The following is a 51,924-nucleotide window of genomic DNA, read 5'->3' as shown; positions in this document are numbered from 1 at the left end:
ATCCGTCCGCGCCCAGACCCGGACGACTCCCGGACCCTGGCCGTGCCGGCCTGATCCCCCCCCCGGATCCTCCCCATCTGCTCGGGCGGCCCCGTGCCGTCCGGGTCGGCTGCGGGCGTCGCACCCGAGCAGCCCTGAACCCCTCACGTCCCGAAAGGACACCATGACCCTCACCGATGCCCCCTCCACCCGCTGGCTGCTGTCCCTGGCCGCCATCGGATCCCTGGCGCTGACCGCCTGCGGCACCACTGACGTCGACACCGACGAGGACACCGGCACCGACGCGGAGACCGGCCCGGTCACCGTCACCGACCACTCCGGCGAAGAGATCACCCTCGACGCTCCCGCGCAGCGCGTCGTCACCCTGGAATGGGCCCAGACCGAGAACGTCGCCCTGCTCGGCGGCAACCTCGTGGGCGTGGCCGACCTGGAAGGCTACGAGGCGTGGGCCTCCGCCGCGGAGATCGACGACGAGGACGTCGTCGACGTCGGCCTGCGCACCGAGCCCAGCATCGAAGCGATCGGCCAGGCGAACCCGGACCTCATCATCGGCGCCGAGGAGTCCGTGCCGGACGGCATGCTGGAGGACCTGGAGGAGATCGCCCCGGTGGTGCTGCAGGAGTCCGCCGACGCCTCCGACCCGCTGGGTCACATGGAGCGCACGTTCTTCCAGATCGGGGAGCTGATCGGAGCGCAGGACGACGCCGAGCAGGTCTGGGACGACTACGAGCAGACCCTCACCGACGCCCGGGAGACCCTCAACGAGGCCGACGCCGAGGACACGCCCTTCGTGGTCGTCTACCCCTCGGTGGAGGGCAACACCGCCACCTTCCGGCTCCACGGACCCGGCGCCATGGTCAGCGCCGTGGGCGAAGAGATCGGCCTCACCCCGGCCTGGGAGGAGGAGGGCGACGCCGGCTGGGCGATCAGCTCCTCCGACGTCGAAGGCCTCACCGCGCTGCCGGACGACACCGAGTTCTTCTGGTGGACCGCCTCCACCGAGCCGGAGGACCCCTTCGCTCCGCTGGAGGACAACTCCACCTGGAACTCGCTGGGCTTCGTGGAGAACGACCGCATGCACGTCATCGAGCGCACCTGGCTCTACGGCGGTCCCGGCTCGGCCATGCAGTGGACCGAGCAGCTCGCTGAGACCGTCGCCGACGACGCCTGAGCGCCGCTTCGGCTTCGACTGACACGAGACGACGGCGGACACCCGTGACCCAGCAGAAGGACGCTCTGGCGGTGCGCACCAGCGCCGCCGCGGCGCGCACCACCCCGGCGAAGGCCCGCTCCCTGGTGCTGCTCACCCTGATGGTGGGGCTGGGGCTTCTGGTGCTGCTCTCCGCGGTGCACCTGACTCAGGGCACCTCCGGGGTCAGCGCCCGGGACCTGCTGTCCGCCGTCGTCACCGGTCAGGACGCCCAGCTGACCGCCATCGCCCTGGACTCCCGCCTGCCACGGCTGGTGGGCGGTCTCGTGGTGGGCGTGGTGCTGGGCATCGCCGGCTGCGCGCTGCAGGCCATGACCCGCAACCCGCTGGCCTCCCCGGACACGCTGGCCGTCAACGCCGGGGCGCACCTGGCGCTGACCACGGCGGCGGCCTTCGGGCTGTCGCTGCCGCTGCTGAGCTCCGCCGCCCTGGCCTTCGTCGGGGGCTTCGCCGCCGCGGGACTGGTGCTGGCGCTGACCGGCTTCTCCGAGTCCGCGCCCATCCGCCTGGTGCTGGCCGGCACCGTGGTGGCCATGGGGCTGGCCTCGGTGACCTCGGCGCTGCTGATGATCCACGCCCAGTCCACCCAGGGGCTGTTCCTGTGGGGATCCGGCACCCTGAACCTCTCCGGAATCGGCGCGGTGCTGCGCCTGCTGCCGGTGGTGCTCGTGGCCCTGGCCGTGCTGGTGGTGCTGTCCCGGGCCACTGATGTGCTCTCCCTGGGCAGCGACACCGCCCAGTCGATGGGCGTGCGAGTCGGCCTGGTCCGCGGTGGGCTGCTGGTCTGCTCGGTGCTGCTGGCCTCCTCCGCGGTGACCATGGTGGGGCCGCTGGGCTTCGTGGGGCTGTGCGCCCCGGCCATCGTGCGGCTGCTGTCCACCCGGGTGATCCGCTTCGGCCGCTTCGGCTGGGCCATGGCGGGCTCCGGACTGCTCGGGGCGCTGATCGTCCTCGGAGCCGACGTCGGGGTGCGGGCCATCTTCCTGGGCGGCATCTTCGGCTTCACAGACCTCAACCTGGCGGTCGGCATCCCCACCGGAGTGGTGACCTCTCTGATCGGCGCCGTGTTCCTGGTGGTGCTCGCCCTGCGCATGCGCAGCGGCGGCAGCAGCCAGGAGATCGCCGCCATGGGGCTTCCCTCGGGGGTGCGGCTCTCGCGGAGGTTCGCCGTCGTCGTCACTGTGGGCGTCCTGCTGCTGGGACTGGTGGCCGCCGGCATGCTGCTGGGTGACTGGTGGCTGCGCGTGGGGGATCTGGCCCTGTGGCTGCAGGGGCAGGCGCCGCGGGCCATCGAGATCTCCCTGGACTTCCGCGCCCCCCGCGTGGCGGCCGCTCTGCTGGCCGGCGCCGTGCTGGCCGTGGCCGGAGGGTTGGTGCAGACCGTGACGCGGAATCCGCTGGCCGAACCCGGCATCCTCGGAGTGGCGGCCTCCGGGGGAGCGGGCGCGGTGATCGCGCTGATCGTGCTGCCGGCCTCCTCGGCGTGGACCATGTCAGCAGGAGCCGCGGCCGGTGCCGTCCTGGCCGGCCTGATCGTGTTCTCCCTGGCCAGCTCGCGCACCAGCTCCCCGGAGACGGTGGTGTTGGTGGGCATCGGCGTGATGACCGCCGCGCAGGCGATCACCCAGCTGCTCATCGCCACCACGCACCCGCACAATCAGGCCATGGCGATCTCCTGGCTCGGAGGGTCCACCTTCGGCACCGCCTGGCGGGATCTGGGGCCGATGCTGCTGCTCCTGGTGGTCGCCGTGCCGGTGCTGCTGGCGCTGCGGCGGGAGCTGGACCTGGTGGGCATCGACGACGTCACCCCGAGGATCCTCGGGGTCTCCCTCCCGGTGGTGCGCGGGGTGGCGCTGAGCATCGCCGTGCTGCTGGCCGCCGTCGCGGTGATCGCCGTCGGGGTGATCAGCTTCGTCGGTCTGGCCGCCCCGCACCTGGCGCGCATGCTGGTGGGCCGGGAGCACCGGTGGTTCCTGCCGGTCTCCGCCATGCTGGGCGCCGCACTGGTCTCCCTGTCGGACACCTTCGGCCGGACGGTGATCGCCCCGGACCAGCTGCCCGCGGGCCTGGTGGTCGCGGTCATCGGCCCCCCGTACCTGCTGTGGCTGCTCAAGCGGTCCACCTCCCGCACCACCCGGGCGACGACGCCGGCGCGGGCCTGAGCGCGGGGCCGGCCGGACGGCTCCTGTCCTCGCGGAGGGTGAAGCCCGTCACGTCAGGTCGGCTAGAGTCTGAAGGGAGAAGAGGACCAGCGGCGAGGATGCGAGGCGACGACATGCCGGAGACGATGCCAGACCAGACGCCGGAGCAGAACCCGGAGCCCAGCTACGAGGACCTGGCCCGGCATTTCGCCCAGGCGTTCACCATCACCGAGCCCACGCTGCTGGGTGCCACCGGGCCGGAGGTCCCGCTGCGCCCTGCCGACGGTGTCCCGGACCGTGAGCAGGCGCTGCGCCGCAATGACGGCGGATACCGCCTGCGCAACGTCACCCGGCCCACGCTGATCCCCTATCTGCCGGATCCCGGCACGGCCACGGGTGCAGCGGTGCTGATCGCCCCCGGCGGGGCCTTCCTGAAGCTGTCGATGGACAGCGAGGGAGCCGACGTCGCCCATCTCCTGCGGGAGCGTGGGGTGGCGGCCTTCGTCCTGAAGTACCGGCTGGGACATACCGGTGAGACGCTGGAGGACTTCGGAGCCCACCTGGCCAGCGCCTTCTCGCCGAGCGAAGACTCCGATGTGGTGGACACCCGGGGCGGACATCAGCGATTGGCGGTCGACGACGTCGAGGACGCGTTGGCGCTGATCCGGAGTCGGTCCGGGGAGTGGGGCGTGGACGCCGACCGGGTGAGCGCGATCGGCTTCTCCGCGGGGGCGTACGCCATCTCAGCCGCCGTCGCCGCCGAGGATCCGCAGAGGCGGCCGGGCTCCTTGGCCTGCATCTACGGGGGACGGTTGCCGGAGGCCGGATTCGAGGTGGAGCCGGGCCTTCCGGATCTGTTCACTCTGGTCGACGTCCACGACCCGCTGTGCGCCGGGGATGTGCTGGAGCTCATCGACACCTGGCGCCTCAGCGGCGCAGCGGTGGAGGGGCACATCTACCCCGGGGCGCTGCACGGCTTCGGAGCCCGGGTCACCGGCACCCCCGTGGACGCGTGGATCGACCTCTGGTTCGACTGGCTGGACCGTCAGGGGCTGCTCAGCCGAGTGTGATCGCGCGGGGCAGGGGGATGCGTCCTCTGCCGTCCGGCGCACCGGGCTGTGCTCTGAATTACGATCGAGGAGTGGACACCGGTACGGGAAAGCCCGAGCTTCGAGACGGCGAACGTTTCACAGCCGCGCACTTCCGCGACCCGATCCTCGGTGATCTGGTCGAGCTGATCGGGACGAAGTCTCCTGGTGACCGTCTGCCCGGCGAGCGGGAACTCGCCGAGCGCCTCGGTGTCAGCCGTACGGCGCTGCGCGACCGCATCGGGAGGTTGGAGGCGCTCGGGGTCGTGGAACGCAAAGAGCGGGCCGGTGCGGTGTACACGGGTCTGCAGCCTGAGCGGATGGGTGAGGCCCTCATCCTCGGGCTGATCTCCTCGGAGATCCATGTGGAGTCTCTGGTGACGGTGCGGCACGCCTTGGAACGGGAGGCGGCGATCCTGGCCACCACCGACCCCGTGCCGGAGGGACTGGCCACGATGCGCGGTGCCTTGGACCGGATGCGCGCGTCCGATGACGGCGCCGACATCCTGGCCGCAGACATCGACTTCCACGAGGGCCTCTTCGTGGCCTCCAACTCATCTGGTCTGATCTTCCTGTCACGCGTTCTGAGGGCGGTCCTGCGGGGCACCCTGCGGCTTGTGACCCTCGCCGACGAGCGAGACATGGTCAGGCAGGTCCACGCCCACATCCTGGAGGCGGTGGAGGCGCAGGATCCTGAGCGCGCACGATGTGCGGTGGACCGCCACTTCGCGCTGCTCGATGAGCTCTTCGCCACGCAGTCTCGTCAGCGGATGGCCGATGATCAGGACGTTCCCGGGACCCCCTGATGGAGGAATCCTCCATCCACGGGCAGGCAGACGCCGTTCACATACCGAGCCGCGTCGGAGGCCAGGAACAGCGCCGCCGCCCCCACATCCTCGGGCGAACCCATGGCGCCGGTGGGGGACAGAGCATCCCGCGCGGCGATCATCTCCTCCGCGGTGCTGTGGCTGCCGGTGATCTGCTGGTGCATCATCGGAGTGGCGATGAACCCGGGAGACAGAGCATTGGCCCGAATCCCGTCCCGGCCGTGCTGGACCGCAAGATGTGCCGTGAACTGGATGAGTCCGGCCTTCGCGGCGGCATAGGCCGGGTAGTCATACCCGACATGGCGCATCCCGCCGATCGACGCGATGTTGATGATGCTCCCTGAGCCCTGCCGGAGCATCACCGGCAGGACGTGTTTGACCGTCACGAACGCGCTGGTCAGATTGAGCCGGAGCGCTCTGTCCCAGTCGGCGACCTCCAGGTCCAGGGGCCCGCCCATCACCGCCACACCGACATTGTTGTGGAGGATGTCGATACGCCCTGAAGTCCGCAGCACCTCCGCGACGCATGTCCGCACGGAATCGGTGTCTGTGACATCACCCTGAAGGGCCGTGACCCGGGCGTCAGGCAGGGCGCGAAGGATGGCCTCCCTCGAGTCCTGGGCTGCCTGGCCTTGGAGATCGACGATGACGACCTCAGCGCCGGCCCCGGCATAGGCCTGGGCCGCAGCCAGTCCATTGGTGAGCTTCCCGTCGAGGGACCCGCCCCCGAAGATGAGTGCTGTCCTGCCTGTCAGTGTCATGGAGTCTCCGTCTCTGTGGAGGGCTGCGGGGTCGGACGACGGTGTGGAGTGCGTGGGCGGACGAGCGGCGAGAGGTGGAGGGGGACACCAGTCACGGGCTGAAGCCTTCGAGGAGGAGCTTCTCCCGCACGGTCCGCCGGGCGATCTTCCCGTAGCCGGAGCGTGGCAGGTCCTCCCAGAAGACCACGTGACGCGGCACCTTGTAGCGTGCCGTCCTCTCCCGCAGCCAGTCGCGGAGCTCGGCCCCTGTCAGGTGGGTGTCGGCTCGGCGGACGCAGACGGCGACGCCGACCTCGCCCCACTCCGGATCAGGCATGCCCAGGACCACCGTCTCCCGGATGTCCTTGTGCTGCAGGATGTGCTCTTCGATCTCCCGCGGATGGATGTTCGAGCCACCCGAGATGTACATGTCGGAGACCCGACCGGTGAGGAACAGGAAACCGGATTCGTCGAGCAGTCCCACATCGCCGGTGCGGAACCATCCGTTCCTGAAGGCGTCGCGGGTGGCGGTCGGGTTGTTCAGGTATCCGGCGAAGACGGCGGGGCCCGCCACACAGATCTCTCCCGGTTCCAGAGCAGGCAGGGCGCGGCCGTCGTCGTCCTGCACGCTGATCTCCATCCCGGTGCGTGGCAGCCCGCACGTCGAGAAGGGGACCCCTGGAGGAGAAGGGTGATCGTGGAGATCAGCGGGAAGGACCGTGATGTTCCCCGTGACCTCGCCGAGTCCGTAGTACTGCACGAGGACGTCACCGAGAGTCTCCCTAGCTGTGGCGAGATCCGGAGAGGGCATGGGAGCGCCGGCGTAGATGACATGTCGCAGACTCGAGTGGTCCCGCGAGCGGGCTTCAGGCGCCTCCACCAGACGCTTCAGAATCGTGGGGACGGTGAAGGTGTTGGTGACCTTCTCCCGCTCCACCAGCTTCCAGATCTCAGCGGCGTCCAGGCGCGGGGACGTCGGCAGCACCGTGGCGGCGCCTCGACTCACCTGGGAGAGCAGGTGGATCCCGGCGCCGTGGGACAGCGGCGCGACGACGATCGAGCGGTCCTGTGCGCTGAGGCCCGGCATCAGATCTGCCAGATGGTTGGTGACGACGAATCCGAGCTGGTCGTGGGAGAGCACCGCCGCCTTTGACCTGCCGCTGGTGCCGGAGGTGAAGAAGTACCAGGCATGGTCTCCGCGCTCCCGAGGGCTGTCGACGACGCGTCCTCGGGCTCGGGTCATCCGCTGCAGCGTGCCGTCCTGCGGCGCCTCGCTCTCTGGGCGCCCGTCCGGCTCCTCCGTCGGACCGTCGTCGAGCCAGAGATGCTGGAGCCCGGGGACGGCGGCGCGGACCGCGGCGACATGCGTGGCCGTCGAGGAATGCGCGATCATCAGGGTCGGCTGGCAGACCTCGGCCAGCCCGGCGAGTTCCGCGGGATGCAGCCGCGAGTTCACCGGCGCCACGGTGGCTCCCGCGCGCCAGACGCCATACATGGCCTGGATGTATTCCGGCGAGTTGGGCCCGTCGAGCATCACACAGTCGCCTGCGCCTACGCCGCGGCGGGCCAGCTCCTCGGCGACGGCGGAGCACCGCGCGTCGAGCTCCTGCCAGCTCCAACGATCGTCCCCCTGGATGATCGCGTCGTGGGCCGGAAGTCGACGGGCGATCTGAGTCAAGGCGTGGGAGAGATTGACCGCGCGGGCCTCCGGGGCCACTCCGCTCATACTGCCTCCAAGACGGAGGCATAGTTCGTGACCGCCGAACCTCCCATGGTGAAGACCGCGGCGACCCCGGCGTCCGCGATCTGCATGGCTCCGGCCTCTCCTGTCAGCTGCAGCGACGCCATGACGTGCTGCGAGACCCCTGTGGCGCCGATCGGGTGGCCCTTCGCCTTGAGGCCGCCCGAAGGGTTGACCGGCAGCGGCCCGTCGCGGTCCGTCAGCCCGTCGGCCAGGGCCGTGCCGGCCCGTCCTCGCGGAGCGATGCCGAAGGCCTCGTACTGCAGGAGCTCGGCGATGGTGAAGCAGTCATGCGTCTCGATCAGATCCAGCCCGCCTACGGACACTCCGGCCTCCGCGAGGGCTCCATGGAAGGCAGCCCCTGCGCCGGCGAACTCGAGAGGATCGGATCGGCGGGCCAGCGCCAGATGGTCGTAGGCCTGCGCGCGGCCGCGGAAGCGCACGGCTCGGCGAGCCCGGCGGGCGACGTCCGCCGAGGCGACCACCACCGCGGCTGCTCCGTCGGAGACGAGTGAACAGTCTGTCCGCAGCAGGCGTCCGACCACGCTGGGGTTGGCGTGAGACTCAGTAGCGCAGAATTCACGGTCGAGGGGGCGTCGGAGGTGAGCCCACGGGTTGTCGACGGCGTTGCGGTGGTTCTTCGCCGCGATCCGCGCCATCGCCTCACGGGGGTCGGAGAACGTCTCAGCGTAGAGATCCGCCAGCTGCGCGAAGATTCCCGCGAAGCTTCCCGCCGATTCTTCGGTCCGGCGGTGAGCGGATGAGAGGAGGATGTCATGGATCTCGGGACCCGGCGTCGCCGTCATCCGCTCCGCACCGACGACGAGCACAGCACGTGCCCGCCCCGCCTCGATCTTCTCGATGGCCGCGACCAGGGCCGCCGCTCCTGTGGCGCAGGCGTTCTCGGAGCGTGTGGCGGGGATGCTGGCGAGCTGCGGTTCGCCTGCGCCGACGAGCGCGGCTTCGAAGCCCTGGCGAGAGAACCCGTTGTTGTAGACGCCGACGCTGACGGCGTCGATGTCGGTGGTCTCCAGCCCGGCATCGGTGATCGCTTGGGTGCTGACCTCAGCCATCAGTGATTCCAGGTGGACATCGGCATGTTTGCCGAATGCTGTGTGCGCCCAGCCGATGAGATGTGGTGGTGAGGCCATCGGACGGTCCCTTCTCCATGATGCGCGGTGCCGGTGTGCGGGCGGACGGTCAGCCGATCGCGGATCCTCCACAGACCTTCAGAGTCTCACCGGTGACGAAACCGGCGCGGGGCGATGCGAGGTATGCGACGGCGGCTGCGATGTCATCCGGCGTGCCCATGCGTGGGACAGCCTGGTGGTCGAGCGGATAGTCGACGTCCTGGGTCAGGGCGGTGGCGATCGGACCGGGGGCCACCGAGTTCACGGTGATTCCGAGCGAGCCCACTTCTTTGGCCACCCACTTCGAGAACGCGATGATGCCGCCCTTGGAGGCGGCGTAGGCGGGACCGGAGCGGCCTCCTCCTGCGCCCGAGGAGAACGGGCCGCCCATGATCCCCGAGATGGAGCTGATGTTGACGATCCGCCCGTATCGTCGGTCCCGCATATGGGGGTATATCGCCGCCTGCGTCATCAGGTACGTGCCGGTGAGGTTGGTGTCGAGGTCGCGGGCCCAGGTCGCGTCGTCCATCGCTTCGAGGTCGATGCGGGCGGCAGTGCCCGCATTGTTGACGACGACGTCGATCCGTCCGTGCTCGCGGGCGACGGCGTCGACGCATTCGTGGACCTGACGGCGGTCGCTGACATCGACTGACCAGCCGGTGGCTCGGGGTCCGAGCGACTCAGCGGCGTCCTCCGCGCCCGCGATGTCCAGCACGTTCACCTGGGCCCCTCGGGAGAGCAGCTCATCGACGACAGCCCGGCCGATGCCTCGCGCGCCGCCGGTGACCAGGCAGACCTGGTCCTCGAACTCGCGCATCCGCACGGGGCTGGGCTGTGGCGTGTTCATGGTCAGACTCCCAGAAGGTCGGGCAGCCAGTTGCTCAGCTGAGGGATGAAGGTCACCAGCATCAGGACGACCAGTCCGGCGCCGAGGAAGGGCCAGACTCCGCGTGTGGCCTCCGCGTAGCTGATCTTGGCGATGCTTCCTGCGACCAGCAGATTGACTCCCACCGGAGGCGTGACGAGCCCCAGGGCGAGATTGATCGTCATCATGACACCGATGGTCGTGATGTCCATTCCCAGTTCCAGCAGGACGGGGACCAGCAGGGGGACCAGCAGGTAGAAGGCGGAGACTGCATCGAGGAACATCCCCGCGATGAGCAGGATGACGTTGATCAGGAGGATCAGCAGGATGACGTTGGTGGTCAGGGACAGCAGCGACTCGGAGACGCGGGCCGCGATGCGGTTGCTGGTGATGACGTAGGCGTAGAGGGAGGCGGCGGCCACGATGATCATGATGCGAGAGGACTGTACGCCTGCGGTGGTGAAGACCTTCAGCACGTCGGCCAGTCTCAGATCCCGGGTGACCACCAGGCCCACCAGCAGGGCGTAGACGCAGGCCACCGCAGCGGATTCGGTCGGCGTGAAGATTCCCCCGTAGATGCCGCCGAGGATGATGACGGGCACGAGCAGGCCGGGTATCGCCCGTAGGAAGGCCTGGAGGATCTCACGCAGGGAAGCACGGTCGGTCCGCCGGCCGACGTCGGCATCAGGATCCACCGTGTCCTCGAGGGTGATGATGCCTTCGGTGGCGTGGTCGCCTTGGGGAGAGCCAGATGCTGACTGTCGGTCGTGACCAGTGGTCGACGCAGGGACCGCGCCGAGACGCGCTGCACCGCGGCTCAGGTTCTCACCGGCTGTGTCGCGCAGACTCTCGAACTGCCGGGGGAGGAATCGGGCCACGAGATAGAACGCCAGCCCCATCAGAATTCCAGGGACGACGCCGGCCATGAACAGCCTGCTGATGGAGACCCGCTCGTGGTCGCTCGCCACGACGGCGAACACGATGAACGCGATGCTCGGGGGGATCACGATGCCCATGCCGCCGGCGCTGGCGAGGAGCGAGGCGGCGTGTCGCTTCGAGTAGCCGTGCTTCACCAGCGCAGGGATCAGCACGGCCCCCAGCGCCGCGACGGTCGCGGGGCCCGAGCCGGAGATCGCCGCGAACAGCAGAGCAGCGATGATCGCCGTGAGTGCGAGGCCGCTTTTGCGATGGCCCACACAGCGATCCGCGAGCTCGACGAGACGAGTCGAGATGCCGGTGAGCTCCATGATGACACCGGCGAGGATGAAGAACGGGATCGCCAGCAGGGTCTCCGAGGACAGAGAGGCGTACATGACGCCGGCTGCCGGATTCAGCGCGTGGGCGCCGGAAGCATAGAGGATCGCGATGACGGCGGACAGGCCCATGGAGAATGCGATGGGCATCCCGAGGAAGACCAGCACCAGGAAGCTGCCGACCAGGATCAGCTCGATCACGGCAGCACCTCCCTGCCCTCGGCCTGAGACGACGCGGCCGCGCGGCGCAGTTGGATGACTCCTGCCTGGACCGACCGGACGGCACCGAGTGCGGCGCCCACGGGCAGCGCCATGGAGAAGACCCACTGGGGAACCCCGAGCGCGGGGGTGACCCGCCCCTGAGCCATCTGGCGGGACGTCATCTCCCAACCCAGCCACAGGAAGACCAGGAAGAAGACCAACGTGCCGACCGCGATCAGGGCGATCAGAGACGTGCGGAGCACTCCCGTGGCCATGGCGGGGAGCAGATCGAAGCCGGGATGGGTGCCCAGCCTCACACCGGCGGCCGCCCCGACCATCGTCAGCAGGACCGCGAGATTCACGACGATCTCGGTGGTGAAGGCCAGGGAGCCGTGGAGGAAGTAGCGACTGACGACATTGGCGAAGTACACCCCGGTCATCGTGATGAAGGCCAGGACGATGACCGTGTTCTCCACCCTCGTGAGGACGGCGTCGACCATGGTCATTCCGGCTGGACGGCGTCGAGCAGCTCCTCGGTCCAGCTGTCCGCGTGGGCGTCGTAGACGGGCTCCATCGCGTCGCGGAAGACTTGGATCTGGGCCTCGCTGAGCTCGGTGATCTCCATGTCCTCGCTCAGCTCCTCGAGCTGCTCGGCCTCCCGTTCACGGTTCTGGCTGATCTGCAGCTCGTTGGCCTCGGTGGCGGCCTCCTGGACGATCTGCTGATCCTCGGCGCTGAGGGAGTCGAAGAGCTCAGCGTTCATGCCCAGGATCAGAGGATCGTAGACGTAGTTCCAGATGCTCAGGTGCCCCTGCACCTCCTGGAGCCCGCTGGAGTAGATGACGTCGAAGGGATTCTCCTGGCCGTCGATGGTGCCGGTCTGCAGGGAGGTATAGACCTCGGCGAAGTTCATGGTGGTGGGGTCCGCCCCGAGCTCGTTGAAGATGTCGAGGAAGAGGCCGGAGCCAGGGACGCGCACGACGAGGTTCGTCAGGTCATCCGGGCTGGTGACCTCGGTGTCCGTGGTGGTGAGCTGGCGGAAGCCGGACTCGCCGAAGCCCAGCATCTCCACTCCGAGCTCCCTACTGATCTCCTCGTAGGCTGCTCCGGCGCTGGCTTCGATGGTGGCTTCCGCCTGCTCGTAGTCGTCGTAGAGGAAGGGCGCGTTGATGGCGCTGAACCTGGAGTCGAGTCCGTCATAGATGATGGTCGAGTTGTACGAGAAGGCCTTGTCCCCGTTCATCAGCTGCTCGACGCCGGCTGCAGGGTCGCCGCCGGAGAGCTGCTCATTGGCGTGGACCGTCACCTGCATCCGTCCGTCAGAGCGCTCGTCGAGGACGTCCGCGAAATGTTCGGCGGCCTCATACCAGGTGGAGGTCTCGCTCGTGGTGATGGTGAAGTCCCAGCTGTAGGAGTCCTCTCCGTCTGCGGTGCCGTCGCCGCAGGCGGTGAGGGCCAGGCAGCCGGCTGCCGTCACGGCGGTGAGTCGAGCAATCGTCTTCATGGGTCCCCCTGAGGCGCAGATGTGAACTGGGACACGTCCCTGACTGTGAAGGCTGTCACATCTGGTAATACCAGTCAAGACGATCTCTGGGTGGTCCACGAGGGGCATCGGACTGGGCCCGTCCCGGCGGCGCGAACCGCCCCGTCCAGATTCCTGAGCCCCTCGAATCGTGTGGGGGCGGGAGAATCTTGTGGGGGCGTGGGAGCCTGCGTGGGGTGAGCTCGCTTCCGCTCAGGCGAACAGCCCCAGCGCGTTGATCGCCGTCTGCAGCACCCCGTAGGCCAGGGGGATCGCGACGACGGCCCAGGGCAGCCACAGTGGCACCCGCGGGGCTCCGGCCGGCTCGATGATCGGTGTCGCTGAGTCGTGGGCCGTCGTCGTCGGGTCCCCGGAAGACGTGCTGACGTGGTGCTTCTCGTCGACGGCACGGACCAGGACGTTCGCGATCAGCCCGATCACCAGCAGTCCCACCATGGTGAGCAGGGCGGGCCGGTAGTCCGCGGCGGTGAGGCTCCCGGGCTCACCTCGGGCGTCCAGGAAGCCGTTGATGATCAGCGGGCCCATCACGCCGGCGCAGGACCAGGCGGTGAGCAGCCGCCCGTGGATGGCCCCGACCTCCAGGGTGCCGAACAGGTCGCGCAGATACGCGGGGATCGTGGCGAAGCCGCCGCCGTAGAAGCTGAGGATGATGCCGGCCAGCAGGATGAACAGGATGACCGAGCCCGATCCCTGGAGTGCCAGCAGGGTGTAGAGCACCACGCCGCCGCCCAGGTAGAGCATGTAGATGTTCTTCCGGCCCACGAGGTCGGAAGTGGAGGACCACACGAAGCGGCCGGCCATGTTCGTCAGGCTGAGGAAGCCGACGAATCCGGCGGCCGCCGCACCGGCGAGCACCGTGGTCCCGTTCGAGCGGAAGAAGTCCTGGATCATGGGGGCTGCCTGCTCCAGGATGCCGATGCCGGCGGTGACGTTGCAGAACAGGATGATCCACAGCAGCCAGAACTGCGGAGTCCGCAGTGCCCGGTTTGCTGTGACGTGCCCGCTGGTGACCAGGGCCTTCTTCTTCTCCTGGGAGGGGTCGTAGCCCTCGGGCGTCCAGTCGGGGGCGGGGACGCGCTCCAGCCAGGCGCCGAACAGCATCACCGCCAGGTAGACGGCGCCGAGGGTCAGGAACAGCCCTGCGACGGCGGTCCCTGAATACACGCCGGTGGCGGGGTCATAGGCGGGGTCGTAGAGGCTCAGCAAGGAGGAGGACACGGGGCTGGCGATCATCGCTCCGCCGCCGAAGCCCATGATCGCCATCCCGGTGGCCAGTCCCGGGCGGTCCGGGAACCACTTCATCAGGGTGGAGACCGGAGAGATGTAGCCGATGCCCAGCCCGATGCCGCCGATCACCCCGTAGCCGAGATAGACCAGCCACAGCTGCGAGGTGAGGATCCCGGCCGCTCCGACCAAGAACCCGGTGGCCCAGCACACTGCCGAGGCGATCATGGCCCGCCGGGGCCCGTTACGGTCCACCCAGGTGCCGAAGATCGCGGCGGAGAGGCCCAGCATGACGATCGCCAGCGAGAAGATCACCCCGACGGCGGTCAGGCTGGTCTCGAAATGCGCCACCAACGAGGTCTTGTACACGCTGGTGGCATAGGCCTGGCCGATGCACAGATGGATGGACAGCGCCGCCGGTGGGATGAGCCACCGGTTGAACCCTGGGCCGGCGGTGATCCGCTGCAGGGACGCGGACCGCTCAGCGACGGCGACGGACATGGGACCTCCCGGGACGTGTGCTGCAGATCATGAAACCTGAGCGATGGTACGCCCCGATCCGTTGATTCTGTCAACAGGTGTGACCCGGAGATGGCCCTGACAGTCGGTTCAGCCCCGGACGATCCCCAGGACCTCGTCACGCACGGCCTCCATGACCTCGGTACTGTGCGCCTCGCCGTTGTAGCGCAGGAACGGCTCCGTGTTGGACGGGCGCAGGTTGAACCACCAGGTGCCGTCCTCGGCGCGGACCGTCAGGCCGTCCATGTGGGAGACGACGGCGTCTCGGTCGGCGAATGCCGCCAGCACCCGCTCGGCGGCGGCCTGCTTGTCCTCGACCTCGGAGTTGATCTCGCCGGAGGCCGCATAGGGGTTGTACTCGGCCGCCAGCTCGGACAGTGGGAGCTCCTGCTGCCCCAGGGCGGCCAGCACGTGCATGGCCGCGAGCATGCCGGTGTCTGCGTTGAAGAAGTCCCGGAAGTAGTAGTGGGCCGAGTGTTCCCCGCCGAACACGGCCTGCTCCTCGGCCATGACCGCCTTGATGAAGGAGTGTCCCACGCGGGTCTCGACCGCACGGCCTCCTGCGGACTCCACCAGCTCCGGCACCGCCCGGGAGGTGATGAGGTTGTGGATGATCACCGGGGTCTGCTCACCTTCGGTGCGGGCCCGGGCGATCTCCCGGCGCGCCACCAGTGCCGTCACGGCCGAGGGGGAGACCGGCTCGCCGCGCTCGTCGATGACGAAGCACCGGTCGGCGTCGCCGTCGAAGGCCAGTCCGATGTCCGCCCCGTGCTCCCGCACCGCGGCCTGCAGATCCCGCAGGTTCTCCGACTCCAGCGGGTTCGCCGGATGGTTCGGGAAGGTCCCGTCGAGCTCGAAGTACAGCGGCACGATCTCCAAGGGCAGTGTCGGCAGGATCTGGTCGCCCAGCACGGCGGGCGTGGTCAGCCCGGCCATGCCGTTGGCGGCGTCCACCACCACCTTCAGGGGCCGGGCCCCCGAGAGGTCCACCAGGGAGCGCAGATACTCCGCATAGCCGGTCAGCTGGTCGGCCGACTCCACGGAGCCGATCCGCCCGGCGGTCGGGATCGTCACCCCCGCGCAGCCGGGGGCGTCCAGGTACGCCTGGGCGGCGTCACGGATCTCCAGCAGCCCGGTGTCCGCGGACAGCGGCACCGCACCGGCGCGGGACATCTTCATCCCGTTGTAGGCCGCCGGGTTGTGGGAGGCGGTGAACACCACCCCCGGGGCCTGCAGGGTGCCGGAGGCGAAGTACAGCATGTCCGTGGAGATCAGGCCCAGCTGCACGACGTCGGCGCCACGGGTCCGGGCGCCTTCGGTGAAGGCGGCTGCGAAGGCCTCGGAGGAGGGGCGCATGTCCCCTCCCACCAGCACTTGGCGGCCGGCGAGGTCCAGCACGTCCACGAACGCGGCGCCCACCGCCCGCACGGAGTCTTCGGTGATGGTCTCGCCGACGAGACCGCGGACGTCATAGGCCTTGAAGGAGGCGGAAAGATCGATGCTCACCAGATCATCGTAAGCCAGTGCCGTCACAGATCGGCTCCTCCCACCGGGGTCAGGTCGCCCGGCGTACAGTGAGATGAGTGACAGCCGACGACGCCCGTGCCCCCGGCCCGGACCGTTCCGGTGCGGAGCCCGGGACACCCGCCTACCGCCGCCTGCTGGCCGCCCTGTTCGTCATCGGCGTCGCGACCTTCGCCCAGCTGTACTCCCCGCAGGGACTGCTGCCCGTCATCGCCGCCGATCAGGGCGTCTCCGCCGACCAGGCCGCCCTGATGATCTCCACCGCCACGCTCGGGCTGGCTCTGGGCGTGATCCCCTGGTCCTACATCGGGGACGCGAAGGGGAGGAAGCCCGCCATGGGCTGGGCCGTCGGACTGGCCTGTCTGTTCGCGCTCGCCGCCGTCGTCGTGCCCGAGTTCTGGATGGCGCTGGGTGTGCGCTTCCTGGAAGGGCTCATGCTGGGCGGAGTCCCGGCGCTGGCGGTGGCCTATCTCAGCGAGGAGGTCCACCCGCGGGCCGCGGCGGTGGCCGCGGGCACCTACATCTCCGGCACCACAGTGGGCGGACTCACTGGGCGGCTGGTGGCGGCTCCGGTGGGGGAGCAGCTGGGATGGCGCCTCGGCATGCTCGCCGTCACGGCGTTGGCGGTGGTGTGCGTGGTGGCGTTCCTGCGGCTGGCGCCTCCGGCGGTGCGCTTCACCCCGCGCCGGAGCCGCATCCGGGAGGCGCTGGCCTCGCTGACCGGCAACCTCCGCTCGGCGGCCCTGTGGGTCATCTACCTCCAAGGCTTCCTCACCATGGGCGGCTTCGTGGCGATGTACAACTACCTGGGCTTCCAACTGGCGGGGCCGCCGTTCCAGCTGCCGGTGTGGCTGGCCTCCTTCGTGTTCCTGGCCTACCTGGCCGGCACCTGGTCATCGCCGCGGGCCGGTCGGCTGGCGGCCCGGCGTTCGCGTCGGTCGGTGCTGCTGCTGGGCAACGCGGTGATGGCCTCCGGGGTGCTGCTGACGCTGGTGCCGAGCCTGCCGGTGGTGATCCTCGGCATGGTGGTGCTGACCGCCGGGTTCTTCGGCGCCCACGCGGTGGCAGCCGGATGGGCCGGCGCGTCCGCTGTGGCGGGGCGGGCCCAGTCGGCGTCGCTGTACAACCTGGGTTACTACGCCGGGTCCTCGGTGTTCGGATTCCTGGGCGGCACCTTCCTCCACCTGGCCGGATGGCCGGGGACGGTGGGCATGGTGTTGGCGCTGGTCGCCGTGGCGACGGCGGCGGCGGCCCTGGTGCTTCCGCGGGACTGAGCGCAGCCACGGCACCGGATGTGACCCCGCAGACACCGTCCAGGTGCCTGTCCTAGACTGGCCGTGTGGAGTTTCTCGCAGTTATCGCACTGGCCGTCCTGCTGTTCCTCGGGATCCGCCTGCTCCTTCAGCGCCAGGGGCAGCGCCTGAACAAGCGGATCAATGAGGCCGTCACCCCGGAGAACGCCCGGATGGCGGCGAAGGTGCTCACCGATGAGCAGCATCGCGAGGTTTATCAGGCCATCGCCGCCGACGATGGGCAACGGGCCCTGGCGCTGTTCAAGCACGCCACCGGGGCACCGGTGAAGGACTGCATCATCGCGGTGCAGGCCCTGCATCGTTACCCGCAGGCCTCCCCGTCGGAGCTGCGTCTCCAGGAGGAGCTGGACGGCGGGGCACCGGCCCCGGGCTCGGACACGGCCTCCTCGGCCGCCTCGCCTGCCGGATCTGCCGCCAGCGCAGACGACGGCGAGTACGTCGAGGACGTCATCGACGGGGTCCGCGACGAGGCCGGCCGGGAGGAGGGGCCCATCGCCGAGGCCGACCCGGAGACCGGAGAGATCCTGGGCGACAACAGCCAGGACGTGCCGGACATCCCCGGCGGCCGCCCCCGGATGACGGATCCGCACGGCTCAGCGGTCTCCGGAGGGTCCGCGGACTCGGCCACGTCGGCCGCCTCCGCCGAGTCTGCCGGCGAGGATGAGGTGGACGCGAAGGCACGCCGCCTGATGGAGGAGTCCGGCTTCTCCCTGGACGAGGAGCTCACCATCCCGGAGGACTGGGCCCAGGAGGATCAGGAGCTGGCGGGGTTCCACCTGGAGGTCCAGCGCGGAGATGAGAAGATCACGCTGTCCCACGAGGACCTCGAGCCGTGGGTCCATGACCAGCTCTATGCTCTGCTGCGCGACGACCACGTGGACGAGGCCGCCACGCTGCTGGCGGACCACTCGCCGCTCACCCAGGAAGAGGCACATAAGTTCCTGGTGGTGTTCAAGGATCAGAGCTGACCTGCCGGAGCTGATCCGCCGGCGCTGACAGGTCTGGGCCGGCGGCGAGCTCAGTCGCCGGAGAGCTGCTGCTCGAGCTCTCGCTGCAGGCGCTCCAGCTCCTCCTCGTCGATCTCGCCGCCCCACTGCTCCAGCAGCTGCCGGACGTCGTCGGCATCGGCGTCCTCGATCTGCTGTTCGATGTCGTCGAGCACATCCTGGGGCAGGAGGTCGGCGGGGCCGCCGCCGTCGTCCTCAGCGGGCTCCAGCGGGCCCTCCTCGTGCTGGTCGGCGTCCTCGACCAGGTTCTCCTGGAGCAGATCGACCTCCTCGAAGATGGCGGTGATGAATATGCCGCTGATGATGTGCACCGCGAGGGAGATGGCGGTCCCCAGTGCACCGGTGATGAGCCCGGCGATGCCGAACCCGCGCCCGTTGCGGCGCATGATCGCGATGATGCCCAGGATGACCGCCAGGGGGCCGAGAAGCAGGCTGAGCAGTCCGATGAGCGGGAGGACGCTCAGCAGCAGGGCGATGATGCCGAAGACCATGGAGGTGACGCCCAGGCCGGTGGGCGGAGTCGGGGCGGGGACGTAGCCGCCCCAGGTGGGCTGACCGGGGGCATAGCCGTACCCGTATCCCGCGGGCTGCCCCGCGCTGTCCCCAGGTCCGCCTCCCGACGGAACGGCGGAGTGGCCCTGAGGCTTCGGAGAGGGGTGCCGGGACCAGTCAGCGTGCGGGTCATGGGGCGTCGGATAGCGGGGTTCCTGGCCGGGATCCTGGCCGGGGTGGCGGCTGTGGTCATGACCCACGGGCCCGGGAGGGGCGGCCTCGTAGGGGGACGGGTCGTACGGCGCGTGGCTGTGCGGGGACGGGTCGTGCGGGGACGGATAGTGCGGCCCGGAGCCGAACTCCTCGGGCTCACCCGATCGGCGCGGATCGTGCGGTGCGTCTGGCATCGTCCCCTCCGTAGGTCCTGGACCGGTGTGGTCGGCCGCTGGACACCAGTGTGCCAGCATCCCCCGGACGTGCCTGACGGACGCCGCCCGGTGGTCAGGGCCGGTGTTCACCGCCCGGGTTCGGAGCCCGTGGGCGGTGACGGGAGGAGCCGATTCGCGGCGTCGTATGAGGAGGATTACACTCCTTGCGGGTCTGTCGCCGCCGCCACCCGGGAGCCGTCAGCCCTGCCCGCCCGACCCCGGCGGATCCGACTCGGGACGGACCGTCCCGGATGTGCGAAGGAGCATGCCTGTGTCGACACCCACCCACGCCGTGCCGCCGGAGAAGGCCATCCCCGAGGCGTCGGACGTCCCGCGATGGAACCAGTTCGACACCAGCTGGACGATCGCCCTCTTCGGCACCGCGGTGGGGGCCGGTGTCCTGTTCCTGCCCATCAATGCGGGCCTGGGCGGCCTGTGGCCCCTGCTGGTGGCCACGCTGCTGATCGGGCCGATGACGTACTTCTCCCACCGAGCGCTCTCCCGGATCATCTGCGCCTCCCCGCGGCCGGACCAGGACATCACCGGTGTGGTCCGGGCCTACTTCGGCGAGAACGCCGGCCGGGTGATGACGGTGCTGTACTTCCTGGCCATCTATCCCATCGTCCTCATCTACGGGGTCGGCATCACCAACACGGTGGAGAGCCTCATGGTCAACCAGCTGGGGCTGGAGCCGTGGCCCCGCTGGCTGCTCGCCGCGGTGCTGGTGCTGGCGATGTCGGCGGTCATGGTGGCCGGTCGTCGGGTCATGCTGGTGGTCACCCAGGCGCTGGTGTACCCGCTGATCGCCGTGCTGTTCGCCGTGACGCTGATGCTGATCCCGTCCTGGTCCCTGGACGGCTTCGGCGCCGCCCCGGCGTTGGGGGACTTCTCCCTGGCCGTGTGGATGATGATCCCGGTGCTGGTCTTCGCGTTCAACCACTCCCCGGCGATCTCCCAGTTCTCCGTCTCACTGCGTCAGCGCTACGGAACGGGCTCGGTGCGTAAGGCGTCGTCTGTGCTGCGCGTCACCACCCTGCTGCTGGTGGTGTTCACCATGGGATTCGTCTGGTCCTGCGTGCTGGCCCTCGGGCCCGAGGGGCTGCAGGAGGCCCGCGATGCCAACCTGCCGGTGCTGGCGCACCTGGCCAATGTCATGGACATGCCGATCATCGCCTGGCTGGGCCCTGCGGTGGCCATCGCCGCCATCGGCTCCTCCTTCTTCGGGCACTGGCTGGGTGCCGCCGAAGGGGCCAAGGGCATCGTCCGCGGGATGGCCGACCGCACGGGCGACCGGATCGGCGACCGTGCGCTGACCATCGGGGTGAGCGTGTTCCTCATCCTCACCACATGGTTGGCGGGCGTGCTGAACCCCAGCATCCTCTCCCTGATCGAATCTCTCGCCGGCCCGGTCATCGCCGCGGTCCTGTACCTGATGCCCATGTATGCGATCCACCGGGTGCCAGCCCTGGCCCGGTTCCGTGGCCGGGCCTCGAACGTGTTCGTCGTGGTGGCCGGCGTCGTCGCCGTCAGCGGGATCCTGCTGGGCCTGCTGCGCTGAACGGCCGCGGCGGTGAACAGCAAGAAACCGGGTGAGGCGCCGGCGCCGACGGAGTTGACGCCCCAACGGGCCAAGCGTTGACTGAAGACATGGCCACTGTGACGCTGCTCAATGGAGCTCCTGCCAGCGGCAAATCGACGTTGGCCGGCCTGCTCGCCCGTGACCGGGCCATGACGCTCGTCCTGGATGTCGATTCCGTCCGTGGGGCATTGGCGCGCTGGGAGGAGGACCCGACGGAGGCGGGCTGGTCCGCTCGTCGGCTCGCCCTGGCGATGTGCGAATGCCACCTCGCCGCTGGCCATGACGTGATCGTTCCCCAGTTCCTTCAGCGCGAGGAGTTCATCGACCAACTCGAAGACGTGGCTGCCCAGGCAGGTGCCCGATTCCTGGAGCTGTGCCTGGTGAGTTCGCGCGACCAGGCGGCGGCACAGTTCGACGCACGAGCCGGTTCCTTGCAGGCGAATCACCGTGCAGCCACGATGCTCCAGTCCGCGACAGACGCGCGGCCGGTTGAGGAGCTCTACGACGCGATGATCGCCATGATCGAGAACCGCCCCCAGACGCTTCGGGTGAACATCGTTCCGGGGGACGTGCACGAGTCCCTCATCCGGCTGCGGGACGCCACGGCACAGGGAGCACGCTGATGCGGCACCTTCACGCTGGTCGGCTCCGGAGCTCTTCTCGTGCTCGCACAGGACAGGCCCCTGACCAGAAATCCCTGGTCAGGGGCCTGCTCATGAGCGGAGCGCGTGGGATTCGAACCCACGGTACGGGGTTGCCGCACACCGGTTTTCAAGACCGGCTCCTTCGGCCGCTCGGACAGCGCTCCCGGTCATCAGGGTCCTCGACACGCTGGCGCGCTCGGAGATTCCTCCGCGGACGCACCTGCCGATGTGAAAACCTAGGCTCAGACTATACGTGAGACCCCGCCCCGGCATCGAGTCGGACGGCGTGGGCCGACGTCGGCCGGTCAGCGCCGGAGCGGCCCACTCCCGCAGCGGTGGGGCCGCACGTCCAGGAGGACCACCGATGATCGACTTCACCGCGGCACACAACGCACGCACCTACTCCGGGCGGCGCGCCCACCCCAGCTGGTCTGCGCACGTCACCGGGCTCGTGGACCCGCGCGCCGCCGTCGTCGTGGACCTGGGCTGCGGGGGCGGCATCTACAGCCGAGCCTGGCGGGAGCTCGGTGCGGAACGCGTCATCGGCGTGGACTCCAGCGCCCCCATCCTGGCCAGTGCGACGGCGGAGCACGGTGCCGATCCGCAGATCACCTTCCACCGGGGTGACGCCACCGCCACCGGCCTTCCGGAGGCCTGCGCCGACGTCGTGTTCTCCCGGGCCCTGGTCCATCACCTCCCGGACCTGCGGGCCTTCGCCGAGGAAGCCCGGCGCCTGCTGCGGCCGGGCGGGACGCTCATCGTCCAGGACCGCACCGTCGAGGACGTCTCCCAGCCCGCCGACGTCGACCTCGCCGCCGCAGAGCTCGCTGCGCCGGACCTCACCGCCGCGCACCTCACTGCGGCCGCCCTCCCGGGCGATGCCCGGCACGTGCGAGGCTGGTTCTTCGAGGCCTTTCCCCGCCTGCTGCAGGTGGAGGCCGCCCGTCGGCCCGGTGCTCAGGAGCTGACCGAGGCGCTGGAGGAGGCCGGGGTCCACGTGGAGGTGAGCACGCTCTGGGAGGTCCGCGCCGAGCATCCGGATCGCGAGAGCCTGCTGGCCGACGTCGCCGCCCGCACCGGACGCAGCATCCTGCATGAACTGGATGACGCCGAGCTGGCCCGCTTGGTGGACGTCCTGCGGGCCCAGCTGCCGGAGGGCGGAGTCACCGAGGTCGACCGCTGGACGCTGTGGACGGCCCGGACCCCGCAGTCGTCGTCCAGTGGCCAGCAATGACGCCGTCTGGCCTGTCGGACCGGCGTGTCAGAGCGCAGATGCCGTCTTCCGAGGCCACTCGTTCCAGAGGAAGGGAGCACCATGAGAGCAGTCGAATACACCGACGCCGGCGGCCCGGAGGTCGTCGCGCTCACGGAAGTGTCGGATCCGGTCCCTGCCGCCGGGGAGGTTCTCATCGACGTCGCCGCGGCCGGACTCAACAGAGCTGACGTCATGCAGCGCCGCGGCGTCTACCCGCCCCCGGCAGGGGCTTCCCCGATCCCCGGGCTGGAGGTCTCGGGTCGCGTGGCGGCCGCCGGACTGGGCAGCCCCGCGGCCGTGCAGGAGCTCGTCGGCGTCGACGTCGTCGCCCTGCTGGCCGGCGGAGGCTACGCGGAGAAGGTGGTCGTCGATGCCCGGCACGTGCTCCCCGTGCCGGCGGGTGTGGACGTGGTGGACGCCGCCGGGCTCATCGAGGTGGCCGCCACCGTGCACTCCAACCTGCGCGGAGAGGCCCGGGTGCAGCCGGGGGAGACCGTCCTGGTGCACGGCGGCACCGGCGGCATCGGCAGCTTCGCGCTGCAGTATCTGCACGCCCTCGGGGCCAGGACCCTCACCACCGTGGGCAGTCCGGAGAAGGCGCGGCTGGCCCGCAGCCTGGGGGCCGATCACGTCATCGACTACCGCGAGGAGGACATCGGTGACCGGGTCTCCGAGATCACCGACGGCCGTGGCGCCGACGTGATCCTGGACGTCATCGGAGCCAAGTACCTGCAGACCAACCTGCGCAGCCTGGCGGTGGACGGACGGCTGGTGATCATCGGGCTGCAGGGCGGGCGGAAGGCCGAGGCTGACCTGGGACTCATGCTCGCCCGCCGACTGCGGATCATCGCCACCACGCTGCGCTCCCGGGACGCGGCGACCAAGGCCGGCATCGTCTCCGGAGTGGGGGAGGAGCTCTGGCCGCTGATCGAGCAGGGACGGATCCGCGTGCAGACCGACCGCGTCTTCGCCGCTGACGACGCAGCGGCTGCCCACGACTACTTCGACAGCGGTGCCCACAGCGGCAAGATCCTACTGAGGTTCTGACGGGCTCCTGTCCTCTCCCCACGGCCCTGTGCTGACGTGGGTAGACTGTCTGATCGACGACGTCCGTCGCAGGTCCGACCGTCCGGCGCCGCCGGCCCAGCACGCAGGTGGAGGGAAGCATGAAGCTCTTCGCAGGCCGCCGTCGTGCCCGCCGACTGGAGAAGGAGCTGGGCGACGGACTCTGGCGGCAGGCCCACGACCGGTTCGTCCGGGGCCTGGATCGCTATCACCAGGTGGTCGAGGGTGTGGACGACGACGTCGTGCACAATCACCTGGTCGCCATCGGGGACGAGCTGGCCGACCAGCTCCCCGCGGTGCGAGACCTCTGCCGCCACGCCCACCGGCTCTTCCCCGCTGAGGGGATGAACATCCCGGGCCGGGCCTCGGAGCTGCACTCATGCCTGTCCAAGGCCGCCAACCACGTAGCCACCACGCCGAGGCCGCCGCGATGGTGCGCGTGGGCAGTGCGGAGGTGCTCTCCGTGCGCCGCCGCGCGGACCGGGTGCTGGCCAGCCTCCAGGACGCGGAGTCCGCTCTGGAGCGGGCGCACTGAGCGGCGCCCGCGACTGCGGGGTCTTCTGGTGATATCCCCGGCGCTGGCCTATAGTGGCCGGGCTGGAGCCCACGGGCACCGGCCCGCCCCCACATCAGGACCCAAGGAGCATGAGACCGCATGAGCACCCAGGATCCCCGTGCTCTTGCCGAGGACATCCTCGACGGCGTGGGCGGCGCCGCGAACGTCACCTCCTCCGCGCACTGCGCCACCCGGGTCAGGGTGGTGCTGCGCGACGAATCCGCCGTCCGTGCTGAGACGCTGAGGGCGCTGCCCGGTGTCATCACCGTGATCCGAGCCCACGGGGAGCTTCACGTGGTCACCGGGGAAGGCGCTGAGCTCGTCCACCAGGAGCTGGAGCTGCTGACCCGCCGTCCCGCCGGACCCATGCCGGAGCTGGAGCTCTCCACCGCGGTGCTGTCGGTCCGCGGGCTGGGCAGCCGCATCGTCACCATGCTCGCCGCGGTGTTCACCCCGGTGATCTGGCCGTTGGCCGCCGCAGGGCTGCTCAAGACCGTCGTCGTGGTGCTCGGCGAGCTCGGATGGCTGAACCCTGAGGCCGGGACGTTCACCGTGCTCAGCGCCGTCTCGGAGGGCATCTTCCTGTTCCTTCCTCTCTTCTTGGCGGTGACCGCGGCACGACGGTTCGGTGCCCAGCCGTTCACGGCCATGGCGGTGGCCGCCGCCTTGGTGTACCCCTCGATCCTGGACCTGGGGGAGGCCCAGTCACATACCGCCGCCCCCACGGGATCGTTGCTGGGGGTGCCGTTCCCGATCATGGTCTTCGCCGCCTCGGTGATCCCGATCCTGCTGGTGGTGTTCGTCCAGGCCTGGGTGGAGCGCACGCTGGACCGCATGCTGCCGGCCGCCGTGCGCAGCGTGGGCACCCCGCTGGTGACCCTGCTGCTGGTGGTCACCGGGGCGCTGGTGCTGCTGGGCCCCATGGTGGTGATCACTGGGGAGGCCTTGGTGGCGCTCGTGGTGGGCGTGCTGGAGTCCACCCCGTGGCTGGCCGGAGCAGTGCTCGGCGGCCTGTGGCACGTGCTGACCATCCTGGGGCTGCAGTGGGGCATGCTCGGGACCATCGCCGAGTCCGTGGGCACCGGCATCGCGGGAGTCCCGACGGCGGCGACGCTGCCCGCGGTCATCGCCGCCGCGGTGGTGGCCCAGGCCGGGGCCGCCGGTGCGGTGCTGCTGCGCACCCGTTCTGCCGCGCGTCGGAAGATCGCCGGGCCTCCTCGGTGGCGGGCCTGGTGGGCGGGTCTCCGAGCCGATGATCTACGGGGTCACCCTTCCGCTGAAGAAGCCGTTCCTGTTCGGCATGCTCGGCGGAGAGGTCGGCGGTGCGCTCACGGCGGCCTCCGGGGCGGCCGCCGTGAGCGCAGTCCCGCCCGCGCTGGCCGGTGTGCCCGCAATGACGGCCCACGGGTCAGCAGCGCTGCTGCTGGGCGGGCTGGCGCTGGCTCTGGCGGTCGGATTCGTGCCCACCCTGCTGCTGGTGGACCGGGAGGGACCCGACGAGGACCCCGACGCCGAACCCGACCCCGAACCGCCGACCACCACCTCGATGTCGCCGGTGGTGACGCCGACGCCCTCCGCGGCGGAGCAGCGGGGAGGGCGGGCCGACACGCCGTCGATGGTGGAGGTCATGGCCCCGTTGCCCGGGCGGCTGCTCCCACTGGACGCGATGGACGATGAGCTCTTCGCAGACGGCACCATGGGCCCCGGCGTGGCGATCCGCCCGGTCAGTGGCCACCTGGTGGCTCCGGTGGCAGGAGTGGTGATCGCCGCACCGTCCGGCGGGTACGCCTACGGGATCCGGACGGACGACGGCGTCGACATCCTGGTCCACTGCGGAAGCCGCACCCCGACGTTGAAGGGCGAGGGCTTCACCCCGGCGGTGCGTCCCGGGGACCGGGTGGAGGTCAGCCAGCCGTTGGTGGATGTGGATCTGGAGCTCGTGCACGGGGTCGGCTTCGACGCGATCACCGCAGTGGTGGTGACCAACGCGCAGGACTTCGCCTCGGTGACGCCCGTCGCTGTCGACGAGGTCGAGCCCGGTGACCTGGTGATGACTGTGATCACCGGGGAGAAGGAGCAGCCCGCGGACCAGGCCGACGAGGAGCGCGACGCCGGCGCTCAGGGCTGAGGCCGGTGCATCCTCAGTCGGTCCTCGCCACGGATCCTGAAGTAGTCGGCCGGCCCGCCGCCGCGCAGCAGCGGGTCCGCGGCCGCCGTCTGGTAGACCCCGTCGTCGAGCAGCGACTCGTCGAGGTGGACGCCGACGACCTCCCCGAAGACCATCCTCGCCGGGGTGTCCTCACCGGAGGCGTCCGTCAGGCGCAGGATCTGGGTGCGGCGGCACTCGAAGACCACGCGGGCCTGGCCCACATGCGGCACGCTCACCACCCGGGAGGGCGCGGCGGTGAGCCCGGCCAGCTCGAACTCGTCGATCTCGGTGTCGACGGCCGCCGAGGTGGCGTTCATCTGCTCGCCCAGCTCCGTGGTCACCAGGTTCCAGCAGAACTCGCCGGTGGCTTCGATGTTGGCGACGGTGTCCTTGTGCCCGATGCTGGAGAACGCGATGAGCGGCGGCGTGTAGTTGACCGCGTTGAAGAAGCTGTAGGGTGCCAGGTTCAGCCCTCCCTGCACCGTGCTGGTGGACACCCAGCCGATCGGGCGCGGGGCGACGATGGCGTTGAACGGGTCGTGGGGCAGCCCGTGCCCGGCGGAGGGCTCGTAGAAGTATGAGGTGCGCACGTGCGTGAGCCTAGCAGCGGCCTCGGCCGCGGACTCAGGCGGAGGTGAGCAGGCCGGCCCGGCGACGGGCCAGGTCCACCAGGTCCACTCGGTCCAGCATGTCGATCTCCTCGGGAGCGAACCATGCGACGTCGTCGGTGGTGCCGTCCTGCTCCACGCGCAGGGAGCCGCCGGTGATGCGGGCGCGGTAGATGATCCGCAGCGCCTGCAGCGGGGTGCCGCCGTGCTCGGCCCGACGCCGGTCGCCGGGGATGATGAGGCTGCCGACGTCGAGGAGCTCGCCGGGCTCGATCTCGTAGCCCGTCTCCTCCATGACCTCCCGCACCACGGTGTCGTGCGGGTGCTCCCCGGGGTCCATGCCTCCTCCGGGCAGGGTCCAGCCCGAGCCCAGGGTCTCGTCGCGCCAGTGGGGCAGCAGCATGCGGCCCTCGTCGTCGATGATCACGGCGTATGCGCCCACTCTCAGGTCCACGATCCCGCACTCTAGCATCGTGGACCGCGCGGAGCCGGTCCAGGTCGGAGCCTCACGACCGGTCGCTCGGGAGCGTCCACGCTCCATGGTCGTCAGTGGGTGGCGATAGTCTCGGCCGATGACGTCCTCCCGCCGACACACCGGCCGCCCCGCCAGCCGCCCAGCGGCCCGCTCCAACTCCCGTCGCACCTCCTCCGGCGAGATCCCGAGACCGCACCCACCGCGACTGGACCTCGCCGCGCCGACGGGCCTGGTCGACGGTGACGCCTCCGAGCTGCTGTTCAGCCAGCATGCCGAAGGCCTGCGCCTCATCGGTGAGACGCTCCACGGGGAGGACCTCACCGGGGCCCGGATCGTCGACAGCGAGCTCATCGACATCGTGCTGCAGGAGGTGACGCTGACGGGGGCGACGGTGGCGGAGACCCGTCTGCAGCGGCTGGCGAGTCCTCATCTGGCTGCGCCTCGCTCCACCTGGCGCGCGGTGGAGGTCCTCGGCTCCCGGGTGGGAGTGGCGGAGCTCTACGAGTCCGGCCTGTCCGAGGTCCGGGTGGCCGAGTCCAAGATGGATCTGGTGAACCTGCGCGGCGCGTCCCTGACAGACGTCGAACTCAGCGGGTGCACGCTGACCGAGCTGGACCTGGGTGGGGCCAGCGTGCGTCGGCTGCGCGTGACGGACACCGGCATCGGCACCCTGGACCTCAGCGGAGCGTCTCTGGATCATGTGGACCTCCGGGGCGCCCGGCTGGAGCGCATCATCGGGCTCACCGGACTGCGTGGGGCGACCATCAGTCCGGAGCAGCTCGTGGAGCTGGCCCCTGCGCTTGCCGAGCATCTGGGGCTGGATGTGCGGGTCTGACGGGCGTCGTCGCGCGTCCCGGATTCGGGGCCGGTCAGTCCTCCGCGGTGCGCCACCGGGCGAAACCGCCCTCGGTGTGCAGCACCTGCCCGGTGATCCATTCGGCCTCTGGGGTCATCAGCCACGCGATGAGGCGGGCCGGATCGTCGGGCTCTCCGAACCGGCCGCGGGGGAACATCGAAGCCACCTGGCTCCAGAGCTGGGGTGTCATGTAGCCGGTGTCCACCGGCCCGGGGTTGACGGTGTTCACGCGGATTCCTGTGGGGGCGACCTGTGCGGCGATCGTGGTGGTGATGCCGGCCAGTGCGGCTTTGGCCGCGCCGTAGGCGATCTCTCCGGTCAGCGGGCCCTGGCCCTGCCCCGAGGTCATGAAGACGATCGAGGCGTCCCTGCCGTCCCGGTGGTGGTGCAGGAATCGCTGGGCCAGCAGGATCGAGGCGCGAGCGTCCACGGCCCAGTGGCGGTCCAGCAGCTGCTCGGTCAGCTCACCGAGGCCGCCGTCCGAGCCGTTGAGCGCCTGGTTGCACACCAACCCGTCCAGGCCGCCGAAGGTCTCGACGGCGGCGTCGACCACGCGGTCTGGGGCGCCGGTCTCCGTGAGGTCGGCTCCGAGCTCCTCGATCCGCGCTCCCGGGATCGCATGGGAGGCCACGCTGGCCAGCACCGCCTCGAGATCGTCGGCGCCGTAGGGCTGGTCGGCGTCGTGGGGGCTGTGATGGTGGCAGAAGACGTCGGCGCCGTAGGCGGCGAGCCGGCAGGCGACGGCATGACCGATGCCGTCCCGGCGACTCACGCCGGTGACCAGCATCCGTCGACCCCGCAGGGGGAGAGGATCTCGGCGCAGGGGGCTGGGACTGTCGGTCATGCGCCCATCGTAGATGCGGTTCGTCGGGGAGCGGCATGAGTCGGCGAGTGGTGAGCTGGTCACGCGCCGGCGGAGCCGCCGCCGGCGTCGGGGTCGGCGTCCGTGTCGGCGTCGGTGTCCTTCCCCGCGTCCGCATCGGCGACCGTGTCGGGGCGGCGGTAGACGGGGATCAGGCGCCCCTCGGGGTCGAGACGGCCCAGCATGGCTTCGGCGATCTCCCGCAGCTGGTCGACCTGCTCGGCGGTGAGTGCATCGATGACGTGGTGACGCACCGTGGCCACGTGGCCCGGGGCGGACGCCTTCACCTTCTCCCAGCCGATCTCGGTGAGTTCCACATGGGTGGCGCGCGCGTCGTCGGACGACGGCGGCGCCGGACGAGGCCGCGGTCCTCCATGCGTCGGATGACATGGGACAGGCGGGGAAGTGTGGCGTTGGTGCGCACGGCGAGCGTGCTCATCTGCAGGGACTGGCCTTCGGTCTCGGAGAGCACCGCGAGCACGTAGTACTCGAAGTGGGTCAGGCCGGCGTCGTGGCGGAGCTGGGAGTCCAGCACGCCGGGGAGCAGTTCGAGCACGGCGGTCAGCCGCACCCAGGCGGCCAGCTGTCGGGAGTCCAACCATTGCGCGTCCACAGGTCGATTCTTGCGCACCGGGGTTGATGGGACAACTGTTGTACCCTACATTGATTGTCGCAACAACCTGCGAGTCGCGGGTCGGCCCGGTGTGTTCCGGGGCCCGCGGACGATTCTGTGTCTGCTGCGGCAGGTGCTGACGAAAGGACGTTCTGAGATGAAGACGCTGCTCAACCCGTCGGCCGGTGTCCCGGCGCTGACGGATCTGGCCCTGCTGGTCGCGCGAGTGGCGCTGGGGGTGATCCTGGTGGCCCATGGCTGGCAGAAGTTCGACGAGTGGACCGTGGCCGGCACGGCCGCCTCCTTCGAGGGGATGGGTGTGCCGGCCGCATCGGTGAGTGCTGCGGTGGTCACGGGCGCGGAACTGATCGGCGGTGTGCTGCTGATCGTGGGGCTGTTCACCCCGATCGCCGCGGCGGTCAACGCGGTCTCCATGGTGGTGGCCCTGTTCCTGGTCCATGCGCCGGCGGGCCTGTTCGTCTCTGAGGGCGGCTACGAGCTGGTCCTGGCGATCTTCGCCGGTCTGGTCATCCTGGTCGCCACAGGGGCCGGCCGCTTCAGTGTGGACCGGCTCATCGCCCCGGCACCGCGGCGTCGTGCGAAGGTGCGCAGTTGAGCTGTGCGAAGGTGCGCAGTTGAGCTGTGCGAAGGCGCGGAGTTGACCTGTGTGAGCCGGTGGACCGGAGGCTCGTCTCGGGCGTCCTGTCGGTGCGCGGTGGTAGCCTCCGTGGCATGAGGACGACGTGGGTCACGGTGGCGTGGGTCGCTGCGGCGCTCGTGGCGGTCGGATGTTCGAAGGACCTCGACCCCAGCGAGCTGGAGGTGACGGATGCCCGGCATGGCGCGGACCCCGGCGGGGACCTCGGGGAGCTGGAGGTGACCCTGGGTGGGGAGACTCATCGGGTCGCCCCGTCGGAGGTCCTGTGCTCAGGACCCCCGGGGGAGGTCCATCACCTGATCGCGACCACCGGTGACGACTCCTCGCGTGTCGAGGTCGCGGGCGAGGATTTCGCCCAGGTGCGCCTGGAGGGCGCCGAGCGTCCACAGGAGACGACGTCTCCCGACGGCATCGAGCTGGGGGAGGCGCAGGTGGAGTTCGCCACCGCGGCAGTGGGCGATGCCGAGGTGGAGGGCACGTTGCACTGCTCGGAGTGGGAGGACTGAGGATGACCACGGAGCTGGGACGGGAGCCCCTGCGCGGGCCGGCCCTGGTGCGTGCGGCAGCGCAGATCGCCGCCGAGGCGCACCGCGGCAGGTGGACAAGCTGGGGGCGCACTACATCGGGCATCCGGAGCGGGTGGCCGGGCATGCCGAGGTGGCCGGTGCGGCGCCGGAGGTGGTGGCGGCGGCCTGGCTGCACGACGTCATCGAGGACACGTCGGTCACGGCCGTCGATCTGCTGGCCAGTCGGATGCCCGAGGAGGTCGTCGCCGCGGTGGAGGCGGTCTCCCGAGGCGAGGGAGAGTCGTCCGAGGACTACTACCGCCGTGTGCGGTCTGATGAACTGGCGCTGCAGGTCAAGGCGGCGGACCTCGCGGACAACACCGATCCTGCACGGACCTCTCAGCTGGACCCGGAGACCCGCGACCGTCTGGCCGCGAAGTACGCGAAGGCCCGGGAGCTGCTGGGCCTCTGAGCACGCCCGACAGATGACAGAACCCCCGGCCAGCGTGCCTGACCGGGGGTTCTGCTGCATCCACGGAGCCACCTGCCGGAATCGAACCGGCGACCTATTCATTACGAGTGAATCGCTCTACCGACTGAGCTAAGGTGGCCTGCTCGCGTGGGCCGCGTGCCCTCGCGCGCGATGCACAACATTACTCGGCTCAGGGCGGACTGGTCAAAACGGCTGCGCGATCTCTGCTGTCCAGGCCTTTCAGCTCGGACGCGCCGGCTCAGGTCGCGACATCTTCCCGTGTCTCAGAGCACGGGTTCGTGCTCTCCGTGGTCGTTGAGACGGCGATCGGTCAGCAGCGGGACGATCTCCACGGGCCCGTGGGCCTCCATCAGCACGCTGCGGGACACCGAGCCCAGCAGTGCGCTGGTGATGCTTCCCCGGCCGCGGGTCCCGAGCACCGTGAGCTGGGCGCGTTCGGTGGCGTGGGCCATCACCTGGGTCGGCGAGCCCTGTTCGATGATTCCCTCGATGCTCAGGTCCGGGAAATGTCCGGTGAGCCAGCGGACGTCCCCGTCCAGCCGTTCCTGCAGGCCCTGCATCTCCAGTTCGGTGATGCCGGACTCCTTCGCGGTGCGGCCCGCGTACCAGAGCAGGGAGGAGTCGATCGTCGGCAGCGCGAGCAGCAGCTGCAGGGAGGTGCCTCGCAGCCCGGCGGCCTCGGCGGCGTGCAGTGCGGCCACTCGTCCGTGGGCGGAGCCGTCGACGCCTACGATCACCGGTCGTGCGTCCCGACGCGCGGTGAATCGGGTGTCGCCGCCCACCAGGTCGGGATCGTAGCGGCGGTTGACCACGGTGGTGGGGCAGTGGGCGTGGGCGGCAGCGCCGAGGACACCGAACCCAGCAGGCGTCCGACGAAACCACCGCGTCCGCGGCCGCCGACGACGGCGTGGGTGGCGTTCTCGGACCTCGCGATCATCACCCCGGCGGCATCCCCGTGCTCCACCCGGTATTCGACGTGGCCGGGATAGCCGTGGAGCTGATCGCGTGCCTCGTCGAGGACCTCCTCGGCGCCCCGCCGGGCCAGAGAGTCTCCGGTGATCTCCGCGGCGGAGTCCACATAGCCGGCGACGGCGCGCGGCACCGTGAAGGCGCTGATGACTGTCAGCTGGAGATCGCGCCGATGAGCCTCGACGGCGGCGTAGTGCAGCGCACGGGACCCCTGGTCCGAGCCGTCGAATCCGACGATCACGCCCAGTGCCCGGGATGCGGGGGTGTAGGGGACAGCTTTTCGATGCCGGGAATCCTCGTTCATGGCGACCTCCTGGACACGACGACGGTCAGAGCTGTCGACGACGGTGCGGCCACCGAGGCGACGTCACCGTCACCCAGCTGCCGCCATTCTAGCGGCGGCATGCCGCTCACCAGGAGGGATGCTGGCCGGGGTCAGCAGTCCTGGCGGCCCTCGAAGAGCGCCCCGTCGAGGAGGTAGGAGTCGACGATCTCGGTCACGCAGGTGTTGCCGGGCCGGTAGGCCAGGTGGCCCTCGCCGTCGTAGACCAACAGGGAGGAGGTGGGCGCCATGGCGTGCATGTCTTCGGCCCAGGACACCGGGGTGGCCGGATCCCCGGTGGTGCCGATGAACAGGATCTCCTCCACCTCGTCCAGCTGCGGCTCCCGCGGCTCGCCCACCGGCTCGAAGGGCCACTCGGAGCACGCGATGCCGGCGTGCCCCAGGTACGGGCCGAACGTGGGGGCGGCCTCCACGGTCTCCTCATACTCCGCCTCGATGGTCTCGGAGTCTTCCGAGACCGGGTGGTCCAGGCACATGATCGCGCGGAAGGCGAGCTGACTCTTCCACCCGTAGCTGCCGTCGGGCTCGCGGCCTGCGGCCAGGTCAGCCCACTGCTGGAAGGAGGAGAAGTCCTCCTCGTCGAGGGCGGCGCCCAGCGCCTGGTTCAGCATCGGCCAGCCCCCGGAGAAGTACATGGGCTGGATGAACCCGCTCACCAGCACGCTCACGGAGATGGTCCGCCCGTCGGGGCCTTCTGAGGGCTCCTCGGCGACATCCTCGAACAGGCCCGCCACGGCGTCGACGACGTCCTCAGCCTCACCGTCCACCGGACAGTCGGACTGCTCGACGCACCATGCTGCGTAGCCCTGCAGCGCCTCCTCGAACCCGACCGCCTGGTCCAGGGAGAGCTCGTGGTCGCTCAGAGCGGTGTTCATCATCCCGTCGAGCACGAACCGTCCCACCGAAGCCGGATGCTGTTCCGCGTAGGTCACCCCCAGGTGGGTCCCGTAGGAGAAGCCGAGGTAGTTGAGTCGCTCCTCGCCCAGGGCGGCACGGATGATGTCCATGTCTCGGGCGGCGGAGGCGGTGTCCACGTGTCCGAGCACCTCGCCGGTCTGCTCGAGGCACTGTTCACCCAGCCAGCGGGCGTCCTCGCGGGCCTGTTCGACGGCGGCCTCGTCGTCGAGCTCCTCGTCCCCTTCAGCGACCTGCTCCCGGTTCTCGTCCATCTGCTCGTCCGTGAGGCACTCTACGGGCGCCGACCGGTGGACTCCTCGCGGGTCGAAGCCGACGATGTCATAGTCGTCCAACAGGGCCGGGGTGAAGAAGTACTGCAGGTCTTCGGCCACCGAGTCATATCCGGAGGACCCGGGGCCGCCAGGGTTGATGAGCAGATGCGGGGCGTCGGGCCCGCCGGTGCCGGAGCTGATGATGCGGATCTGGAGAGTCTCGCCGTCGGGCTCGGCGTGGTCCAGGGGGACCTCCACATCGGCGCATCGCGCCCCGCGCTCGCAGTCCTCCCAGTCCAGCTCCTGATCGTAGAACCTGGCGTAGGCGGGGTCTGTGGCGTTCCCGCGCCCCACGTCCTCGGCGGTGTCGCCGGGGGAGGGCTGCTGCGTCTCGGGCGGTTCGCCCAGCGGCACGCAGCCGCTGAGCAGCATCGCGGCGACGCCGAGGGTCGCCGCATGGCGGAGCACAGGGCCTGCGGTGGTCTCCATGGGAAGGGCTCCCTTCAGCGTCGGTGGGCCTCCACGGGCAGGAAGGACATCATGAGAGCTTCCATGGCCAACAGCGGCGGGACGTTCTGACCGATCCTGGTGCGTGCGGCGCCGATCGCATCCAGACAGCCCAGGGCATGCTCCGGCTGAGGCTCTCGGCGTAGTCGGCCAGCTGCTCGCGCAGGTGGTCGTTGATGAGCTCGACGTCGGCGTCGAGCTTCAGGCTCAGCACGTCCCGGTACACCGCGGTCAGGTCGATCAGAGCCCGGTCGAGCGAGTCGGCCACGGCGCGTTTGGCGCGCCGGGTGTTCTCCTCTTCGAGCCTCTTGAACTGGCTGCGCAGCTTCGGCGGGATCTTCTCCTCCGGCTCCAGCCCCAACGAGCGCCGCAGCGCGGCCTGCTCCTCGGCGAGGCGGGCGTCGGCCGTCGCCTCGGCGTCGGCCTGGGTCATCGCCACCAGTGTGCCGGCGGCCCGGACGGCGTCGGTGGAGCTGCGCACCCGCAGCGGCAGCGTCACCACATCTTCCCGCCGCTGGCGCGCCTCGGGGTCGCGGGCCAGGCGCCGGGCCACCCCCACGTGGTTCTGCGACACCCGGGCAGCGAAGTGCGCCTGCTGGGCGTTGAGTCCGTCCCGCTCCACCAGCAGCCGGGCGACGGCGTCGGCCGGGGGGATCCGCAGGCTCACCAGTCGACAGCGTGAGCGGATGGTGACCAGGACGTCGGCGGGGCTCGGGGCGCACAGCACCCAGAGCGTGTGCGGCGGCGGTTCCTCGATGGCCTTGAGGAGCACGTTGGTGGCGCGCTCGGTCATCCGGTCTGCGTCCTCGACGACGATGACTCGCCAGCGTGCCCCCTGCGGGCTGTCCTGGGCGGTGGTGACGAGCTCGCGGACGTCATCGATCCGGTAGGTGACGTTCTCGGTGGAGACCAGCTTCACCGAGGGGTGGGCGCCGGAGGCGACCAGTCGGCAGGAGCGACAGGTCCCGCAGCCGCGCTCCGTCGGCTCTGCCACCTCACAGTTCAGTGCGGCGGCGAAGGCCCGGGCGGCGTTGGACCGACCCGATCCGGGCGGCCCCGTGACCAGCCAGGCATGGGCCGGAGCGCTCGCGGCCACGGCCCGGCGCAGCTGGTCCACCACGGGCTCCTGGCCCACCAGTTCGGCGAAGACCGCTGGCAGTTCGGCGAAGACGGCGGGCTCAGCCAAGACCGGCCTCCCCGGAGCTCTCGCTCAGCTCGGGTTCGTTCAGCTCGGGATCTGCGGCCTCGGACCCGGCGGGCCGGGCGGCGCGCAGAGGCTCGCCGATCAGCGCGGCGACTCGGCGCCGGATCTGCCGTTGCACGGCATCGACGTCGTCGTCGGCGTCGATGACGAGATAGCGGTCCGGCTCGGCCTCGGCCCGGCTGCGGAAGGCCTCTCGGATGCGGGCTCGGAAAGCGTCGTCGGCGGACTCCATACGGTCCCCGGGGCCGCCGTCGCGTCCGGCCCGCCGCCGCTGGGAGATCGTCGGGTCCACATCCAGCAGGATCGTCAGGTCCGCCTGCAGTCCGGAGGTGGCCCAGCCGTTGATCTCCGCCACCTTCTCCGGGCCCAGGCCGCGTCCCACGCCCTGGTAGGCCACCGAGGAGTCGATGTACCGGTCGCAGAGCACCGTGGCCCCGGACTCCAGAGCCGGAAGGATCCGCTGCACCACGTGGGCCGCGCGTGAGGCCGCGAAGAGCAGCGCTTCGGTGCGGGGGTCCACCTCACCGTGGCCGTGCTCCAGGACCAGCGCCCGGATCCGCTCGCCGATGGGGGTGCCGCCGGGCTCCCGGGTCCGCTCACAGGCGACGTCGTGGGCGCTCAGCCAGGATTCCAACAGGTCCAGCTGCGTGGTCTTCCCGGCCCCGTCGCCGCCTTCGACGACGATGAAGGCTCCGCGCGTGCTCGCTGGCTTCGTCTGTGTCACGCGGACAGCCTATCGGCTTCCGGTGACGCTTCCGGTGACGCGATCATCGAACGTCACCGGAGGCCTGTGTGAGCACCTCCGCCGGCGCCCCGCGAGCCCTGCCGGCGTCTCAGAGCCTGGACGCGGCCCGGCGGGCGGCCCTCGTGACGGGGGAGTCGACTACCGTGGCTGATGTGACTGACGAACGCACCTACCTCGTGTCCGGAGGCCGCGGCATCCATGAGGCCGGCTCCCCGGTGAATCCCCCGGTGGACTTCACCTCCACCTACAGCTATCGGCCCGGCGGCGACAACCGCTGGGAGTACGCCCGAGAAGGCGTGCCCTCCTGGCAGCCGCTCGAGGAGCTGCTGGCCCACCTGGAGGCCGGCACGCGCCGGGGCCACAGCGGTCAGGGCTTCGTCACCACCGCCGAGGAACACCCGGTGCCGGTGCTGCCGGGTCTGCTGTTCTCCTCCGGGATGGCCGCGATCTCCGCGGTGGTGCATCTGCTGCCCCCGGGCGGCCACCTGATCCTGCCCCGGCACAGCTATATGGGCTTCTCCACGTTGGCCCAGGAGATGGCGGACCGGGGCCTGCTGACCCTGCACCGGGTGGACATCGCCGAGACCGAGGCGGTGAGGACCACCATCGCCGACGTCGCCACCCTCGCCCAGGCGCAGGACGCGCCGGTGATGCTCTGGATCGAGTCCCCCACCAACCCGATGCTCGAGGTCGCCGACCTGCCGGCGCTGCTCGCCGAGGCGAAGCGGCGCGGCATCCTCACCGTGGTGGACAACACCTTCGCCACCCCGCTGCGGCAGCAGCCGCTGAAGCACGGAGCCGACGTCGTGGTCCACTCCGTGACCAAGTTCCTGGCCGGACACTCGGACCTGATCATGGGGGCGGCGATCACGGCCGATGAGCAGCTGCATCAGAGGCTGCACCAGCACCGCACCCTCCATGGCGCGGTACCCGGGCCCATGGAGGTCTTCCTGGCCCTGCGCGGGGTGCGGACGTTGGCGGTGCGCCTCGACGCCGCGGAGTCCAACGCCGCCGAGCTCGCCCGGCGGTTCGCCGCGCTGCTCCCCACCGGGGAGACGCCCCTGCGCGGCGTCCGGTACCCGGGGCTGGAGAGCCACCCGCAGCATGCGCGGCCGCGGCCCAGCTGGGCGGCTTCGGAGCGATCCTCACCATCGAGCTGCCCGACGCCGCCACCGCCGACGCCGTCCTCCAGCACCTGACCCTGTGGACCCCGGCCACGAGCCTCGGAGGAGTGGAGTCCCTGGCGGAGCGCCGCCGTCGGCATTCCACCGAACCGGAGACGGTGCCGGACGGGCTGATCCGGCTCTCGGTGGGCATCGAGCACGTGGACGACCTGTATGCCGACCTGCTGCAGGCGCTGCGGCTGGTCGCCTCGGAAAACCGCGACGAGAAGCGATAGCATCGACACATGTCCGGAATCTGGTACGCCGTCCTCGTCTCTGAGATCTACCTCTTCCTCGCCTTCGCCGTCGTCTGCCTGATCGTGGCGGGCGTGGCGCTGCTGAAATGCCTGCCGAAGAACGCGCAGCGCTTCGACATCGCATTCAAGCGCACCAAGGGGTTCTGGCTCGGCATGACCGGCGGCGCGGCGCTGCTGTGCCTGTTCGGCGTCTACTCCCAGCTGTTCGGAGGCCCCTTCGGCTTCCTGTTCCCGGTCATCGGCGCGACCATGGCCGCCGTCTACCTGGCCGACGTCGAGCCCGCCGTCTCCGAGTGAGCCGGATGAGCTGACGCGATCGCCATTCCACTCCGCGCCCGCCGACGTGCGCCCTGACCACCGACGTTCCACCCACATCACGCATCGGAAGGGATCACCGCCAGATGAGCTATGACCTCATTCTGCTCCGTCATGGACAGAGCGACTGGAACCAGAAGAACCTGTTCACCGGCTGGGTCGACGTGCCGCTGACCGACCAGGGCAGGGCCGAGGCCGCCCGCGGCGGCGAGCTGCTGGCCGAGAACGACCTGCTGCCCGACGTCGTCCACACCTCGCTGCTGCAGCGGGCCATCACCACCGCGCACCTGTCCCTGGAGGCGGCGGACCGGCTCTGGATCCCGGTCAAGCGGGACTGGCGGCTCAACGAGCGCCACTACGGCGCGCTGCAGGGCAAGGACAAGACCCAGGTGCGTGAGCAGTACGGCGACGACCAGTTCATGACCTGGCGCCGCTCCTACGACACTCCGCCGCCGGAGCTCGACGCCGACGACGAGTACTCGCAGATCGGCGACCCCCGCTATGCGGACCTCGGTGACGCCGCCCCGCGCACCGAATGCCTCAAGGACGTCGTCGAGCGCATGCTGCCGTACTGGGAGTCCGCGGTGATCCCGGACCTGAAGGCCGGCAGGACGGTGCTGCTCGCCGCGCACGGCAACTCGCTGCGCGCCCTGGTGAAGTACCTGGACGGCATCAGCGACGAGGACATCGCCGGGCTGAACATCCCCACCGGCATCCCGCTGCACTACCAGCTGGACGAGGACTTCCGGCCTGTGAAGCCCGGGGGCACCTACCTGGACCCTGAGGCCGCGAAGGAGGCCATCGAGGCGGTGGCCAACCAGGGCAAGAAGTGAGGCTGTCCGGGCCGCCCTGCTGAGCGGGACGGCCGCGCGACGCGCGAGCACCGTCCCAGCGACATCATCGAGCGGGAGACCCGACCACGGGTCTCCCGCTCGATGACGTCGGGGCCGTCTTCCTCACCTGCTCGGGCGGTCACATCCGGGCCGGAGAGCCGACTCAGCTCATTCGGCGTGGGCCTTCACGTCCCACTCTCCGGTGACCAGGTAGGCGACCTTCTTGGCCACGGAGACGCCGTGGTCCCCGAAGCGCTCGAAGTATCGGCTGGCCAGCGTGCAGTCCGCCGTGGTGGCCGGGCTAGCATCCCATTCGTCCTCGGCGATCAGGCGGAACACGGAGGCGTGGAGCGCATTGATGGCCTCGTTCTCCGCGGTGATCTCGTCCACGAGGGCGAGGTCCCGGGTCTGCAGGAGCCTCACGACCTTCTCAGCGAGGTCCTGCGCGTGCTGGGCCATCCGCGCGTACACCGGCTTCAGGTGCTCCGGAGAGACGTGGTCCGGGTAGCGCAGGCGGACCAGCTGCCCGATGTGGCGCGCCAGATCCCCCATGCGTTCCAGCGAGGTGCTCATCCGCAGGGCGCCGACGATGGTGCGCAGATCGGAGGCCACGGGCCCCTGCAGCGCCAGCAGGTCGATGGCACGCTCGTCCAGGTCGTTCTGCAGCGCGTCGATCCGCTGATCCGCGGCGATGACCTCCTCCGCCAGCTGCACGTCGGCCGTCTCGAAGGATCGGTAAGCCTTCTGCATCGCCTGGGAGACCAGGGTGGCGATGTCGATCAGCTGCTCGCCGAGGTTCTGGAGGTCTTCCTGAAAGAGCTTGCGCACGGGTGACGGTCCTTTCGTCGTGAGGGGGCCGCGGCCTGCCGTGGGCGCGCCGGGTCGTCCCGGAGCATCCCGACGCTCCAGGCTCACCGACGGACGTGAACGCGGGGCCGCGCCCCAGTCAACCACCAGGTGAACGCTCGTTGAACCCCTTGACGCATCGGGGCCCTGCGGCGACGAGCGCATGAACACATGCCTAAGCTGTAGGCGTGGACTCCCTGCTCATCGCCATCGTCTCCGGCCTGGTCGGCCTGCTCCTGGGCGTCGCCGGGATGCACGCGTTCCGGGTCAGCGAGCTGCAGCGCGCCGCCGGGATCGACGTGGACGAGCCGACCATGCCCGCCGGCGCCACCGAGGTGCTCGCCTCGCTGGGCCTGGCCTACATCGTCGTCGACACCGTCGACGGCGTGGTGCGCGCCAATCCGGCCGCCTACGCCTTCGGCCTGGTGCGCGGCCACACCGTGGTGCACCAGGAGCTGCTCGCCCTCACCGCGCGGGTCCGGGCCGACGGCGTCATCATCGATCAGGACCATGAGCTGCCGCGCGGGCTGCAGGGGGAGTCCTCCATCGTGGTGCATCTGCGTGTGGCTCCGCTGGGGGACGAGTACATCCTGGTCCTGGCCGACGACCGCACCGAGTTCTCCCGCACCCAGGCGGTGCGGCATGACTTCGTCGCCAACGTCTCGCACGAGCTGAAGACCCCGGTGGGCGCCATCTCGCTGCTGACCGAGACCATCGAGGACGCCGCCGACGACGAGGAGGCGGTGCGGCACTTCGCCCAGCGCCTGCAGCGCGAGTCGGCCCGCCTGGCGGCACTGGTCCAGGACATCATCGAGCTCTCCCGCGTGCAGGGCAAGAACGTGGTCCACTCGGGGCGCCCCGTGGACCTGGGAGAGGTCATCTCGGAGGCGGTGGACCGCTCCACGCTGCCCGCGGAGGCCAAAGACATCACCATCAAGGTCGGGGGCAGCCTGACCCGCTCGGTCCACGGGGACCATGATCAGCTGACCATGGCTTTCCGGAACCTCATCGACAACGCCGTGCGCTACTCCCCGGAGGGAACCCGCATCGGGATCGGGCTGTCCTCCCGCGACGGGATCGCGCAGGTGACCATCACGGACCAGGGCATCGGCATCGCCCCGGAGGACCAGGAGCGGATCTTCGAGCGCTTCTACCGTGTCGACGCCGCCCGTTCGCGTCAGACCGGGGGCACCGGTCTGGGGCTGAGCATCGTCAAGCACGTCATCACCAACCACGGGGGAGAGGTCTCCCTCTGGTCCCAGCAGGGCAAGGGGTCCACGTTCACCGTGCGGATCCCGGAGCTCGAGGAGGGCCAGGGACCCGGGGAGCCCGAGGAGGGCGCCCCGGAGGCCGACGCCGACGGCGCCCCCCGCACCGACCATCAACAGTCCGACCGCGCTCGCGCCGGTGAAGGAGGAACAGCGTGACCAGGATTCTCATCGTCGAAGACGAGACCTCGTTCTCCGAGGCCCTGTCGTACACCCTGCAGAAGGAGGGGTATGACGTCTCGGTCGCCGACGACGGCCTGCAGGCCGTGGAGCTCTTCGACAAGGAGAGCCCCGACCTGGTCCTGCTGGACCTGATGCTGCCGGGCCAGCCCGGCACGGAGGTGTGCCGGCAGATCCGCCAGCGCTCCAATGTGCCGGTCATCATGCTCACCGCCAAGGACTCGGAGATCGACAAGGTGGTGGGCCTGGAGCTCGGCGCCGACGACTACGTGACCAAGCCGTACTCCTCCCGGGAGCTGCTGGCCCGGGTGCGTGCGGTGCTGCGCCGGCACGTGGACACCGAGGTGGATGACACCTCCTCCGTCGCGGCCGGGCCCGTCCGCATGGACGTGGAGCGGCACACGGTGGAGGTCCGCGGAGACGGCGTGAGCCTGCCGCTGAAGGAGTTCGAGCTGCTGGAGATGCTGCTGCGCAACGCCGGACGTGTGCTGACCCGGGGTCAGCTGATCGACAGAGTGTGGGGCTCCGACTACGTCGGGGACACCAAGACCCTCGACGTGCATGTGAAGCGGCTGCGCGCCAAGATCGAGCCGGACCCCTCCCGGCCTCAGCACCTGATCACGGTGCGCGGCCTGGGCTACAAGTTCGAGGAGTGAGGCGCAGGCCAGTGCCGGGGCGCTAGACTGATCGAGGTCCGCCGCGCCCTCGTCCAGGGCGCCCGGGCCGCCGTGCCCCGCAGCGGCGGGACCCGCAGCGGTCCTGCCCTCCAGCCGTGTCGGAGAGTAAGGAGCGTGCGTGTCGAACGTGCAGAACACCAGTCCCAGCCCTGAGGAGAACTCCTCCGCCACGGATCGGCAGCCCATCCGCCGCGCCCTGGTCTCCGTCTTCGACAAGACGGGGCTGACGGAGCTCGCCCAGGGGCTGCACGCGGCCGGCGTCGAGCTGGTCTCCACCGGCTCCACCGCCCAGCGCATCGCCGACGCCGGCGTGCCGGTCACCGAGGTCTCCGAGGTCACCGGCTTCGCCGAGTGTCTGGACGGCCGGGTCAAGACGCTGCACCCCCGCGTCCATGCAGGCATCCTGGCCGACCGGCGGCGCGAGGACCACCGGGCGCAGCTCGACGAGCTGGAGATCCGGCCCTTCGACCTGGTGGTGGTCAACCTCTATCCGTTCGCGGAGACCGTGGCCTCCGGCGCGTCGGAGGATGAGATCGTCGAGAAGATCGACATCGGCGGGCCCTCCATGGTGCGCGCCGCGGCGAAGAACCACGCCTCGGTCGCCGTCGTCGTGGATCCGCTGCGCTACGGGGAGGTCATCACCGCCGCCGAGCAGGGCGGCTTCACCCTGGCCACCCGCCAGCGGCTGGCGGCCCTGGCCTTCGCCCACACCGCCGCCTACGACACCGCGGTGGCCCGCTGGACCTCCCAGCAGTACGACGACGACTTCGACGCCGCCTCGGTGCCGGCGCCCCCTCTGCCCCGGAAGGACAAGGCGCTGCAGTTCCCGCCCTACGCCGGGCTGGCCCTCCAGCGGATCACCGGGCTGCGCTATGGGGAGAACTCGCACCAGCCGGCGGCCCTGTACACGGAGACGCACGCCGCCCCTGGCCTGGCCCAGGCGGAGACGCTCCACGGCAAGGCCATGAGCTACAACAACTACGTCGACGCGGACGCGGCCGTCCGCACCGCCTACGACTTCGCGGGCCCGGCGGTGGCCATCATCAAGCACGCCAACCCTTGCGGCGTCGCGGTGGGGGAGACGGTCGCCGAGGCGCATCGTCGGGCCCACGCCTGCGACCCGCTCTCGGCCTTCGGCGGGGTCATCGCCGCCAACCGCACGATCACCGCCGAGATGGCCGGCACGGTCGCCGAGATCTTCACCGAGGTCGTCGTCGCCCCGGACTTCGAGCCGGAGGCTCTGGAGATCCTCACCCGGAAGAAGAACATCCGGCTGCTGCGGCTGCCGGAGGGCCACCGGCGGGACCGGGTGGAGTACAAGCAGATCTCCGGGGGGATGCTCCTGCAGGCCTCGGATGCCCTGGACGCCGAGGGCGACGTCGTCGACTCCTGGAAGCTGGTCTCCGGGGAGGCCGCCGACGAGGCCACGCTGGCAGACCTCGAGTTCGCCTGGCGCGCGGTGCGCTCGGTGAAGTCCAATGCGATCCTGCTGGCCCGTGAGGGCGCGACGGTCGGCATCGGGATGGGCCAGGTCAACCGCCTGGACTCGTGCCGTCTGGCGGTGCAGCGGGCCAACACGCTCGCAGGTGACGGCGTGGACCGCGCCCGCGGCTCGGTGGCCGCCTCGGATGCGTTCTTCCCGTTCGCGGACGGGCTGCAGAGCCTGATCGCCGCCGGGGTGCGCGCCGTCGTGCAGCCGGGCGGCTCGCAGCGGGACCAGGAGGTCGTCGACGCCGCCGAAGAGGCGGGCCTGACGATGTACCTCACCGGCGCGCGACATTTCTTCCACTGACCTGAGGGGCCGCGAGCCCCTCAGCGTGCGGGCCCGCTCGGCACCGGCCGGCGGATCCCGCCGGCGATGACCACTCATCGGTGCCAACACCCTCGGAAGGGGTGATGTCAGTGTCAGAGAGACTGGATGAGCTCGCAGACCTGGTCCGCCATGAGCGGCTGCGAGATCTGCGCGAGGCGCTGGACGACCTTCCGGTCGGCGAGATCGTCGACTTCCTGGAGCGCCTCGGCGTGCAGGACCGGGCCGTGGCCTTCCGCCTGCTCCCCAAGGACCGGGCGGTGGAGGTCTTCGACCTGCTCGACCAGGCGCTGCAGCACGAGATCATCGAGGGCCTGAAGGACGTCGACGTCGCGCTGTACTTCGACTCACTCGACCCCGACGACCGTGTGCGTCTGATGGACGAGATGCCGGCCTCGGTGGCGCGCAAGATGATGCGGCATCTGGACCCGCGCGAGCGGAGCCTGACCAACATCGTGCTGGGCTACCCCTCCGGCACGATCGGTCGCCAGATGAGCCCCGAATTCGTGGCGATCCCGGAGCACTGGTCGGTGGGGCAGGCGATGGAGAAGATCCGCCGGGCCGGGGATGAGGCGGAGACCCTCTACACGTTGCCGGTGGTGGACCGGCAGCGGCTGCTGAAGGGGGTCGTCTCGCTGCGGGACCTGGTCGCCGCTGACGCTGACGTGAGCATCTCCTCCCTGACCACGGAGGCGGACTCGGTGGATGCGGACCATGACGCCGAGGACGCGGCCCGTCTGTGTGCGGACCGCAAGCACCTGGCGATGCCGGTCACCGACTCCGAGCACCGGGTCGTGGGGATCTTCACCGTCGATGACGCCCTGGACATCCTCGAGCGCGCCGAGTCGGAGGACGCCGCCCGTCACGGCGGTGCCGAGCCGCTGCACCGGCCGTACCTGTCGACACCGGTGCTGACGATCATGCGCTCGCGCATCGTATGGCTGCTGGTCCTGGCGATCGGGGCCACGCTGACGGTGCAGGTCCTCGACGTCTTCGAGGAGACGCTGGAGGCCGTCGTCGTGCTGGCGCTGTTCGTCCCGCTGCTGATCGGCACCGGAGGCAACACCGGCAATCAGGCGGCCACCACCGTCACGCGCGCCATGGCGCTGGGCGATGTCACCACCCGGGACGTGTTCAAGGTGTTCTGGCGGGAGATCAGGGTCGGCATCACGCTGGGCTCCGTGTTGGGGGTCCTCGGGTTCCTGCTGGTCAGCTGGCGGTGGGAATGGCATGTGGGGGCGGTGATCGGGCTCACGCTGCTGGCCATCTGCACCCTGGCGGCCTCGGCCGGCGGACTCATGCCGATCCTGGGCAAGAAGCTGGGTGCGGATCCCGCCGTGTTCGCCAATCCGTTCATCTCCACCTTCGTGGACGCGACCGGACTGATCGTCTACTTCCTCATCGCCCGCGCCGTGCTCGGTATATGACCCGGGACATGACCCGGGAGATGAGCGCGTCGCCGCAGGCGACGAAACGGAGCACGGGCTCAAGCCCGCACTCCGGTAGATTTGGATCGTCGACTGACCGAAAACAGGCCGGGGCGACGCTCCAGCCTGTTCCCTGACCCCAGACCTCGAGGGAGATCACGCGCCGATGGCCAAGATCATCTACACCCACACCGACGAAGCGCCGATGCTGGCGACCTACTCGTTCAAACCGATCGTTGAGGCCTTCGCCTCGACCGCAGGCGTGGAGGTGGAGACCCGAGACATCTCGCTGGCCGGTCGCATCATCTCCCAGTTCCCGGACCACCTCACCGAGGAGCAGCGTGAGGCGGACGCCCTGGCCGAGCTGGGCGAGCTGGCCAAGACCCCCGAGGCGAACATCATCAAGCTGCCGAACATCTCCGCCTCGGTGCCGCAGCTGAAGGCCGCGATCGCCGAGCTGCAGTCCCAGGGCTACGCCCTGCCCGACTACCCGGAGTCCCCCTCCACCGAGGAGGAGAAGGACATCCGCGCCCGGTACGACCGGGTCAAGGGCTCGGCCGTGAACCCGGTGCTGCGTGAGGGCAACTCGGACCGCCGTGCTCCCGAGTCCGTGAAGGCCTACGTCCGGGCCAACCCGCACCGGATGGGCGAGTGGACCTCCGAGTCGAAGACCAACGTGGCCACCATGGGTGCCGACGACTTCGCCTCCAATGAGCAGTCGGTGGTCCTGGCTTCCGAGGACACGCTGACGATCCAGCTGGTCACCGACTCCGGCGAGACCGTGGTGCTGAAGGACGCTCTGCCGGTGCAGGCCGGGGAGGTCGTGGACGCCACCGTGATGCGCGCCGCCGCCCTGGACGAGTTCCTGGCCGCTCAGGTGGCACGCGCCAAGGAGGAGGACGTGCTCTTCTCCGCGCACCTGAAGGCCACCATGATGAAGGTCTCCGACCCGATCATCTTCGGCCACATCGTCAAGGCCTACTTCCCGCAGCTGTTCGCCCAGTACGGGGAGCAGCTCGCCCAGGCGGGCCTGTCGGCCAACGACGGGCTGGCCTCGATCCTCTCCGGCGTGGAGGACCTCGACGCCGACGTCGCGGAGGGTGTCAAGGCCGAGATCGAGAAGGGCCTCTCTGAGGGACCGCGGCTGGCCATGGTCGACTCTGACCGCGGCATCACGAACCTCCACGTACCCTCCGACGTGATCGTCGACGCCTCCATGCCGGCGATGATCCGCAACGGCGGCCACATGTGGGGCCCCTCCAACGAGGAGGACGACACTCTCGCCGTCATCCCGGACTCCTCCTACGCGGGTGTCTACCAGGCCGTCATCGAGGACTGCCGCGCCCATGGGACTCTGGACCCGGCCACGATGGGCACGGTGCCCAACGTCGGCCTGATGGCGCAGAAGGCCGAGGAGTACGGCTCCCACGACAAGACCTTCGAGATCTCCCAGCCGGGCACCGTGCAGGTGCTCGACGCCGCCGGTTCGGTGCTCATGGAGCACCAGGTGGCCGCCGGAGACGTCTGGCGCGCCTGCCAGACCAAGGACGCCCCGATCCAGGACTGGGTCAAGCTGGCCGTGACCCGGGCCCGCGAGTCCGGCACGCCCGCCGTCTTCTGGCTGGACGCGGAGCGTGCCCACGACGCCAACCTCATCGCGAAGGTGGAGGCCTACCTGGGCGACCACGACACCGAGGGCCTGGACATCCGGATCCTCAACCCTGTGGAGGCCACGAAGCTCTCCATGGAGCGCATCCGCCGCGGCGAGGACACCATCTCGGTGACCGGCAACGTGCTGCGCGACTACCTGACCGACCTCTTCCCGATCCTGGAGCTGGGAACCTCGGCGAAGATGCTCTCCATCGTGCCGCTGATGGCCGGCGGCGGCCTGTTCGAGACCGGGGCCGGCGGATCCGCTCCGAAGCACGTCCAGCAGCTGGTCCAGGAGGACTACCTGCGGTGGGACTCCCTGGGAGAGTTCTTCGCGCTGGTGCCCTCGCTGGAGAAGTACGCCGAGCAGGCCGATGCCCCCAAGGCGAAGGTGCTGGCCTCCGCGCTGGACCGCGCCACCGCGACGTTCCTGATGGAGAACCGCTCCCCGGGCCGGAAGCTGGGCACGATCGACAACCGCGGCTCGCACTTCTATCTGGCCCAGTACTGGGCCCAGGAGCTGGCCGCCCAGACCGAGGACGCCGAGCTGGCGGAGATCTTCGGTCCCGTGGCCGAGCAGCTGGTCTCCCAGGAGGAGACCATCCTCGCGGAGCTCAACGGCGTGCAGGGCCAGTCCGTGGAGCTGGACGGCTACTACCGGCCCGACGACGCCAAGGCGGCTGCGGCCATGCGCCCCTCGGCCACGCTCAACACCATCGTGGACGGCCTGAAGGGCTGACCGCCGCCCTCGGCTGAGACATGACGGGCCCGGGCTCCCTGAACAGGGAGCCCGGGCCCGTCACGTGTTCCGACGTCGGTGGCCTTGACCTCGTAGGATGGTGAGCCGGACCACCCCAGACGCGCCCGGACATGCTCAGGCATGATCGGGGGCCGACAAGTTCGAGACGCGGACGGAGACCTCGTGACCTCACGCATCCACCTCATGCCCGACGGCGAGCCGGAGCTCGTCGCCGGCCTCCAGGCCCAGGGAGCCGAGATCGTCGGCGCGGACGAGCAGCCGACGGCGGTGGTGGTCACCGGCATGTTCCGCAGCTTCAACCTGGCGGAGGTCCTCGAGGCCAACCCGCAGATCTCCTGGATCCAGCTGCCCAGCGCCGGCATCGAGAAGTACGGCGAGATCCTGCGTCGGTTCCCGGACCGGCTCTGGACCTCCGCCAAGGGCTCCTACGCCAAGCCCGTCGGCGAGCACGGGCTGCTGCTGACCCTGGCGGCCCTGCGCGGACTCAAGGTCCGGGCCCGGGCCACCAGCTGGGGCACCGAGGGCGGGATCTCGCTGAACGGACTGCGCTGCGTCGTGGTCGGGGCCGGAGGCGTGGCTGCGGAGATGGTGCGCCTCTACAAGGCCTTCGACACGCATGTCACGGTGGTCCGGCGCACCCAGGAGCCGCTGCAGGGCGCAGATCGGACCGTCTCCCAGGACCAGCTGGACGAGGTGCTCGACGGTGCTGACGTCCTGGCCCTCGCCGCCGCCGTCACCCCGGACACGGAGAACATGATCGGGGCCCGCCAGCTCGGTCTGCTGGCCGACGGCGCGGTGGTCGCCAACGTGGGGCGCGGTCGACTGATCGACCATGACGCCCTGGTGGACGCGCTGCGTGCCGGACGGCTGCGAGGAGCCGGGCTAGACGTCACGGAGCCGGAACCGCTGCCTGACGGCCACCCGCTGTGGGAGCTGGAGACCTGTCTGATCACGCCGCACACCGCGGACACCAAGGCCATGGTGGTTCCGCTGCTGCGGGACCGCGTGCTGGAGAACCACCGTCGCCTGCGCGACGGCGAGCCGCCGGTCGGCGTCGTCGACACCACCGCCGGGTACTGAGCGGGGAGAGGCCCCGCTGGACCGCAGGATCCGATCAAGGAGGACCGGAGCATGGCACACATCCTGACCGTCAGAGGCAAGACCCCCAGCATCGGTGCCGGGGTGTTCCTGGCACCCACCGCCGCGATCACCGGCGACGTCGTCCTGGAGCCGGACTCCTCGGCGTTCTACGGCGTCTCGGCTCGGGGCGACTCGGCACGCATCACCGTCGGCGCCGGGACGAACCTGCAGGACAATGTGGTGCTCCACGCGGACGAGGGGTACCCCTGCACGCTGGGGGCAGGCGTCTCCGTCGGCCACGGCGCCGTCGTGCACGGGGCGACGGTCGGGGCCGACAGTCTCATCGGCATGGGAGCGACCCTGCTCAACGGCTCCATGGTGGGCGAACAGAGCCTTGTGGCGGCGGGCGCCCTGGTGCTGGAGGGCACCGTCATTCCGCCCCGGTCCTTGGTGGCCGGCGTGCCCGCGAAGGTGCGGCGCGAGCTCACCGAGGATGAGGTCGCCGGGCTGAGGGAGAACGCTCAGACCTACCTGGAGCTGAAGGACGCCCACATCCACGCCGAACCGGCCTGAGCCGCCGGGCCGTGCGCGCATGCCGCGGCTCGTGGCAGACTGCGCACCGAGTCGTGACAGGTGACCAGGAGGGCGCATGGCAGAGGAGATCGCTGGCCTGCCTCACCCGCGCGTGGGGTTCCACGCCTCGCAGGAGCAGATCCCTCCGTCCCAGCTGCTGCGCGACGTGCAGCTGGCCGAGCAGGTGGGGTTCGACGCGGCCATGAGCTCGGACCACTTCATGCCCTGGTCCACCCGACAGGGGCATTCAGGCTTCACGCTGGCGTGGCTGGGGGCGGCGCTGGCCACCACCAGCTTCTCCCTGGGCGCGGTCACGGCACCCGGACAGCGCCATCATCCGGCCGTCGTCGCGCAGGCCTACGCCACCTTGGCGGAGATGTTCCCCGGCCGGGTCTGGGCGGCCCTGGGCGCCGGCCAGGCGATGAACGAACATATCACCGGGGACCCCTGGCCTGACCGGGAGACCCGACGGCGCCGACTGGCCGAATGCGCCGACATCATCCGTCGTCTGCATCGGGGGGAGCGGGTCAGCCACGACGGCCTGGTCCGCGTGGACGACGCCGTCCTCTACGACCTGCCCACCGACCCCGTGCCGCTCTACGCGGCCTGCATCACGGTGGAGTCTGCGCAGCGGGCCGCCGAGTGGGCGGAGGGCGTGATCACGCTGAACCAGCCCGACCACGCCGAACGGGACGTGCTGCAGGCCTATCGGGAGGCCGGCGGCGTCGGCCCGGCGATGCTGCAGGTCCACCTCAGCTGGGCGGAGACCAGAGCCGAGGCGGAGGCTCTGGCCCATGACCAATGGCGGACCAACGTCTTCGGGCCCCCGGTGGATCAGGACCTGCCCTCCCCGGAGCATTTCGACGCCGTCGCCGAGGATGTTCCGCTGGCGAGGGTCCGGGAGGCGGTGCGTATCTCGGAGTCCCCGCAGTGGCACCTGGAGCACCTGGTCGAGGACGTGGAGGCCGGCTTCGACACCCTGTACCTGCACCACGTGGGCCAGGATCAGCGCCCCTGGCTCGACACCGCCGGAGAGCACGTGCTCCCCGGGCTCCGGTCCGGCTGAGTCAGCACCGGCCGCCGCCGTAGGAGGACCCCAACATGCGTATCGCCGACACCGCCGACCTCTGGTACAAGAACGCCGTGGTCTACTGCCTGGATGTGGAGACCTTTCTGGACGCGGACGGAGACGGCGTCGGGGACTTCGCCGGGCTCACTCAGCGGGTGGACTACCTGGCCGAGCTGGGGGTGACCTGCCTGTGGCTCATGCCCTTCTACCCGTCTCCGCGGCGCGATGACGGCTACGACGTGCAGGACATGTACGGGGTGGATCCGCGCTACGGCGACCACGGCGACGTCGTCGAGTTCATCCGGGTGGCCCATGACCGCGGCATCCGGGTGATCATCGACCTGGTCATCAACCACACCTCGGACCGGCACCCGTGGTTCCGACGGGCCCGGTCCTCGAAGGACAGCCCGTACCGGGACTTCTACGTATGGCGCGCGGACACCCCTCCGGACACCTCCGATCAGACCATGTTCCCCGATGTGGAGGACGGGATCTGGACCCGTGATGAGAAGACCGGCGAGCACTACCTGCATCACTTCTTCCGTCATCAGCCGGATCTGAACACCGCCAATCCGCAGGTGCGGGAGGCGATCGAGCGGACCATGGGGTTCTGGCTGCAGATGGGCGTCGACGGCTTTCGGGTGGACGCCGTGCCCTTCGCGCTGAACGAGAACACCATCGACCTGCAGCAGCACCATGCCTTCGACGAGCCGCATGACTATCTGCGGGCTCTGCGCGGCTTCCTGCAACGACGCTCCTCCGGCAACGGCGCGGGCATCATGCTCGGTGAGGTCAACCTCCCGCATGAGGAACAGGTGGAGTTCTTCGGCGGCGACGGCGGCGACGGCGGCGACCAGCTGACCATGCAGTTCGACTTCCTCACCAACCAGAAGGTGTTCCTGGCCATGGCGCGGCAGGACGCCCGGCCGATCGCGGAGGCGCTGCGCAGCCGCCCCACCGGCCTTCCGGAGACCTGCCAGTATGCGACCTTCCTGCGCAACCATGACGAGCTCACCCTCGACCTGCTCGACACGGACGAGCGGGAGGAGATCTTCGCCGCGTTCGGCCCTGCGGAGGAGATGCAGCTCTTCGGCCGCGGACTGCGCAGGAGACTCCCGCCCATGGTGGACGGAGACCCCCGGCGCCTGAAGATGGCGTACTCGCTGCTGTTCGCCCTGCCCGGCACTCCGGTGCTGTTCTACGGTGAGGAGATCGGCATGGGGGAGGAGCTCTCCCTGGAGGGGCGGGCCGCGGTGCGCACCCCTATGCAGTGGTCCGCAGAGAAGAACGGCGGCTTCTCCGCGGCTCGTCCCAGCCGGCTGCCGCGGCCGGTGGTGGAGGGCCCCTATGGCCCGGAGCATGTCAATGCGGCCGATGCCCGCCGGGACGCCGGCTCGCTGCTGCAGCACATCACGCGGCTCTGCCAGCGCTACCGGGAGTCACCGGAGCTGGGCTGGGGCACGATGGAGATCATCGAGCAGCCGCACCAGCAGGTGCTGGCCCACCGGATGGTC

The 51,924-nt window shown here is 70.0% G+C and carries 49 protein-coding genes, 2 tRNA genes and 1 pseudogene (1 of these 52 cut by a window edge); 29 read left to right on the top strand and 23 right to left on the bottom strand.

All coding sequences use genetic code 11. From position 1 onward, the window contains the following. The first annotated feature begins 163 nt into the window (after positions 1–163). The 4 genes from BCY76_RS03305 (at position 164) to BCY76_RS03290 (ending at position 5,245) form a co-directional block, all read left to right on the top strand. Positions 164–1,171 carry an ABC transporter substrate-binding protein gene (locus BCY76_RS03305; RefSeq protein ID WP_070160300.1) on the top strand — a complete coding sequence of 336 codons (1,008 nt, stop codon included), beginning with the start codon at positions 164–166 and terminating at the stop codon, positions 1,169–1,171. Positions 1,172–1,215: 44 nt separating this feature from the next. Further along, a complete protein-coding gene (locus BCY76_RS03300) occupies positions 1,216–3,372 on the top strand; it encodes an iron ABC transporter permease (protein ID WP_201791067.1) in 2,157 nt (718 codons plus the stop codon). Positions 3,373–3,485: 113 nt separating this feature from the next. Then, positions 3,486–4,421 (top strand): alpha/beta hydrolase, encoded by a 936-nt coding sequence (locus tag BCY76_RS03295; protein WP_139827588.1) that lies wholly within the window; start codon positions 3,486–3,488, stop codon positions 4,419–4,421. Between the two features lie 71 nt (positions 4,422–4,492). Continuing rightward, complete coding sequence (locus BCY76_RS03290) at positions 4,493–5,245, top strand: FadR/GntR family transcriptional regulator (RefSeq protein ID WP_070160303.1); 753 nt, start codon at positions 4,493–4,495, stop codon at positions 5,243–5,245. On the opposite strand, the gene BCY76_RS03285 is transcribed toward BCY76_RS03290, so the two are convergent. From BCY76_RS03285 to BCY76_RS03245, 9 genes are all read right to left on the bottom strand, one after another. After that, positions 5,221–6,027, bottom strand: a complete 807-nt coding sequence (locus BCY76_RS03285) for an SDR family NAD(P)-dependent oxidoreductase (protein WP_070160305.1) — start codon at positions 6,025–6,027, stop codon at positions 5,221–5,223. The two genes, BCY76_RS03290 and BCY76_RS03285, sit on opposite strands and share 25 nt — an antisense overlap. Before the next feature lie 91 nt (positions 6,028–6,118). Beyond that, on the bottom strand, positions 6,119–7,732 hold the full coding sequence (locus tag BCY76_RS03280) for an AMP-binding protein (RefSeq protein WP_083277512.1): 1,614 nt from the start codon (positions 7,730–7,732) through the stop codon (positions 6,119–6,121). Then, positions 7,729–8,898 (bottom strand): thiolase domain-containing protein, encoded by a 1,170-nt coding sequence (locus BCY76_RS03275; protein WP_070160306.1) that lies wholly within the window; start codon positions 8,896–8,898, stop codon positions 7,729–7,731. Before BCY76_RS03275 ends, BCY76_RS03280 begins: the two co-directional genes overlap by 4 nt. Before the next feature lie 49 nt (positions 8,899–8,947). After that, positions 8,948–9,724, bottom strand: coding sequence for an SDR family NAD(P)-dependent oxidoreductase (locus BCY76_RS03270; protein WP_237089934.1), 777 nt, complete (start codon positions 9,722–9,724; stop codon positions 8,948–8,950). A gap of 2 nt (positions 9,725–9,726) precedes the next feature. After that, on the bottom strand, positions 9,727–11,196 hold the full coding sequence (locus BCY76_RS03265) for a TRAP transporter large permease (RefSeq protein ID WP_070160310.1): 1,470 nt from the start codon (positions 11,194–11,196) through the stop codon (positions 9,727–9,729). Continuing rightward, positions 11,193–11,696, bottom strand: a complete 504-nt coding sequence (locus BCY76_RS03260; RefSeq protein ID WP_070160328.1) for a TRAP transporter small permease — start codon at positions 11,694–11,696, stop codon at positions 11,193–11,195. The genes BCY76_RS03265 and BCY76_RS03260 overlap by 4 nt, the downstream gene beginning before the upstream one ends. A gap of 2 nt (positions 11,697–11,698) precedes the next feature. Continuing rightward, positions 11,699–12,700, bottom strand: coding sequence for a DctP family TRAP transporter solute-binding subunit (locus BCY76_RS03255; RefSeq protein ID WP_070160311.1), 1,002 nt, complete (start codon positions 12,698–12,700; stop codon positions 11,699–11,701). A 231-nt stretch (positions 12,701–12,931) separates the two neighbouring features. Continuing rightward, entirely contained in the window at positions 12,932–14,464 is a 1,533-nt protein-coding gene (locus BCY76_RS03250; RefSeq protein ID WP_070160313.1) for an OFA family MFS transporter, read from the bottom strand. A gap of 108 nt (positions 14,465–14,572) precedes the next feature. Beyond that, a complete protein-coding gene (locus BCY76_RS03245; RefSeq protein WP_083277515.1) occupies positions 14,573–15,988 on the bottom strand; it encodes a phosphomannomutase/phosphoglucomutase in 1,416 nt (471 codons plus the stop codon). 77 nt (positions 15,989–16,065) lie between these two features. Here BCY76_RS03245 and BCY76_RS03240 point away from each other — a divergent pair, with 77 nt between their 5' ends. Further along, positions 16,066–17,280, top strand: coding sequence for an MFS transporter (locus BCY76_RS03240; RefSeq protein WP_170922565.1), 1,215 nt, complete (start codon positions 16,066–16,068; stop codon positions 17,278–17,280). 65 nt (positions 17,281–17,345) lie between these two features. Then, complete coding sequence (locus BCY76_RS03235) at positions 17,346–18,287, top strand: hypothetical protein (protein WP_085437151.1); 942 nt, start codon at positions 17,346–17,348, stop codon at positions 18,285–18,287. Between the two features lie 50 nt (positions 18,288–18,337). Here the strand turns inward: BCY76_RS03235 and BCY76_RS03230 are convergent, their stop codons facing one another. Continuing rightward, entirely contained in the window at positions 18,338–19,225 is an 888-nt protein-coding gene (locus BCY76_RS03230; protein ID WP_085437150.1) for a DUF4190 domain-containing protein, read from the bottom strand. 286 nt (positions 19,226–19,511) lie between these two features. Here BCY76_RS03230 and BCY76_RS03225 point away from each other — a divergent pair, with 286 nt between their 5' ends. Both BCY76_RS03225 and BCY76_RS03220 read left to right on the top strand, forming a co-directional pair. Beyond that, positions 19,512–20,804 carry an HAAAP family serine/threonine permease gene (locus BCY76_RS03225; RefSeq protein WP_139827587.1) on the top strand — a complete coding sequence of 431 codons (1,293 nt, stop codon included), beginning with the start codon at positions 19,512–19,514 and terminating at the stop codon, positions 20,802–20,804. 89 nt (positions 20,805–20,893) lie between these two features. After that, complete coding sequence (locus tag BCY76_RS03220; RefSeq protein ID WP_070160318.1) at positions 20,894–21,448, top strand: AAA family ATPase; 555 nt, start codon at positions 20,894–20,896, stop codon at positions 21,446–21,448. A gap of 97 nt (positions 21,449–21,545) precedes the next feature. On the opposite strand, the gene BCY76_RS03215 is transcribed toward BCY76_RS03220, so the two are convergent. After that, positions 21,546–21,633: transfer RNA gene (locus BCY76_RS03215), tRNA-Ser, on the bottom strand. Between the two features lie 200 nt (positions 21,634–21,833). Between BCY76_RS03215 and BCY76_RS03210 the strand changes: the two genes are divergently transcribed. From BCY76_RS03210 to BCY76_RS17930, 5 genes are all read left to right on the top strand, one after another. Further along, the gene (locus BCY76_RS03210) at positions 21,834–22,703 is read left to right on the top strand and encodes a class I SAM-dependent methyltransferase (RefSeq protein WP_070160320.1); all 870 of its coding nucleotides are present in this window, start codon (positions 21,834–21,836) and stop codon (positions 22,701–22,703) included. An 81-nt stretch (positions 22,704–22,784) separates the two neighbouring features. Next, positions 22,785–23,771, top strand: coding sequence for an NAD(P)H-quinone oxidoreductase (locus BCY76_RS03205; RefSeq protein WP_070160322.1), 987 nt, complete (start codon positions 22,785–22,787; stop codon positions 23,769–23,771). Between the two features lie 119 nt (positions 23,772–23,890). Then, a complete protein-coding gene (locus tag BCY76_RS03200; protein ID WP_336581848.1) occupies positions 23,891–24,448 on the top strand; it encodes a hypothetical protein in 558 nt (185 codons plus the stop codon). Continuing rightward, positions 24,445–26,022: a PTS transporter subunit EIIC gene (locus tag BCY76_RS03195; protein WP_085437149.1), complete on the top strand. Its 1,578-nt coding sequence runs from the start codon at positions 24,445–24,447 to the stop codon at positions 26,020–26,022. Before BCY76_RS03200 ends, BCY76_RS03195 begins: the two co-directional genes overlap by 4 nt. Further along, the gene (locus tag BCY76_RS17930) at positions 25,973–26,473 is read left to right on the top strand and encodes a PTS sugar transporter subunit IIA (RefSeq protein WP_170922564.1); all 501 of its coding nucleotides are present in this window, start codon (positions 25,973–25,975) and stop codon (positions 26,471–26,473) included. Before BCY76_RS03195 ends, BCY76_RS17930 begins: the two co-directional genes overlap by 50 nt. On the opposite strand, the gene BCY76_RS03185 is transcribed toward BCY76_RS17930, so the two are convergent. Both BCY76_RS03185 and BCY76_RS03180 read right to left on the bottom strand, forming a co-directional pair. Further along, the gene (locus BCY76_RS03185) at positions 26,464–27,084 is read right to left on the bottom strand and encodes a flavin reductase family protein (protein WP_070159687.1); all 621 of its coding nucleotides are present in this window, start codon (positions 27,082–27,084) and stop codon (positions 26,464–26,466) included. The genes BCY76_RS17930 and BCY76_RS03185 overlap by 10 nt on opposite strands. 34 nt (positions 27,085–27,118) lie before the next feature. Next, the gene (locus tag BCY76_RS03180) at positions 27,119–27,556 is read right to left on the bottom strand and encodes an NUDIX hydrolase (protein WP_237089932.1); all 438 of its coding nucleotides are present in this window, start codon (positions 27,554–27,556) and stop codon (positions 27,119–27,121) included. Positions 27,557–27,674: 118 nt separating this feature from the next. Between BCY76_RS03180 and BCY76_RS03175 the strand changes: the two genes are divergently transcribed. After that, complete coding sequence (locus tag BCY76_RS03175) at positions 27,675–28,412, top strand: pentapeptide repeat-containing protein (RefSeq protein ID WP_083277445.1); 738 nt, start codon at positions 27,675–27,677, stop codon at positions 28,410–28,412. A gap of 34 nt (positions 28,413–28,446) precedes the next feature. Here BCY76_RS03175 and BCY76_RS03170 read toward each other — a convergent pair whose 3' ends face one another. The 3 genes from BCY76_RS03170 to BCY76_RS03165 are packed head-to-tail and all read right to left on the bottom strand — an operon-like array spanning position 28,447 to position 29,926. Then, positions 28,447–29,277 carry an SDR family oxidoreductase gene (locus tag BCY76_RS03170; protein WP_070159683.1) on the bottom strand — a complete coding sequence of 277 codons (831 nt, stop codon included), beginning with the start codon at positions 29,275–29,277 and terminating at the stop codon, positions 28,447–28,449. Positions 29,278–29,336: 59 nt separating this feature from the next. Beyond that, positions 29,337–29,582: a hypothetical protein gene (locus BCY76_RS20210; RefSeq protein ID WP_336581839.1), complete on the bottom strand. Its 246-nt coding sequence runs from the start codon at positions 29,580–29,582 to the stop codon at positions 29,337–29,339. Beyond that, positions 29,579–29,926, bottom strand: coding sequence for a MarR family transcriptional regulator (locus BCY76_RS03165; protein ID WP_336581837.1), 348 nt, complete (start codon positions 29,924–29,926; stop codon positions 29,579–29,581). Before BCY76_RS03165 ends, BCY76_RS20210 begins: the two co-directional genes overlap by 4 nt. A 139-nt stretch (positions 29,927–30,065) precedes the next feature. Between BCY76_RS03165 and BCY76_RS03160 the strand changes: the two genes are divergently transcribed. From BCY76_RS03160 to BCY76_RS03150, 3 genes are all read left to right on the top strand, one after another. Continuing rightward, positions 30,066–30,524 carry a DoxX family protein gene (locus BCY76_RS03160; RefSeq protein ID WP_070159681.1) on the top strand — a complete coding sequence of 153 codons (459 nt, stop codon included), beginning with the start codon at positions 30,066–30,068 and terminating at the stop codon, positions 30,522–30,524. A 116-nt stretch (positions 30,525–30,640) separates the two neighbouring features. Further along, positions 30,641–31,072, top strand: coding sequence for a hypothetical protein (locus BCY76_RS03155; protein WP_139827586.1), 432 nt, complete (start codon positions 30,641–30,643; stop codon positions 31,070–31,072). Between the two features lie 91 nt (positions 31,073–31,163). Beyond that, the gene (locus BCY76_RS03150; protein WP_237089931.1) at positions 31,164–31,544 is read left to right on the top strand and encodes a phosphohydrolase; all 381 of its coding nucleotides are present in this window, start codon (positions 31,164–31,166) and stop codon (positions 31,542–31,544) included. A 66-nt stretch (positions 31,545–31,610) separates the two neighbouring features. On the opposite strand, the gene BCY76_RS03145 is transcribed toward BCY76_RS03150, so the two are convergent. The 6 genes from BCY76_RS03145 to tmk form a co-directional block, all read right to left on the bottom strand. Further along, a tRNA-Thr gene (locus tag BCY76_RS03145) sits at positions 31,611–31,683 on the bottom strand. Positions 31,684–31,828: 145 nt separating this feature from the next. Further along, positions 31,829–32,302: a universal stress protein gene (locus tag BCY76_RS03140; protein WP_170922563.1), complete on the bottom strand. Its 474-nt coding sequence runs from the start codon at positions 32,300–32,302 to the stop codon at positions 31,829–31,831. Continuing rightward, a complete protein-coding gene (locus BCY76_RS03135) occupies positions 32,299–32,838 on the bottom strand; it encodes a universal stress protein (RefSeq protein WP_085437145.1) in 540 nt (179 codons plus the stop codon). The genes BCY76_RS03140 and BCY76_RS03135 overlap by 4 nt, the downstream gene beginning before the upstream one ends. Before the next feature lie 131 nt (positions 32,839–32,969). Then, entirely contained in the window at positions 32,970–34,535 is a 1,566-nt protein-coding gene (locus BCY76_RS03130) for an alpha/beta hydrolase (protein ID WP_070159677.1), read from the bottom strand. Between the two features lie 49 nt (positions 34,536–34,584). Then, positions 34,585–35,739 (bottom strand): DNA polymerase III subunit delta', encoded by a 1,155-nt coding sequence (locus BCY76_RS03125; protein ID WP_336581833.1) that lies wholly within the window; start codon positions 35,737–35,739, stop codon positions 34,585–34,587. Beyond that, positions 35,732–36,481, bottom strand: coding sequence for a dTMP kinase (tmk, locus tag BCY76_RS03120; RefSeq protein WP_070159675.1), 750 nt, complete (start codon positions 36,479–36,481; stop codon positions 35,732–35,734). Before tmk ends, BCY76_RS03125 begins: the two co-directional genes overlap by 8 nt. 458 nt (positions 36,482–36,939) lie before the next feature. Between tmk and BCY76_RS20630 the strand changes: the two are divergent. The 3 genes and pseudogenes from BCY76_RS20630 to BCY76_RS03105 all read left to right on the top strand — a co-directional run bounded on the left by BCY76_RS20630 (position 36,940) and on the right by BCY76_RS03105 (position 39,070). Further along, a pseudogene (locus BCY76_RS20630) lies at positions 36,940–37,901 on the top strand (trans-sulfuration enzyme family protein). A gap of 9 nt (positions 37,902–37,910) precedes the next feature. Continuing rightward, positions 37,911–38,219 (top strand): DUF2516 family protein, encoded by a 309-nt coding sequence (locus BCY76_RS03110; protein ID WP_070159673.1) that lies wholly within the window; start codon positions 37,911–37,913, stop codon positions 38,217–38,219. A gap of 104 nt (positions 38,220–38,323) precedes the next feature. Next, positions 38,324–39,070: a phosphoglyceromutase gene (locus tag BCY76_RS03105; RefSeq protein ID WP_070159671.1), complete on the top strand. Its 747-nt coding sequence runs from the start codon at positions 38,324–38,326 to the stop codon at positions 39,068–39,070. 168 nt (positions 39,071–39,238) lie between these two features. On the opposite strand, the gene phoU is transcribed toward BCY76_RS03105, so the two are convergent. Then, positions 39,239–39,898 carry a phosphate signaling complex protein PhoU gene (phoU, locus tag BCY76_RS03100; RefSeq protein WP_070159669.1) on the bottom strand — a complete coding sequence of 220 codons (660 nt, stop codon included), beginning with the start codon at positions 39,896–39,898 and terminating at the stop codon, positions 39,239–39,241. Positions 39,899–40,104: 206 nt separating this feature from the next. Here phoU and BCY76_RS03095 point away from each other — a divergent pair, with 206 nt between their 5' ends. The 9 genes from BCY76_RS03095 to BCY76_RS03055 form a co-directional block, all read left to right on the top strand. Continuing rightward, positions 40,105–41,343: a sensor histidine kinase gene (locus BCY76_RS03095; RefSeq protein ID WP_083277443.1), complete on the top strand. Its 1,239-nt coding sequence runs from the start codon at positions 40,105–40,107 to the stop codon at positions 41,341–41,343. Next, complete coding sequence (locus BCY76_RS03090) at positions 41,340–42,020, top strand: response regulator transcription factor (RefSeq protein ID WP_070159667.1); 681 nt, start codon at positions 41,340–41,342, stop codon at positions 42,018–42,020. The genes BCY76_RS03095 and BCY76_RS03090 overlap by 4 nt, the downstream gene beginning before the upstream one ends. Positions 42,021–42,168: 148 nt before the next feature. Continuing rightward, positions 42,169–43,833, top strand: coding sequence for a bifunctional phosphoribosylaminoimidazolecarboxamide formyltransferase/IMP cyclohydrolase (gene purH, locus BCY76_RS03085; RefSeq protein WP_070159690.1), 1,665 nt, complete (start codon positions 42,169–42,171; stop codon positions 43,831–43,833). A gap of 104 nt (positions 43,834–43,937) precedes the next feature. Then, on the top strand, positions 43,938–45,278 hold the full coding sequence (gene mgtE / locus BCY76_RS03080) for a magnesium transporter (protein WP_070159665.1): 1,341 nt from the start codon (positions 43,938–43,940) through the stop codon (positions 45,276–45,278). Between the two features lie 166 nt (positions 45,279–45,444). Then, complete coding sequence (locus tag BCY76_RS03075; protein ID WP_070159663.1) at positions 45,445–47,667, top strand: NADP-dependent isocitrate dehydrogenase; 2,223 nt, start codon at positions 45,445–45,447, stop codon at positions 47,665–47,667. A gap of 183 nt (positions 47,668–47,850) precedes the next feature. Then, on the top strand, positions 47,851–48,768 hold the full coding sequence (locus BCY76_RS03070) for an NAD(P)-dependent oxidoreductase (RefSeq protein WP_139827585.1): 918 nt from the start codon (positions 47,851–47,853) through the stop codon (positions 48,766–48,768). A 51-nt stretch (positions 48,769–48,819) separates the two neighbouring features. Continuing rightward, a complete protein-coding gene (locus tag BCY76_RS03065; protein WP_070159659.1) occupies positions 48,820–49,341 on the top strand; it encodes a gamma carbonic anhydrase family protein in 522 nt (173 codons plus the stop codon). 76 nt (positions 49,342–49,417) lie between these two features. Continuing rightward, on the top strand, positions 49,418–50,407 hold the full coding sequence (locus BCY76_RS03060; protein WP_070159657.1) for a TIGR03885 family FMN-dependent LLM class oxidoreductase: 990 nt from the start codon (positions 49,418–49,420) through the stop codon (positions 50,405–50,407). 35 nt (positions 50,408–50,442) lie between these two features. After that, positions 50,443–51,924 carry the 5' portion of an alpha-amylase family protein gene (locus BCY76_RS03055; protein WP_070159655.1) on the top strand. Its footprint extends 219 nt past the window's final position, so only the first 1,482 of its 1,701 coding nucleotides appear in the window; it begins with the start codon at positions 50,443–50,445; its stop codon lies beyond the right edge, outside the window.

The organism is Nesterenkonia sp. PF2B19, from assembly GCF_001758425.2.
GTDB lineage: Bacteria > Actinomycetota > Actinomycetes > Actinomycetales > Micrococcaceae > Nesterenkonia > Nesterenkonia aethiopica.
This window is presented reverse-complemented; position numbering and strand designations above follow the sequence as displayed.

Bases quoted from the DNA above. Each gene is read 5' to 3' on its own strand.
- mgtE (WP_070159665.1), top strand. From the start codon at position 43,938: ATGTCAGTGTCAGAGAGACTGGATGAGCTCGCAGACCTGGTCCGCCAT.
- BCY76_RS03065 (WP_070159659.1), top strand. From the start codon at position 48,820: ATGGCACACATCCTGACCGTCAGAGGCAAGACCCCCAGCATCGGTGCC.
- BCY76_RS03195 (WP_085437149.1), top strand. From the start codon at position 24,445: ATGAGCACCCAGGATCCCCGTGCTCTTGCCGAGGACATCCTCGACGGC.
- BCY76_RS03230 (WP_085437150.1), bottom strand. From the start codon at position 19,225: ATGCCAGACGCACCGCACGATCCGCGCCGATCGGGTGAGCCCGAGGAG.
- BCY76_RS03110 (WP_070159673.1), top strand. From the start codon at position 37,911: ATGTCCGGAATCTGGTACGCCGTCCTCGTCTCTGAGATCTACCTCTTC.
- BCY76_RS03270 (WP_237089934.1), bottom strand. From the start codon at position 9,724: ATGAACACGCCACAGCCCAGCCCCGTGCGGATGCGCGAGTTCGAGGAC.
- BCY76_RS03285 (WP_070160305.1), bottom strand. From the start codon at position 6,027: ATGACACTGACAGGCAGGACAGCACTCATCTTCGGGGGCGGGTCCCTC.
- BCY76_RS03280 (WP_083277512.1), bottom strand. From the start codon at position 7,732: ATGAGCGGAGTGGCCCCGGAGGCCCGCGCGGTCAATCTCTCCCACGCC.
- BCY76_RS03160 (WP_070159681.1), top strand. From the start codon at position 30,066: ATGAAGACGCTGCTCAACCCGTCGGCCGGTGTCCCGGCGCTGACGGAT.
- BCY76_RS17930 (WP_170922564.1), top strand. From the start codon at position 25,973: ATGGCCCCGTTGCCCGGGCGGCTGCTCCCACTGGACGCGATGGACGAT.
- BCY76_RS03220 (WP_070160318.1), top strand. From the start codon at position 20,894: ATGGCCACTGTGACGCTGCTCAATGGAGCTCCTGCCAGCGGCAAATCG.
- BCY76_RS03130 (WP_070159677.1), bottom strand. From the start codon at position 34,535: ATGGAGACCACCGCAGGCCCTGTGCTCCGCCATGCGGCGACCCTCGGC.
- BCY76_RS03255 (WP_070160311.1), bottom strand. From the start codon at position 12,700: ATGAAGACGATTGCTCGACTCACCGCCGTGACGGCAGCCGGCTGCCTG.
- BCY76_RS03305 (WP_070160300.1), top strand. From the start codon at position 164: ATGACCCTCACCGATGCCCCCTCCACCCGCTGGCTGCTGTCCCTGGCC.
- BCY76_RS03225 (WP_139827587.1), top strand. From the start codon at position 19,512: ATGCCTGTGTCGACACCCACCCACGCCGTGCCGCCGGAGAAGGCCATC.
- BCY76_RS03135 (WP_085437145.1), bottom strand. From the start codon at position 32,838: ATGAACGAGGATTCCCGGCATCGAAAAGCTGTCCCCTACACCCCCGCA.
- BCY76_RS03200 (WP_336581848.1), top strand. From the start codon at position 23,891: ATGAAGCTCTTCGCAGGCCGCCGTCGTGCCCGCCGACTGGAGAAGGAG.
- BCY76_RS03175 (WP_083277445.1), top strand. From the start codon at position 27,675: ATGACGTCCTCCCGCCGACACACCGGCCGCCCCGCCAGCCGCCCAGCG.
- BCY76_RS03275 (WP_070160306.1), bottom strand. From the start codon at position 8,898: ATGGCCTCACCACCACATCTCATCGGCTGGGCGCACACAGCATTCGGC.
- BCY76_RS03205 (WP_070160322.1), top strand. From the start codon at position 22,785: ATGAGAGCAGTCGAATACACCGACGCCGGCGGCCCGGAGGTCGTCGCG.
- BCY76_RS03105 (WP_070159671.1), top strand. From the start codon at position 38,324: ATGAGCTATGACCTCATTCTGCTCCGTCATGGACAGAGCGACTGGAAC.
- BCY76_RS03060 (WP_070159657.1), top strand. From the start codon at position 49,418: ATGGCAGAGGAGATCGCTGGCCTGCCTCACCCGCGCGTGGGGTTCCAC.
- BCY76_RS03155 (WP_139827586.1), top strand. From the start codon at position 30,641: ATGAGGACGACGTGGGTCACGGTGGCGTGGGTCGCTGCGGCGCTCGTG.
- BCY76_RS03295 (WP_139827588.1), top strand. From the start codon at position 3,486: ATGCCGGAGACGATGCCAGACCAGACGCCGGAGCAGAACCCGGAGCCC.
- BCY76_RS03250 (WP_070160313.1), bottom strand. From the start codon at position 14,464: ATGTCCGTCGCCGTCGCTGAGCGGTCCGCGTCCCTGCAGCGGATCACC.
- BCY76_RS03075 (WP_070159663.1), top strand. From the start codon at position 45,445: ATGGCCAAGATCATCTACACCCACACCGACGAAGCGCCGATGCTGGCG.
- BCY76_RS03210 (WP_070160320.1), top strand. From the start codon at position 21,834: ATGATCGACTTCACCGCGGCACACAACGCACGCACCTACTCCGGGCGG.
- BCY76_RS03260 (WP_070160328.1), bottom strand. From the start codon at position 11,696: ATGGTCGACGCCGTCCTCACGAGGGTGGAGAACACGGTCATCGTCCTG.
- BCY76_RS03170 (WP_070159683.1), bottom strand. From the start codon at position 29,277: ATGACCGACAGTCCCAGCCCCCTGCGCCGAGATCCTCTCCCCCTGCGG.